The 57,468-nt window shown below is 71.6% G+C and carries 50 protein-coding genes (2 of these 50 cut by a window edge); 31 read left to right on the plus strand and 19 right to left on the minus strand.

The window, feature by feature from the left end:
* From AB5J54_RS25540 to AB5J54_RS25560, 5 genes are all read left to right on the plus strand, one after another.
* A protein-coding gene (locus AB5J54_RS25540; protein ID WP_189800121.1) for an isoprenyl transferase crosses the window boundary here: on the plus strand, positions 1-719 show its 3' portion. Its footprint begins 43 nt before the window's first position; the window shows 719 of its 762 coding nt (coding positions 44-762); the start codon falls outside the window, past its left edge; its stop codon occupies positions 717-719.
* A 307-nt stretch (positions 720-1,026) separates the two neighbouring features.
* A complete protein-coding gene (locus tag AB5J54_RS25545; RefSeq protein ID WP_369146236.1) occupies positions 1,027-2,352 on the plus strand; it encodes a PhoH family protein in 1,326 nt (441 codons plus the stop codon).
* 377 nt (positions 2,353-2,729) lie between these two features.
* Positions 2,730-3,440 (plus strand): transglycosylase SLT domain-containing protein, encoded by a 711-nt coding sequence (locus AB5J54_RS25550; RefSeq protein ID WP_369146237.1) that lies wholly within the window; start codon positions 2,730-2,732, stop codon positions 3,438-3,440.
* 108 nt (positions 3,441-3,548) lie between these two features.
* Positions 3,549-4,985 (plus strand): AI-2E family transporter, encoded by a 1,437-nt coding sequence (locus tag AB5J54_RS25555; protein ID WP_369146238.1) that lies wholly within the window; start codon positions 3,549-3,551, stop codon positions 4,983-4,985.
* Positions 4,982-5,656, plus strand: coding sequence for a hypothetical protein (locus AB5J54_RS25560; RefSeq protein WP_369146239.1), 675 nt, complete (start codon positions 4,982-4,984; stop codon positions 5,654-5,656). The genes AB5J54_RS25555 and AB5J54_RS25560 overlap by 4 nt, the downstream gene beginning before the upstream one ends.
* 60 nt (positions 5,657-5,716) lie before the next feature.
* On the opposite strand, the gene AB5J54_RS25565 is transcribed toward AB5J54_RS25560, so the two are convergent.
* Positions 5,717-6,250 carry an alkyl hydroperoxide reductase gene (locus AB5J54_RS25565; protein ID WP_030222466.1) on the minus strand — a complete coding sequence of 178 codons (534 nt, stop codon included), beginning with the start codon at positions 6,248-6,250 and terminating at the stop codon, positions 5,717-5,719.
* 12 nt (positions 6,251-6,262) lie between these two features.
* Positions 6,263-6,817, minus strand: a complete 555-nt coding sequence (locus AB5J54_RS25570) for a peroxiredoxin (RefSeq protein WP_369146240.1) — start codon at positions 6,815-6,817, stop codon at positions 6,263-6,265.
* Between the two features lie 133 nt (positions 6,818-6,950).
* Between AB5J54_RS25570 and AB5J54_RS25575 the strand changes: the two genes are divergently transcribed.
* Positions 6,951-7,919, plus strand: coding sequence for a hydrogen peroxide-inducible genes activator (locus tag AB5J54_RS25575; protein WP_369146241.1), 969 nt, complete (start codon positions 6,951-6,953; stop codon positions 7,917-7,919).
* 82 nt (positions 7,920-8,001) lie between these two features.
* Here AB5J54_RS25575 and AB5J54_RS25580 read toward each other — a convergent pair whose 3' ends face one another.
* The 3 genes from AB5J54_RS25580 to AB5J54_RS25590 are packed head-to-tail and all read right to left on the minus strand — an operon-like array spanning position 8,002 to position 11,575.
* The gene (locus AB5J54_RS25580; protein ID WP_369146242.1) at positions 8,002-10,374 is read right to left on the minus strand and encodes an FtsX-like permease family protein; all 2,373 of its coding nucleotides are present in this window, start codon (positions 10,372-10,374) and stop codon (positions 8,002-8,004) included.
* Positions 10,371-11,054 (minus strand): ABC transporter ATP-binding protein, encoded by a 684-nt coding sequence (locus tag AB5J54_RS25585; protein WP_369146244.1) that lies wholly within the window; start codon positions 11,052-11,054, stop codon positions 10,371-10,373. Before AB5J54_RS25585 ends, AB5J54_RS25580 begins: the two co-directional genes overlap by 4 nt.
* A complete protein-coding gene (locus AB5J54_RS25590) occupies positions 11,051-11,575 on the minus strand; it encodes a PadR family transcriptional regulator (protein WP_225799388.1) in 525 nt (174 codons plus the stop codon). The genes AB5J54_RS25585 and AB5J54_RS25590 overlap by 4 nt, the downstream gene beginning before the upstream one ends.
* A 266-nt stretch (positions 11,576-11,841) precedes the next feature.
* Here AB5J54_RS25590 and AB5J54_RS25595 point away from each other — a divergent pair, with 266 nt between their 5' ends.
* Positions 11,842-14,058 carry a transglycosylase domain-containing protein gene (locus AB5J54_RS25595; RefSeq protein ID WP_369146245.1) on the plus strand — a complete coding sequence of 739 codons (2,217 nt, stop codon included), beginning with the start codon at positions 11,842-11,844 and terminating at the stop codon, positions 14,056-14,058.
* A 93-nt stretch (positions 14,059-14,151) separates the two neighbouring features.
* On the opposite strand, the gene AB5J54_RS25600 is transcribed toward AB5J54_RS25595, so the two are convergent.
* The 3 genes from AB5J54_RS25600 to AB5J54_RS25610 form a co-directional block, all read right to left on the minus strand.
* The gene (locus AB5J54_RS25600) at positions 14,152-16,152 is read right to left on the minus strand and encodes a SpoIIE family protein phosphatase (RefSeq protein ID WP_369146246.1); all 2,001 of its coding nucleotides are present in this window, start codon (positions 16,150-16,152) and stop codon (positions 14,152-14,154) included.
* A gap of 311 nt (positions 16,153-16,463) precedes the next feature.
* Complete coding sequence (locus AB5J54_RS25605) at positions 16,464-17,129, minus strand: DUF402 domain-containing protein (protein WP_369146247.1); 666 nt, start codon at positions 17,127-17,129, stop codon at positions 16,464-16,466.
* Between the two features lie 160 nt (positions 17,130-17,289).
* Positions 17,290-18,690 carry a class II fumarate hydratase gene (locus AB5J54_RS25610; protein ID WP_369146248.1) on the minus strand — a complete coding sequence of 467 codons (1,401 nt, stop codon included), beginning with the start codon at positions 18,688-18,690 and terminating at the stop codon, positions 17,290-17,292.
* 143 nt (positions 18,691-18,833) lie between these two features.
* On the opposite strand from AB5J54_RS25610, the gene AB5J54_RS25615 reads away from it, so the two are divergent.
* Positions 18,834-20,363, plus strand: a complete 1,530-nt coding sequence (locus AB5J54_RS25615) for a ricin-type beta-trefoil lectin domain protein (RefSeq protein WP_369146249.1) — start codon at positions 18,834-18,836, stop codon at positions 20,361-20,363.
* Between the two features lie 57 nt (positions 20,364-20,420).
* On the opposite strand, the gene AB5J54_RS25620 is transcribed toward AB5J54_RS25615, so the two are convergent.
* Complete coding sequence (locus tag AB5J54_RS25620) at positions 20,421-21,056, minus strand: lipoprotein (RefSeq protein ID WP_369146250.1); 636 nt, start codon at positions 21,054-21,056, stop codon at positions 20,421-20,423.
* A gap of 116 nt (positions 21,057-21,172) precedes the next feature.
* On the opposite strand from AB5J54_RS25620, the gene AB5J54_RS25625 reads away from it, so the two are divergent.
* Positions 21,173-21,673 carry a dirigent protein gene (locus tag AB5J54_RS25625; RefSeq protein ID WP_369146251.1) on the plus strand — a complete coding sequence of 167 codons (501 nt, stop codon included), beginning with the start codon at positions 21,173-21,175 and terminating at the stop codon, positions 21,671-21,673.
* Between the two features lie 5 nt (positions 21,674-21,678).
* Here the strand turns inward: AB5J54_RS25625 and AB5J54_RS25630 are convergent, their stop codons facing one another.
* Positions 21,679-22,299, minus strand: a complete 621-nt coding sequence (locus tag AB5J54_RS25630) for an HAD family acid phosphatase (RefSeq protein ID WP_369146252.1) — start codon at positions 22,297-22,299, stop codon at positions 21,679-21,681.
* A gap of 210 nt (positions 22,300-22,509) precedes the next feature.
* Complete coding sequence (locus AB5J54_RS25635; protein WP_369146253.1) at positions 22,510-24,180, minus strand: fumarate hydratase; 1,671 nt, start codon at positions 24,178-24,180, stop codon at positions 22,510-22,512.
* Positions 24,181-24,418: 238 nt separating this feature from the next.
* On the opposite strand from AB5J54_RS25635, the gene AB5J54_RS25640 reads away from it, so the two are divergent.
* A complete protein-coding gene (locus AB5J54_RS25640) occupies positions 24,419-25,138 on the plus strand; it encodes a DUF1707 domain-containing protein (RefSeq protein WP_369146255.1) in 720 nt (239 codons plus the stop codon).
* A gap of 182 nt (positions 25,139-25,320) precedes the next feature.
* Positions 25,321-25,692: a WhiB family transcriptional regulator gene (locus AB5J54_RS25645; protein WP_369146256.1), complete on the plus strand. Its 372-nt coding sequence runs from the start codon at positions 25,321-25,323 to the stop codon at positions 25,690-25,692.
* Positions 25,693-25,831: 139 nt separating this feature from the next.
* On the opposite strand, the gene glpX is transcribed toward AB5J54_RS25645, so the two are convergent.
* Complete coding sequence (gene glpX, locus AB5J54_RS25650) at positions 25,832-26,866, minus strand: class II fructose-bisphosphatase (RefSeq protein ID WP_352023716.1); 1,035 nt, start codon at positions 26,864-26,866, stop codon at positions 25,832-25,834.
* 117 nt (positions 26,867-26,983) lie between these two features.
* Here glpX and AB5J54_RS25655 point away from each other — a divergent pair, with 117 nt between their 5' ends.
* Entirely contained in the window at positions 26,984-27,517 is a 534-nt protein-coding gene (locus tag AB5J54_RS25655) for a DUF4245 domain-containing protein (RefSeq protein WP_369146257.1), read from the plus strand.
* Between the two features lie 56 nt (positions 27,518-27,573).
* Here AB5J54_RS25655 and AB5J54_RS25660 read toward each other — a convergent pair whose 3' ends face one another.
* From AB5J54_RS25660 to AB5J54_RS25675, 4 genes are all read right to left on the minus strand, one after another.
* Entirely contained in the window at positions 27,574-28,164 is a 591-nt protein-coding gene (locus AB5J54_RS25660; protein WP_369146258.1) for a malonic semialdehyde reductase, read from the minus strand.
* Positions 28,165-28,379: 215 nt separating this feature from the next.
* Positions 28,380-28,640 carry an exodeoxyribonuclease VII small subunit gene (locus AB5J54_RS25665; RefSeq protein ID WP_369146259.1) on the minus strand — a complete coding sequence of 87 codons (261 nt, stop codon included), beginning with the start codon at positions 28,638-28,640 and terminating at the stop codon, positions 28,380-28,382.
* Between the two features lie 36 nt (positions 28,641-28,676).
* Positions 28,677-29,894, minus strand: coding sequence for an exodeoxyribonuclease VII large subunit (gene xseA / locus AB5J54_RS25670; RefSeq protein WP_369146260.1), 1,218 nt, complete (start codon positions 29,892-29,894; stop codon positions 28,677-28,679).
* A gap of 208 nt (positions 29,895-30,102) precedes the next feature.
* The gene (locus AB5J54_RS25675) at positions 30,103-31,455 is read right to left on the minus strand and encodes an APC family permease (protein WP_369146261.1); all 1,353 of its coding nucleotides are present in this window, start codon (positions 31,453-31,455) and stop codon (positions 30,103-30,105) included.
* 54 nt (positions 31,456-31,509) lie between these two features.
* Between AB5J54_RS25675 and AB5J54_RS25680 the strand changes: the two genes are divergently transcribed.
* Together AB5J54_RS25680 and ppgK are read left to right on the plus strand one after the other, a co-directional pair.
* Complete coding sequence (locus AB5J54_RS25680; protein WP_369146262.1) at positions 31,510-32,538, plus strand: 4-hydroxy-3-methylbut-2-enyl diphosphate reductase; 1,029 nt, start codon at positions 31,510-31,512, stop codon at positions 32,536-32,538.
* Positions 32,539-32,568: 30 nt separating this feature from the next.
* Positions 32,569-33,312, plus strand: a complete 744-nt coding sequence (gene ppgK / locus AB5J54_RS25685; protein ID WP_369146263.1) for a polyphosphate--glucose phosphotransferase — start codon at positions 32,569-32,571, stop codon at positions 33,310-33,312.
* A gap of 12 nt (positions 33,313-33,324) precedes the next feature.
* Here ppgK and AB5J54_RS25690 read toward each other — a convergent pair whose 3' ends face one another.
* The gene (locus AB5J54_RS25690) at positions 33,325-34,029 is read right to left on the minus strand and encodes a DUF6542 domain-containing protein (RefSeq protein WP_369146264.1); all 705 of its coding nucleotides are present in this window, start codon (positions 34,027-34,029) and stop codon (positions 33,325-33,327) included.
* Positions 34,030-34,191: 162 nt separating this feature from the next.
* Here AB5J54_RS25690 and ychF point away from each other — a divergent pair, with 162 nt between their 5' ends.
* Positions 34,192-35,280, plus strand: a complete 1,089-nt coding sequence (gene ychF / locus AB5J54_RS25695) for a redox-regulated ATPase YchF (protein ID WP_369146265.1) — start codon at positions 34,192-34,194, stop codon at positions 35,278-35,280.
* A 69-nt stretch (positions 35,281-35,349) separates the two neighbouring features.
* Here the strand turns inward: ychF and AB5J54_RS25700 are convergent, their stop codons facing one another.
* Together AB5J54_RS25700 and AB5J54_RS25705 are read right to left on the minus strand one after the other, a co-directional pair.
* Complete coding sequence (locus AB5J54_RS25700) at positions 35,350-35,964, minus strand: antibiotic biosynthesis monooxygenase (protein ID WP_369146267.1); 615 nt, start codon at positions 35,962-35,964, stop codon at positions 35,350-35,352.
* Between the two features lie 75 nt (positions 35,965-36,039).
* Complete coding sequence (locus AB5J54_RS25705) at positions 36,040-39,303, minus strand: NACHT domain-containing NTPase (protein ID WP_369146268.1); 3,264 nt, start codon at positions 39,301-39,303, stop codon at positions 36,040-36,042.
* A gap of 664 nt (positions 39,304-39,967) precedes the next feature.
* On the opposite strand from AB5J54_RS25705, the gene AB5J54_RS25710 reads away from it, so the two are divergent.
* From AB5J54_RS25710 to AB5J54_RS25785, 16 genes are all read left to right on the plus strand, one after another.
* Entirely contained in the window at positions 39,968-40,852 is an 885-nt protein-coding gene (locus AB5J54_RS25710; protein WP_369146269.1) for a hypothetical protein, read from the plus strand.
* A 353-nt stretch (positions 40,853-41,205) separates the two neighbouring features.
* Positions 41,206-42,477 (plus strand): nucleotide disphospho-sugar-binding domain-containing protein, encoded by a 1,272-nt coding sequence (locus tag AB5J54_RS25715; RefSeq protein ID WP_369146270.1) that lies wholly within the window; start codon positions 41,206-41,208, stop codon positions 42,475-42,477.
* Between the two features lie 4 nt (positions 42,478-42,481).
* A complete protein-coding gene (locus AB5J54_RS25720) occupies positions 42,482-43,084 on the plus strand; it encodes a dTDP-4-dehydrorhamnose 3,5-epimerase family protein (RefSeq protein ID WP_369146271.1) in 603 nt (200 codons plus the stop codon).
* 51 nt (positions 43,085-43,135) lie between these two features.
* Complete coding sequence (locus AB5J54_RS25725) at positions 43,136-44,776, plus strand: MFS transporter (protein ID WP_369146272.1); 1,641 nt, start codon at positions 43,136-43,138, stop codon at positions 44,774-44,776.
* Positions 44,777-44,823: 47 nt separating this feature from the next.
* Positions 44,824-46,587 (plus strand): FAD-binding oxidoreductase, encoded by a 1,764-nt coding sequence (locus AB5J54_RS25730; protein WP_369146273.1) that lies wholly within the window; start codon positions 44,824-44,826, stop codon positions 46,585-46,587.
* Positions 46,588-46,614: 27 nt separating this feature from the next.
* Complete coding sequence (locus AB5J54_RS25735) at positions 46,615-47,730, plus strand: acyl-CoA dehydrogenase family protein (RefSeq protein ID WP_369146274.1); 1,116 nt, start codon at positions 46,615-46,617, stop codon at positions 47,728-47,730.
* Between the two features lie 11 nt (positions 47,731-47,741).
* The gene (locus AB5J54_RS25740) at positions 47,742-48,572 is read left to right on the plus strand and encodes an SDR family oxidoreductase (protein ID WP_369146275.1); all 831 of its coding nucleotides are present in this window, start codon (positions 47,742-47,744) and stop codon (positions 48,570-48,572) included.
* Positions 48,569-49,393, plus strand: a complete 825-nt coding sequence (locus tag AB5J54_RS25745) for an NAD(P)H-binding protein (RefSeq protein ID WP_369146276.1) — start codon at positions 48,569-48,571, stop codon at positions 49,391-49,393. The genes AB5J54_RS25740 and AB5J54_RS25745 overlap by 4 nt, the downstream gene beginning before the upstream one ends.
* A 32-nt stretch (positions 49,394-49,425) precedes the next feature.
* Positions 49,426-49,911 (plus strand): flavin reductase family protein, encoded by a 486-nt coding sequence (locus AB5J54_RS25750; protein WP_369146277.1) that lies wholly within the window; start codon positions 49,426-49,428, stop codon positions 49,909-49,911.
* Positions 49,901-50,764, plus strand: a complete 864-nt coding sequence (locus AB5J54_RS25755) for an SDR family oxidoreductase (RefSeq protein WP_369146278.1) — start codon at positions 49,901-49,903, stop codon at positions 50,762-50,764. The genes AB5J54_RS25750 and AB5J54_RS25755 overlap by 11 nt, the downstream gene beginning before the upstream one ends.
* 114 nt (positions 50,765-50,878) lie before the next feature.
* Complete coding sequence (locus AB5J54_RS25760; RefSeq protein WP_369146279.1) at positions 50,879-52,408, plus strand: FAD-dependent monooxygenase; 1,530 nt, start codon at positions 50,879-50,881, stop codon at positions 52,406-52,408.
* A gap of 46 nt (positions 52,409-52,454) precedes the next feature.
* Entirely contained in the window at positions 52,455-53,537 is a 1,083-nt protein-coding gene (locus AB5J54_RS25765; protein WP_369146281.1) for a methyltransferase, read from the plus strand.
* A 104-nt stretch (positions 53,538-53,641) separates the two neighbouring features.
* Positions 53,642-55,033, plus strand: coding sequence for an FAD-binding oxidoreductase (locus AB5J54_RS25770; RefSeq protein ID WP_369146283.1), 1,392 nt, complete (start codon positions 53,642-53,644; stop codon positions 55,031-55,033).
* 102 nt (positions 55,034-55,135) lie between these two features.
* Positions 55,136-56,335 carry an acyltransferase family protein gene (locus tag AB5J54_RS25775; protein WP_369146284.1) on the plus strand — a complete coding sequence of 400 codons (1,200 nt, stop codon included), beginning with the start codon at positions 55,136-55,138 and terminating at the stop codon, positions 56,333-56,335.
* Complete coding sequence (gene rfbB / locus AB5J54_RS25780; RefSeq protein ID WP_369146285.1) at positions 56,332-57,315, plus strand: dTDP-glucose 4,6-dehydratase; 984 nt, start codon at positions 56,332-56,334, stop codon at positions 57,313-57,315. The genes AB5J54_RS25775 and rfbB overlap by 4 nt, the downstream gene beginning before the upstream one ends.
* Positions 57,305-57,468, plus strand: the beginning of a protein-coding gene (locus tag AB5J54_RS25785) for an NAD-dependent epimerase/dehydratase family protein (protein ID WP_369146287.1). It continues 880 nt past the right edge of the window; only the first 164 of its 1,044 coding nucleotides appear in the window; its start codon is at positions 57,305-57,307; its stop codon lies beyond the right edge, outside the window. Before rfbB ends, AB5J54_RS25785 begins: the two co-directional genes overlap by 11 nt.

Genomic DNA, 57,468 nt, shown 5'->3' on the forward strand with positions numbered 1-57,468 from the left:
TGGAAGGCCGCCTCGACCACACCCAGGTGCCCAAGCACATCGGGGTCATCCTCGACGGGAACCGTCGCTGGGCCAAGGCGTCCGGCGGGACCCCCGAGCAGGGACACAAGGCCGGTGCGGACAAGATCCAGGAGCTGCTCGGCTGGTGCGCCGAGACGGACGTCGAGGTCGTCACGCTCTGGATGCTCTCCACGGACAACCTGAACCGCCCCGAGGAGCAGCTCGTCCCGCTGCTCGGCATCATCGAGAACGCGGTGCGCGCGCTGGCCGCCGACGGCCGCTGGCGGGTCCACCACGTCGGCACGATGGATCTGCTGCCCGCTCGTACGCAGACGGTGCTGAAGGAGGCCGAGCAGGCCACCCACGGCAACACCGGGATACTCGTGAACGTCGCCGTGGGCTACGGCGGACGGCAGGAGATCGCGGACGCGGTCCGCTCGCTGCTCCTGGAGCACGCGGAGCGGGGGACGAGCTTCGAGGAGCTCGCCGAGATCGTGGACGTCGAGCACATCTCGGAGCACCTGTACACGCGCGGCCAGCCCGACCCGGACCTGGTGATCCGTACCAGCGGGGAGCAGCGGCTCTCCGGGTTCATGCTGTGGCAGAGCGCCCACTCCGAGTACTACTTCTGCGAGGTCCACTGGCCGGCCTTCCGCAAGGTCGACTTCCTGCGGGCGCTGCGGGACTACGCGGCGCGGCACCGGCGCTACGGCACCTGACCGACTTCGGAGCCCCATCCGGACATTCCCGGTCGGAATCGATCACCTGGTGTTCATGAACACGTCGTCATATGCCATGGCATGGCAAGGCGTGTTCGAGGGCATATCCCCAGTGAAGTGAGCGGCACGGAGACCGCCACCCGGGAGGCCCCTTGCACCAGGACGACCGTGCGGAACACGTACGGGAGAAGCGGAGGGCCGAGGTTCGGCCCGCGCAGCGCGGCCTGAGCCCGGTCCCATTCCGCAGCGACACCGGTTCCGTCGCACCCCGACCTCACAGGGGTCTTCAGAGGGGGTCTGTCCTTCCGTGGTGACCAGCACGAAGCGCCGCCTTTCCGACCGGCGCACCTATGTTCTCGACACCAGCGTCCTGCTGGCCGACCCCAACGCCGTCTCGCGCTTCGAGGAGCACGAGGTGGTGCTCCCGATCGTCGTCGTGACGGAGCTGGAGGCCAAGCGGCACCATCCCGAACTCGGCTACTTCGCCCGGCAGGCGCTGCGCCTGCTCGACGACTTCCGGGTCCGGTACGGACGCCTGGACGCCCCGCTCCCCATCGGGGACCTGGGCGGCACCCTGCGTGTCGAACTCAACCATTCCGACCCCGGCGTCCTGCCCGCCGGCTACAGGTTGGGGGACAACGACTCACGGATCCTCGCGGTCGCGCGCAACCTCCAGGCGGAGGGGTACGACGTCACGGTCGTCTCCAAGGACCTGCCGCTGCGCATCAAGGCCTCCTCGGTCGGGCTCCTCGCCGAGGAGTACCGGGCCGAGCTCGCCATCACGGACACCAACGGCTGGACCGGGATGTCCGAGCTGGCGCTCTCCGGGGAGCAGGTCGACCTGCTCTTCGAGCAGAACACGCTGTACGTGCCGGAGGCCGCCGAGCTTCCGGTCCACACGGGCCTGGTGCTCCAGTCCGAGCGCGGCAAGGCGCTCGGCCGGGTCACCGCCGAGGGGAACGTACGACTGGTCCGCGGCGACCGGGAGGCCTTCGGGCTGCACGGCCGCAGCGCCGAGCAGCGGATCGCGCTCGACCTGCTGCTCGACCCGGACGTCGGCATCATCTCCATGGGCGGCCGGGCCGGCACCGGCAAGTCCGCGCTCGCGCTCTGCGCGGGCCTGGAGGCGGTCCTGGAGCGCCGGCAGCACCAGAAGGTGATGGTCTTCCGTCCGCTGTACGCGGTCGGCGGCCAGGAGCTCGGGTACCTGCCGGGCAGCGAGTCCGAGAAGATGAGCCCGTGGGCCCAGGCCGTCTTCGACACGCTGTCCTCGGTCGCGGGCCGGGAGGTCATCGAGGAGGTGCTCGGCCGCGGGATGCTGGAGGTCCTTCCGCTCACCCACATCCGGGGCCGCTCCCTCCACGACGCCTTCGTCATCGTGGACGAGGCCCAGTCCCTGGAGCGGAACGTCCTGTTGACCGTTCTGTCCCGTATCGGGGCGAATTCGCGGGTCGTCCTGACTCATGATGTCGCCCAGCGCGACAACCTCCGGGTCGGCCGGTACGACGGAGTCGTCGCCGTGGTCGAGAAGTTGAAGGGCCATCCGCTCTTCGCCCACGTCACGCTCACCCGCTCCGAGCGCTCGCAGATCGCCGCGCTCGTGACGGAGATGCTGGAGGACAATCAGCTCTGACCGATTAGTACCCGTCTGTACGGGTAAGGCAGTTGGCGCCGCCCGGCGAAGCGCAGGAGCTTAGCCGGGCGGCGCCCTGCTGTCCCGTGGATCCGTCAAAACACCTGCGCCCACCGAGGTGTGAGCTTTCACACGCAACACGGAATTGCCTTGCGGCCTCGCCGTCCGGCAGAGTCTTGCTTCCGTCAGGCCCCGCATACGGCACACGTGCACCCTCAGGGGTGCGCACAGCACCACACAACTCCACAGCCGTCGTCGTATGCCGCCCACAGCACCACGGGCCCGTGTCTTCTGTGACCCCGTACGTCGGAGACCAGTGCCAGGGGCAAGATTTCGCCCGCGTGGTCACCTGTGCGGGCGTGCTGGAAGGAAACCGTGTGAGCCGGATCTCGGTCCGGGGATTCGCGGTGGCTTCGGCCACTGCGGTCACCACTGTCGGCGCCATCGCCGGTGTTGCCACGGGCAACGCCGCGCAGCCCTCGGGCGACAACTTCGAGGCCACCGCTGCGGACACCTCGCTGCTCGCGGACATCCCCGCGGGAGAGCAGGCCCAGGTACAGGTCTCGTCCCTCGCGGAGCAGGCCGACGTCCAGGCCGCCGCCGCCGACGCCGCCGCGAAGAAGTCCGCGGAGGAGTCCGCCCGCATCCGCGCGGCCAAGGACGCCGAGGCGAAGAAGGAGGCCGCCGACAAGGAGGCCGCCGAGGCCAAGGCCGAGAAGGAGCGCAAGGAGGCCGAGGAGCGCGCCAACCGTTCCTCCATCCGCAGCGCCAGCACCTTCGCCACGCAGGGCTCCTACAGCGTCGCCGAGGTCAAGGCGATGGCCCGGCAGATGATGTCGTCCGACCAGTTCTCGTGCTTCAGCAACATCGTGGACCACGAGTCCGGCTGGAACTACCGCGCGACCAACCCGTCCTCGGGTGCCTACGGTCTCGTGCAGGCCCTGCCCGGCTCCAAGATGTCCACGGCCGGCGCCGACTGGCAGACCAACCCGGCCACCCAGATCAAGTGGGGCCTCAACTACATGGACAGCCGCTACGGCAGCCCGTGCGGTGCCTGGTCCTTCTGGCAGGCCAACCGCTGGTACTAGACCCAGCGCGCTCAACCTCCGGGAGCCCCTCGCCGTCCTACGGTGAGGGGCTTCTTGCGTGTAGGTTCGCGAGAAGACGGAGCGGGCGGCGGGGGGAAGAGGAAAGAGATGTCCGGAGTGCCAGGCTGGCTGGGCCGGCTGGGCGAGAGCCTGAGCCGCATGGGAGAACGACTCGACGAGCGCCGGGCCGAGGCGGAGCGGGAAGACCCGCTCGGACCGCCGTACGGCCACGACGTCCCGTACGAGGCCGCGCCCGCGGCTCCCGTACGGCCCGACGTCGACCCCGACACCGCCGCGCCGCTCCCGGAGCCCGAGGCCGCCGCGGCGGCCGACGCCCCCGCCGAGCAGGGCCGTTCCGTCCCCGCACCCCCCTCGTACGCACCGGCCGTCGCCGCCCGGCCCGACCCCGTCGCCGCCATCCCCTGGGGCATGCGCGTGGCCGCCGAGGCGGGCTGGCGACTGCTCGTCCTGGCCGGCACGGTCTGGGTGCTGATGAAGGTGATCAGCTCCGTGCAGCTGGTCGTCCTCGCCTTCGTCGCCGCGCTCCTCGTCACCGCGCTGCTCCAGCCCACCGTCGCCATGCTGCGCCGCAAGGGGCTGCCCCGCGGGCTCGCCACCGCCGTCACGGCCGTCTCCGGCTTCGTCGTGATGGGCCTGGTCGGCTGGTTCGTGGTCTGGCAGGTCATGGACAACATCGACAACCTGTCCGACCGCGTCAAGGACGGCATCGAGGAACTCAAGCACTGGCTGCTCGACAGCCCGTTCCACGTCACCGAGCAGCAGATCAACGACATCGCCAAGAACCTCAGCGAGGCCATCGGCGCCAACGCCGAGCAGATCACCTCCGCCGGACTCCAGGGCGTCACCGTCATCGTGGAGGCCATGACCGGCATCCTGCTCGCCATGTTCTGCACCCTCTTCCTGCTCTACGACGGGAAGAAGGTCTGGGAGTGGACGCTCAAGCTGGTGCCCGCCCAGGCCCGGCCCGGCGTCGCCGGCGCGGGCCCCCGCGCCTGGCGCACCCTCACCGCCTACGTCCGCGGCACCGTCCTCGTCGCCCTCATCGACGCCGTCTTCATCGGCCTCGGACTGTGGTTCCTCGACGTGCCGATGGCGGTGCCGCTGGCCGTCTTCATCTTCCTGTTCGCCTTCATCCCGCTGGTCGGCGCGGTCATCTCCGGCGCCCTCGCCTGTGTCGTCGCCCTCGTCACCAACGGCGTGTTCACCGCCCTCATGGTGCTCGTCGTCGTGCTCGCCGTGCAGCAGATCGAAGGCCACGTCCTCCAGCCGTTCATCCTCGGCCGGGCCGTCCGCGTCCACCCGCTCGCCGTCGTCCTCGCCGTCGCCGCCGGCGGCCTCACCGCCGGGATCGGCGGCGCCGTCGTCGCCGTACCGCTGGTCGCCGTCCTCAACACGGTGGTCGGCTACCTGCGCGCGTACACCACCGAACAGGCCCTCCGCAGCACCCCCGAGCCGCGCGGGGCGACGGCCTTCGCCGTGGCGCCGGTCCCGGCGCCGGGCGCCGTCGAGGGGGAGGCCACGTGATATCCGAGCCCGAGCTGGTCGGCGGCGCGGAGTTCGACGACCCCGAGATACTCACCGAGGCGCCGCCGCCGCGCCCGCCCCGGGCCCGGCGCCCCTGGCTGTGGGCGCTCGGCGGCGCGGTCCTCGCCTCGGCCGTGTGGGGCGGCGGGCTCTACGCGTACGGGCAGAAGAAGGAGCCGGGCCCGGACCTCGGCGGCTACACCGCGGAGGTGAAGCTCTGCGAGGTGGCGAAGCTGAAGGCGCTCGGCGGGATCCTCGGCAAGCGGAGCCAGGACGGCGTCGGGCCCGAGATGGACGATCCGTCGGTGTACGAGACGTCCTGCCAGATGACCTTCGGCGATCCGGACGCCGGGTACAGCGCCTCCCTCACGTACACCCTGCACAAGGTGACCGACCCGGGGCCCGAGTTCATGGCCCGGTCGAAGTACTACGACCTCACCACGCCGGTCGGCGGTCTCGGGGAGCAGGCCTTCTTCGACGGCCGCGGCGGCGAGGGCGGGGACCTCAGGATCCTCGACGGGCAGGCCGAGATCGCGCTCAACATCTACCGGCAGTACTCGACCGACGCGCAGGGGCGCCCGCTCGGGGAGGGCAAGGAGATCGACCTCTCCGGCATCGACGTCCCCATGACCCAGGACATGCTGGCCGTCCTGGCGCAGCTGAAGAAATGACGGAAGGGCCCCGGGGCGCGAAGCCCCGGGGCCCTTCTCGTACCGCTCGTACGGCCGTGCCTACTCGGCGAGGACCGCTTCCGCGTCGAGGGTGACGCCGACCGCCTGGATCACCGCGGCGATCTTCACGGCCTCCTGGATCGTGGCGCGGTCGACACCGGCCTGGCGCAGGACCTGCTCGTGCGAGTCCAGGCACTGGCCGCAGCCGTTGATCGCGGAGACGGCCAGCGACCAGAGCTCGAAGTCGACCTTCTCGACGCCCGGGTTGCCGATGACGTTCATCCGCAGGCCGGCGCGCATCGTCCCGTACTCGGGGTCCGACAGCAGGTGCCGGGTCCGGTAGAAGACGTTGTTCATCGCCATGATCGCGGCGGCGGACTTGGCGGCCTGGTACGCCTCGGGCTTCAGGTTGGCCTGGGCCTCGGGCTCCAGCTCCTTGAGCACCTTCGGCGAGCGCGAGGCGATCGCGCAGGCGAGGACGGTGCCCCACAGCTGCTGCTGCGGCAGGTCGCTGTTACCGATGACCGAACCGAGGTTCAGCTTCAGGTCCTTGGCGAAGTCCGGTATGGCGGACTTCAGTTCGTCGAGAGCCATGTCGGATCGCCCTTACTCGCCGGCGAGGAGGGCGGCGGCGTCGAGGGTGCCCTCGCCCTTGTTCCAGTTGCACGGGCAGAGCTCGTCGGTCTGCAGGGCGTCGAGGACCCGCAGGACCTCCTTGGGGTTACGGCCGACGGAGCCGGCGGTCACCATCGTGAACTGGATCTCGTTGTTCGGGTCGACGATGAAGACGGCGCGCTGGGCGAAGCCGTCCTCGCCGCGGACGCCGCAGTCGCTCATGAGCTCGTGCTTCGAGTCGGCCAGCATCGGGAAGGGCAGGTCACGCAGGTCGGCGTGGTCCTTGCGCCAGGCGTGGTGGACGAACTCGGAGTCGCCGGAGACGCCGAGGATCTGGGCGTCGCGGTCGGCGAACTCGTCGTTCAGCTTGCCGAACGCGGCGATCTCGGTCGGGCAGACGAAGGTGAAGTCCTTCGGCCAGAAGAACACCACGCGCCACTTGCCCTCGTAGGACTTGTGGTCGATCTGCGCGAACTCCTTGCCGCTCTCCAGCGACACGCAGGCGGTCAGGTCGTAGGTGGGGAACTTGTCACCGACAGTGAGCACGCGCTCTCCTTGCAGGGTGGAAGGTGCCCTTTTGGGGTCTTCCGTGAGGGGTTGGACGGCTCACAGCATGGCACGGAGTGCATTGATCAGTGAAATAGCTAGAGTGGGTCGTGTTGATCGAAGGTGGTTATCAGTGGCATCCCCGTACAGCACCCCGCACGGCCCGCACCGAGGCAAGCAGCCGAGCCTCTCGCAGCTCAGAGCGTTCGCGGCGGTCGCCGAGCATCTGCACTTCCGCGATGCGGCGGCCGCCATCGGCATGAGCCAGCCCGCGCTCTCGGGCGCGGTTTCGGCTCTCGAAGAGGCACTCGGTGTCCAGCTTCTTGAGCGTACGACGCGGAAGGTGCTGCTCTCGCCCGCGGGGGAGCGGCTCGCGGTCCGCGCCCGGACGGTCCTCGACGCGGTGGCGGAGCTCATGGAGGAGGCGGAGGCCGCCCAGGCCCCCTTCACCGGGGTCCTCCGGCTCGGCGTGATCCCGACCGTCGCGCCGTATCTGCTGCCCACCGTCCTGCGGCTCGTCCACCGCCGCTACCCCGAGCTCGACCTCCAGGTCCACGAGGAGCAGACCTCCTCGCTCCTGGAGGGGCTCGGCGCCGGGCGGCTCGACCTGCTGCTGCTCGCCGTGCCGCTCGGCGTGCCCGGTGTCGCCGAACTCCCCCTCTTCGACGAGGACTTCGTCCTGGTCACCCCCGAGGGGCATCCGCTGGCCGGGCGCGACGACATCCCGCGCGAGGCCCTCAAGGAGCTCCGGCTGCTGCTCCTCGACGAGGGGCACTGCCTGCGCGACCAGGCCCTCGACATCTGCCGGGAGGCCGGGCGCACCGACGGTGCCGAGGTCACCACCACCGCCGCCGGGCTCGCCACCCTGGTCCAGCTCGTCGCCGGCGGCCTCGGGGTGACCCTGCTGCCGCGCACCGCCGTGACCGTCGAGACCGCCCGTAACACCGCCCTGTGGACCGGGAGGTTCGCCGAACCGGCGCCCTCGCGGCGGATCGCCCTCGCGATGCGGACGGGCGCGGCCCGGCACGCCGAGTTCGAGGAGCTGGCGGCAGCCCTGCGCGGGGCGATGAAGGGACTTCCCGTACGGGTGCTGGGCGCCTGACCCCGTACGGGTGAGGGGCGCCGGTTCCTGGCACCCCCCGGTGTCAGGAGCCGACGCCCCTCTCGTACATGCGAACGGCGGGTTACTCCGTGCGCAGCCCGTCCGCCCGCATCAGCCGCCACAGCACGGGCATGCTCAGCAGCGTCACGACCGCGATGAGACCGAGGCCGATCCCGACCACGGGCAGGAAGACCCACCAGTCGTGCACCCGCTGACCGCCCATCCTCAGCAGGACCACCCCGAGGCCGAGGCCGCCCGCCACGGCGAGGGCGAGTCCGAGGAGGATCGGCACCGCCGTCTGCCAGAGCACCGACCAGCTCAGGGTCGAGCGCCGGGTGCCGAAGGCGACGAGCGAGGACAGCAGCCGCTTCCGGTCCCGCAGTTGCTCCAGGGTCGCGACCAGGAGCGAGGCCGCCACCAGGAGCATCGTCAGGGTGGAGCCGACGAGGATGCCGGTGCGGACGCTGGAGAACGCCGCGTCGCGCTCGGTGTCCTTCAGGGTGCGGACCCAGGACGTCGGATCGATGGCGTCCGCCGTGTTCCGCACGAGGTCGGCGGCGTCGGGCACGGCCGGGTCGAGCCGGACCATGGCCTGCGCGTCGGGCTCGTCGAGTTCGGCGGTGCCGATCGCCGACGGGGTGGCGAGGACGCCGTACTGGTACATGCCCGTCGGGTCGGGGCGGGCGTCCACGACCCTGGCGGCGGTGGGGATGCGCCACTCCGGCAGCGGGGTGCCCTTCGGGCGCTGCGGCGCGCTCGGGTGCGGATGCGGGTCGCGCAGGGCGACCGTGGCGCCGGGCCGGGCGGTCCTGGTGACGAGGGAGTCGTCCGGGTTGCCCTGCTTGCCGTGCGCGAGGAAGACGAACACGTCGCCGTCCGTGCAGGAGGGAAGCGTCGCGAACTCCCGGAGGGAGGCGCAGTCGCCGACCCGGAGCGAGGCCTGCGGGGAGAACTCCTCGCCGCCCTTCAGGGGGCCGGGCCGCCACACGCGCGACTCGACGATGCCGATCACGCCGGCGACGCCCTCGGTCCCGCGGAGGCGGTCGATCATCCCGCGGGCCTCCTCGGCGTTCTCGGCGTCGACGCCGATCGCGATCTGGGCGCGGGAGGTGTCCTCGCCGGTGGGGCTCGTGAAGTCGCTCTCCATCGCCTGGAAGAGCATCTGGAGGGCGATCGCCCCGGTCGCCGCGACGACGATCCCGCTGACCGCGCGGGCCGCCGTGCCGCTGCTCAGCTGGAGCCTGCGGACCGCCAGCTGCCAGGCCACGGGACCGGCGTGCAGCCGCTTCACGCCGGCCTCGACGAGCCACGGCAGCAGCGTGGTGAGGCCGATCAGGGCGAGTGTCGTGCCGAGCACGACGCTCACGCTGTCGATGCTCGTCTGGTTCGCGCGGATGTCGCCGATGAGCGGGACGAGGAAGGCGACGCCGGCCGCGATCAGCAGCAGTCGCCACCACAGCCGGCGGCGGCGCGGGGTGGAGGTGCGGACGACGCCGAGCGGTTCGATGGCCACCCCGCGCAGCGCGAAGAGGGTGACCACGACCGAGGCGACCGGGACGACGGCGAGGACGAGCACGGCGAGCGCGGTCATCGGGACGACGTCGCCGGGGTAGGCGTTGACGTCCCAGATGGTGAACGCCCCCGCGAACTGCCGGGCCACCGCGAAGAGTCCGAGGCCCACGAGCAGGCCGAGCAGCGCGCTCGCGAGGGATTCGCCGGCCGCGATCCGACGGGTCATGGCGGTGTCCGCGCCGATCAGCCGGAGTGCCGCGAGCCGCCGGTCGCGCTGCTCGCCGCCGAAGCGGACGGCGGTCGCGACGAAGACCAGTACGGGGAGGAGCAGGACGACGCAGGCGACGACGACGAGGAGGATCAGGAACGCGTTCATCGGTTCCTCGGGCACCGACCAGCCGTAGCGCGTGCCGCGCCCGTCGAGGTTGTCGGCGTCGAGGAAGCCGACGTGGGCGACGTACCGGAGTTCGGCGGGGCCGATGAGTCCGGCCGGGCCGATCGTTCCGGCGACCTCGTAGGGGAGCCGCTTCTTCAGGAGGGCGCCCTCGGGGGAGTCGAGCAGCTCGCCGAGCGCGGGGGAGACCAGCATCTCGCCGGTCCGGGGGAAGGCCGGGGCGCCCGGCGGGAGCGGGGGAGCGTCGCCCTCGGGGCGCAGCAGCAGTCCGCTGATGACGTCGTCCCGGTAGACGGTGGTCCGGCTCAGGTGGAGGAAGGAGTCGGGGCGGGGCGAGGTGACCTCCTCGCTGCCGTCGACGGCCCGGACCGACTCCCGCACCTCCCGCTGGAAGAGCATGTTCGGGAAGGAGGCGGCGAGCAGCAGGAGGGCCACGCCGAAGCCGACGCCGGTGGCGGTCAGTACGGTGCGGAGCAGGCCGGAGCGGCCGCCGGTGACCGCGAACCGGGCGCCGAGCGTCAGGTCGCGGGCCCAGGTGCCGAGGCTCATGCGGCCCACTCCGAGTCCCGTACCGAACCGTCCCGCACGACGACCTCGCGGTCGGAGTAGGCGGCGACCCGGGCCTCGTGGGTGACGAGGACGACGGCGGCGCCGGTGTCCCGGGAGGCGTCGGTGAGGAGCCGCATGACCCGCTCGCCGTTGAGGGAGTCGAGCGCGCCGGTCGGCTCGTCGGCGAAGATCACGCGCGGGGCGGTGACGAGGGCGCGGGCGACGGCGACGCGCTGGCCCTGGCCGCCGGATATCTCGCCGGGGCGCTTGCCGCCGATGCTGTCGACCTCCAGGCGGGCGAGCCACTCGGCGGCCCTGGCCTCGGCGGTCCTCCGCTTCTCGCCGTTGAGGCGGAGCGGGAGGGCGACGTTCTCGACGCAGGTCAGCTCGGGGACGAGCTGGCCGAACTGGAAGACGAAGCCGAAGTCGGTGCGGCGCAGGGAGCTGCGGGCCCCGTCGGAGAGCGCGGTGAGCTCGCGTCCGTCGTAGGTGATGGTGCCGGCGTCGGGGCGCACGATGCCGGCCAGGCAGTGCAGGAGGGTCGACTTGCCGGAGCCGGAGGGGCCCATGACGGCGACGACCTCGCCGGCCCGGAGGGCGAAGTCGGCGCCCGCGAGCGCCGGGGTCGGGCCGTAGGCCTTGTCCAGTCCTGTGGCGCGCAGGAGGGGGGTGGAGCTCATCGGCGGATCTCCTCGGCGAGCGCGTCGAGGCGGGCGGCGGTCAGTTCGAGCCAGCGCAGGTCCGCTTCCAGGTGGAAGAGGGCGTGGTCGCAGATGAGCTGGTCGGCGAGGTCGCCGTCCCGCTTGCGCCGGGTGAGCTCGCGCATCAGACGGAGGTGCTCGGCGCGCTGGGTGTCGAGGAGCTCGGCGGCGCCGCGGCCGGTGAGCAGGGCCAGGACGACCTTGGTGTAGAGCGTGGACTGAAGGTACGGCTCCGGCTTCTCGGGGGTGGCGAGCCACTGGGCGACATCGGTGATGCCGGCCTCGGTGATCGCGTACCGCTTCCGCTCCGGGCCGCCGCCGGCCTCGATGCCGTCGACGACGACCAGGCCGTTCTTCAGGAGCCGGGACATCGTCGAGTAGACCTGGCCGTAGTGGAGCGGCCGGTCCTGGCCGAACTTCTCGTCGAAGGCGCGCTTGAGGTCGTAGCCGTGGCGCGGGCCGGACTCCAGGAGTCCGAGGAGGGTGTGACCGATGGACATGGCACCACTCTACACGGGGTGTATACGCACGATGTATAGCCCGACCCCACTGTGTCGGTCACTAAGCGGAACTGGGCCTTCACGCAACCATCCGCCCGGCCCGAGCGTCGGTTCCTCTGGGCGTGGGTGCTGATTCTCACGTCCGGAAAAGGCGTGATCGGTTGTCCTTTGTCCGGCTCGTCGGTGTTAGCTTGCTGAGCTGATCCGGCGCGGACGGGCTCAGCACCGAGGGCGCCGGACACACGACGAGCGGAGCGACTGGACACATGGGCCGACCGGACAAGGGCAAGGCGAAGAAGCGCGGCATACGCCGCCTCTTCACCTGGAAGAAGCTCCTGGGCACCTTCTTCGTGTTCTGCCTGCTCGGCATGGGTGCCCTCTACGTCGTCTACCTGCTGGTCCCGGTGCCGTCGGCCAACGCCGAGGCGACGATGCAGAGCAACATCTACAAGTACTCCAACGGCAAGATCCTCGCCCGCACCGGCAAGATCAACCGCGAGATCGTCGGCCTCGACAAGATCCCCCTGCAGGTCCAGAAGGCGTTCGTCGCCGCCGAGAACAAGACCTTCTACAAGGACAACGGCGTCGACATCAAGGGCACCACCCGCGCCGCCTGGAACACCGTCACCGGCAAGGGCAAGCAGGGCGGCTCGACCATCACCCAGCAGTACGTCAAGAACTTCTACCTGAGCCAGGACCAGACGGCCACGCGCAAGCTCAAGGAAATGGTCATCGCCATCAAGGTGGACCAGAACATGAGCAAGAGCGAGATCCTCGCCGGCTACATGAACACCAGCTACTACGGGCGCAGCGCCTACGGCATCCAGGCCGCCGCCCGCTCGTACTACGGCGTCGACGCCACCCAGCTCACCACCGCGCAGGGCGCCTACCTCGCCTCGCTGCTCCAGGCGCCCAACCAGTACGACTGGACGTCCGCGAGCGCCACCGGCCGCAAGCTCGTCGAGGAGCGCTGGAACTACGTCCTCGACAACATGGTCGGCGAGGGCTGGCTCAGCCCCTCCGAGCGCGCCGGCATGAAGTTCCCCGTCCCGCAGAAGCCCAAGCCCGCCCCCGGCATGGAGGGCCAGACCGGCTACATCGTCGAGGCCGCCAACCAGGAGCTGATCCGCCAGGGCGTCAGCGAGGAGAACATCAAGGCCGGCGGCTGGACGATCACCCTCAACATCGACGAGAAGAAGCAGAAGGACCTCGTCAAGGCGGTCGACAAGCAGCTGGAGTCCAAGCTCGACCGCAAGGGCGACAAGAAGCAGGCCACCGTCCAGGCCGGCGCCACCTCGGTCGACCCGAAGACCGGCGCGGTCGTCGCGCTGTACGGCGGCGTCGGCGCCACCGAGCACTGGCTGTCCAACGCGACCCGCCGCGACTACCAGCCCGCCTCCACCTTCAAGCCGCTCGTCCTCGCCTCCGCCGTCGACAACCAGGCGGTCACCCAGGACGGCCGGAAGATCGGCCTCGGCACCGTCTACGACGGAGACAGCAAGCGCCCGGTCGTCGGCAGCCCCATCGACTTCGCGCCGGAGAACGAGGACGACTACAGCTACGGCCCCGTCACCGTCCAGAAGGCCACCAACAAGTCGATCAACTCGGTCTACGCCCAGATGATCGTCGACGTCACCCCGGCCAAGGCCAAGAAGACCGCCCTCGCCCTCGGCATGAAGGACGGCGCGGACTTCCCCGAGAGCCCCGCCATCTCCCTCGGCACCATGGGCGCCTCGACCATGGACATGGCCGGCGCCTACGCCACGCTCGACAACCACGGCAAGAAGGTCACCCCGACCCTGGTGAAGACCGCCACCCACAAGGACCGCACGGTCCAGGGCGACCAGGCGATCGGCGACCAGGTCATCAGCCGCGAGGCCGCCGACACCGCCACCCAGGCCATGACGGGCGTCGTGAAGAACGGCTCCGGCTTCCGCGCCGCCGGCGACTACGAGGCCGCCGGCAAGACCGGCACCTCCGAGAACAACCGCTCCGCCTGGTTCGTGGGCTACACCCCCGAACTCGTCACCGCCGTCGGCCTCTTCGGCGAGGACGCCCAGGGCAACCAGGTCACCCTCACCGACACCATCAACGAGGGCCGCGCCAACGGTGGCCGTACGCCCGCCCAGATCTGGGGCGACTACACCGAGCGCGCGCTGAACGGCGGCTCGGACGCCTCCTTCGACCTGGAGACCGACGGCGCCGCCCCCGACGGCACCCTGCCGGAGCCCACCGAGAGCAGCGAGGCCCCGTCGACCGAGGAGCCGACCGAGGAGCCGACCAAGGACCCCACGGGCCCGACGGCCCCGCCGACCTCGACGGCCACCACCCCTCCGCAGCCGACCGGCGACCCCGTCACCACACCGCCGGAGCCCACCCGGGAGCCGACGGCCACCCAGGAGCCGACGACGGCGCCGACCACCATCCAGCCGCCGGACGCGGGCGACCCCGTCGCGAACAGCACCGCCCGCCCGCCCCGCTGACGACGAACACCGAAGGGCGGACCCCGCACGGGGTCCGGCCTTCGGTGCTTTCCCGCAGGTACGGGGCTCAGGTGCGAGGCTCAGGTACGGGGCTCAGGTACGGGTCGCCAGCTCGAACCAGACCACCTTGCCGCCCGAGAGCCGGGTCGCCCCCCACCGCCGGGCCAGCCGGTTCACCAGGAAGAGCCCGCGCCCGCCCTCGTCCGTGTCGCGCGCCCGCCGCTGCCGGGGCAGCTGCGGCGAATCGTCGCCGACCTCGCAGCGCAGCACGTCCGTACGGAGCAGCCGCAGGGTCACCGGGCGCTCCGCGTACCGCACGGCGTTCGTCACGACCTCGCTGATCAGCAGCTCCACCGAGTCCGTCAGCTCCTCCAGGTCCCAGCGGGCGAGCGCCCGCCGGGCGAGCCGCCTGGCCCGCCCCGGGGCGGCGTCCTCCGGCTCCAGGAACCAGTACGCCACGTCGCTCGGCGCGATCCCGTCGAACCGGGCCGCGAGCAGCGCGATGTCGTCGTCCCGGTCGCCCGGGCCCAGCATGTCCAGGACGTCGTCGCAGAGCGCTTCGAGCGGCGGCGAGTGGTCCGGGCCCGTCAGCTGCGCGGTCGCCGCGAGGCGCTCCCGCAGCTGCTCGATGCCCGTCCACACGTCCCGCAGCCGGGACTCGACGAGCCCGTCCGTGTACAGCAGCAGCGTGGCGCCGGCCGGGGCGTCCAGCTCGACCGCCTCGAAGTCCACCCCGCCGACCCCGATCGGGGCGCCGGGCGGCACCCGCAGCACCTCGGCGCGGCCGCCCAGGTGGAGCAGTATCGGCGGCGGATGGCCCGCGTTGGCGACCGTGATCCGGTGCGAGACCGGGTCGTACACCGCGTACATGCAGGTCGCCATGCGGTTCTCGCCGAGCCGCTGCGCCTGCTCGTCCAGGTGGTGCAGGACCTCCTGCGGCGGCAGGTCGAGACCGGCCAGGGTCTGCGCCGTGGTGCGCAGCTGGCCCATGATCGCCGCCGACGTCATGGAGTGGCCCATGACGTCGCCGACGACCAGGGCGACCCTGCTGCCGGGCAGCGGGATCGCGTCGTACCAGTCGCCGCCGACCCGGGCCGTCTCGGCCGCCGGCAGATAGCGCGAGGCCAGCTTGACGCCGGTCGGCTGCGGCAGCGAGTCCGGCAGCATCGTCCGCTGGAGCTCGTCCGCGATGTACGCCTCGCGGCCGTACAGCACGGCCTTGTCGATGCCGAGGGCCGTGTGCGTGGCCAACTGGGCCGCGACGAGCAGGTCGTTCGGCTCGAAGCCGGCCCGCTCGGGACGGCGCAGGAACACGGCCGCGCCGATCACCCGGCGCCGGCCGCGCAGCGGCGCGAGCACCGCCCGCAGCCCGCCGGGCAGCGGGTGCTCGGGGCCGAGCAGTTCGGTGAGGGCCGACTTCGCGGCCGCGGAGTCGCCGAAGACCGGCCGCACCCCGCGCAGCACCTCGGCGAGCGCCCCGCCGTTCCGTACCTCGCAGAGTTCGGCCGCGGGGGTCGGATCCGGATCGGGTACGAGGACGAGCTCCTCGCCCTCCAGATCGCTTAACCGGAGCCGGTCCGTGCGCCGCAGCCGCAGCACGAACGGCGCCACCGGCCGCTCGTCGCCCACCGGGAGCGGGTCGCGGAGGTAGACCAGGATCTCGTCGGAGAAGGTCGGCACGGTGGCCCGGCACAGGCCGAGGACGATCTCGTCCAGGTCGATGCCGCGCGCGATGCGCCGGGTCGCGGCCCCGACGAACCGCAGCCGGTCGCCCTCCCGCCGCGCGGAGGTGTCCCCGCCGCGCGCCCCGCCGGGAGGCTGCGGGGAGACGGCGACGGCGACGGCACCGGGGGAGCCGGGGTGGCCCGAGCCGCCTGTGACGTCCGGGTGGACCGGCCCGCCGGTCGCGTTCGGTGCGGTGGGCTGCGCGGGGGCCTCCGCGCCCGGGGTCGCCGGGGTCGCCGGGCCGCCCGCCGGGGCGGGCAGGTCGGAGGGCAGGCCGGCCGCCGCCGCCTCCTGGCGAGGGCGCGCGCGTTCCTGCGGCCGGGCAGCCAGGGGCTGCCGGCCTTCGTGGGAGGTGGGATGCTCCGTCACGCGTGGGATTCCGTCCGTCCGGGCCGGTGGTGCGATGCACTCGCTCTTCTCGCCGATGCCGCGCCTTCGGCGGGGGTAAACCCCTCGTATGCAGCGGATGTGGACGTTCCGCGAGCTGCGGCAACGGCAGGGGTCGCAACACCCGGGCGCACGTCCGGCACTGCTCTCCCCCTCGTGGATGACTTCTGGTCAGGTCCTGCGCTGTGCTGAGTCGTTGACGTGCTGTTCGGTCGGTCTGACGTGGTGTCGGGTCCGTCTCTGCCGTGCGGAGGACGATCCTACGTTTGAACCCCGGGGGCGCATCAAGGGTCTCACGGCGCCGTGTGCGCCGGAGTGCGATCCCAGTCCGCCGGCAGCTGGGGAACCCGCCATCCCGGATCGGGCCGCCAGTCCTCCCAGCCGTCCGCGAACGGCGTCCCCCACCTCTTGATCCGCTCCACCGCCCGCTCCCCGGCCGCCCGCACCCCGGCGGCCTGCTCCGGGCTCATCAGGCCGGACCGCTGGGCCTGCGCGAACTCGTCCTCGTCCCGCCACAGCCAGCTGCGGTCGGGGTAGACGGAGATGTCGAGGAAGTGGTCCTCGGAGTCGAAGCCGCCGGACCACCGGACCCGCGGCTCCTCGAGGTTCACGTACCAGCTGCGGAAGCGCCAGCCGCGCTCCCAGAACAGCCACACCGACCACGGCTCGCCGGGCCGCGCCAGCTTGAGCACCCCGCTGCCGGCCCAGCGGGTGCGCTCGGTGGTGCGGGGGGCGGTGTAGCGGGTGGCGAGCGGCTCCTCGTGGACGGCCGTGCCGTCGGCGAGGACGGGCCGGACGCACTCGGTGCCGGGCGCCATCCAGACCGCGAGCAGCTCGGGCGTGTCCTGGACGACCGTCACCGGTCGGCAGATGTGCACCGCTCCGGTGCCGTTGCCGCGGTAGCGCCAGAGGATGTGATCCCCCGGCGCCCAGTGCTGAGAGCCGCCCGATCCTGTCATGCGCAGATCTTAGGGGCGCGCTCCCACGACCGCTGCGGCACAGATCACCAAGGAGTCGGCTACCGGTCACGGACGAAACCGCTACCGGCCGGTCGCCACCGGCCGGTCATCCGAGGACCGGAGTGCGTGCCCCGGTCGCCGTCTGCGGGTCTCTCCCGGCCTACGGGTGCGTCATGCGCAGCACGTCCAGCGCCTCGTCGAGCTGCTCGACGGTGAGGTCGCCGCGCTCCACGTAGCCGGACTCCAGGACCACCTCGCGGATGGTCTTCCGCTCGGCGAGGGACTTCTTCGCGACCTTCGCGGCCTCCTCGTAGCCGATGTACTTGTTCAGCGGCGTGACCACGGACGGCGAGGACTCGGCGTACTCGCGGGCGCGCTCCACGTTCGCCGTGATCCCGTCGACCGTGCGGTCGGCGAGCAGTCGGGAGGCGTTGGCCAGAAGCCGTACGGATTCCAGGAGGTTCTTGGCCATCACCGGCAGCATCACGTTGAGCTCGAAGTTCCCGGCCGCGCCCGCCACCGCCACGGTGGTGTCGTTCCCGGTCACCTGGGCGGCGACCATCAGGACCGCCTCGGGGATCACCGGGTTCACCTTGCCGGGCATGATCGAGGAGCCGGGCTGGAGGTCGGGGAGGTTGATCTCGGCGAGGCCGGTGCGCGGGCCGCTGGCCATCCAGCGAAGGTCGTTGGCGATCTTCGTGAGGGAGACGGCGATGGTCCTGAGCTGCCCGGACGTCTCCACCAGGGCGTCGCGGGCGCCCTGGGCCTCGAAGTGGTCGCGGGCCTCGGTCAGCGGCAGGCCGGTGGCGCGGGCGACCTCGGCGATGACGGCCGGGGAGAAGCCGGCCGGGGTGTTGATGCCGGTGCCCACCGCCGTACCGCCGAGGGGGAGTTCGGCGAGCCGGGGGAGTGCCGCGCGCAGCCGCTCGGCGCCGTACCGGACCTGGGCCGCGTAACCGCCGAACTCCTGGCCCAGGGTGACCGGAGTGGCGTCCATCAGATGCGTACGGCCGGACTTCACCACCGACGAGAATTCGGCCGATTTTCGCTCCAGGGCGGCGGCCAGGTGGTCGAGGGCGGGGATCAGGTCGCGGGTGACGGCGGCCGTGGCCGCGATGTGGATGGAGGAGGGGAAGACGTCGTTCGAGGACTGCGAGGCGTTGACGTGGTCGTTGGGGTGGACCTCACGGCCCTCGGGCAGTCGCTCGGTGGCGAGGGTGGCGATCACCTCGTTGGTGTTCATGTTGGACGAGGTGCCCGAGCCGGTCTGGAAGACGTCCACGGGGAAGTGCTCGTCCCAGCGCCCCTCCGCGACCTCGTCGGCGGCCGAGGCGATCGCCTGCGCGCGGTCCTCGTCGATCACGCCGAGCTCGGCGTTGACCTTGGCGGCGGCCGCCTTGATCCGGGCCAGGGCCTCGATGTGGGCGCGCTCAAGGCGCTGCCCGGAGACCGGGAAGTTCTCCACGGCCCGCTGGGTCTGGGCCCGCCACTTGGCGTGCGCGGGGACCCGCACCTCGCCCATGGAGTCGTGCTCGACGCGGTACCCGTCTGCCTCGTTCATGTTGTTCAACCTCCTGCTGTGCTGGTCGGGGGGGACGACCCCCCAACCCCCCGAAAAAGATGAGCACTTGTCTTGTTCGATGTATTCCCAAGGTGCGTACCGGCCAGTAAAAACCGTGGGTAACCCCACTTCCAGGAGGCGCAGTGAAGCGCACCAGGTACAGACTCCGCTGGCCCGTCGCGGCCGTCGCCGCCGCCGCGGCGGCCCTCGGCAGCATGACCGCCGCCGCCCCCGCCGGCGCGGCCGACACGAGCAGCGCGGCCGGAATCACCTCCGTACCGCTCTCTCCCGAGCTGGAGGCGATCCGGGCGGCCGAGGCCACCAGGATCTACGGCAGCCCCGAGGAGCGCCCGCTCGCCGAGCGCAGGACCGGCCTCATCTCGCTGGGCGACAGCGAGATCTCCGGCGAGGGCGTCGGCACGTACGAGTCGCCCACCAACGGGCCCACCAACTGGTGCCACCGCTCCCCGGACGCCGCCATCCACCGCACCGGGATCCCCGCGGACCTCACCTTCAACGTGTCCTGCTCCGGCGCCTACACCGGGAACATCCGGATCGGCGGCTCCAAGCAGTACGCCGACGAGCTCGTCCAGAGCGACAACCTCGCCGTCAAGGCCCGCAACACCCGCATCAAGATGGTCCTGCTCGTCGCCGGCGCCAACGACGACCTCCAGTTCGGGCCCGTCATGACCGACTGCGTCCAGCGGTACGTCCTCAGCCAGGGCACCTGCGAGCCCAAGTACGCCCCCGGCTGGCAGGCCCGCGTCGACGGACTCGTCCCCAAGGTCGAGCAGACCGTCCGCGACCTCAAGACCGTCATGCGCGACGCCGGATACGCCGACGGCGACTACAAGCTGGTCGTCATGGGCTACCCCAGCCCGATCGGCCCCGACTTCTACGACAACCCGAACTTCCCCGGCAAGCTCTCCTGCGGCGGCATGGGCTACGACTCCGACACCAAGTGGGGCCGCAACACCGCCGTTCCCGCCTTCGAGCGCGGCATGCGCAGGATCGCGGCCGACACCGGCGCCACCTACCTCGACAACTCGCGCCTCTTCCACGGCCACGAGGTCTGTATGGAGGACACCTGGGCCCGGGGCCTCTACATCGACCTCTCCAAGCCCGGCGGCCTCGACGAGAACTCCGTACGCCAGTCCTTCCACCCCAACAGGAGCGGCCACGGCGCCTTCGCGTCCTGCCTGACCCAGATCTACAACTCGGGCCTGCGCGAGGCGAGCTGCGCCGACGTCAACTCCTCCGGCACCCCGACGCTCTTCCCGCTCGCCTGGGACGACGCGTACCAGCCGCTGAGGAACCAGGCGACCGGCAACTGCCTGGACGTCAACGCCTCCGAGTCGGCCAACGGCACCGCCGTCCTCGGCTGGGACTGCCACGGCGGCCGCAACCAGGGCTGGTGGTACGACTCCGCCCGGAAGACCGTCCACACCCAGCTCACCCAGGACCGCTGCCTGGACGTGCCGGGCGCCGCCTATCAGGCCGGCAAGGCCCTCATCGTCTGGAACTGCAGCGGCGCCGCCAACCAGAAGTTCGTCCGTGACGGCGCCACGATCCGGCCCGCCGCCGCGACCGGACTCTGCCTCGCCCAGGGCGCGGCGAAGGAGCCGGTCAGGCTCCAGAACTGCGACGGCTCCGCGAACCAGAAGTTCGCGTAGGAGCCTGCGGATACCCCGTGGCCTCCGTCCGGTGCGGGACGGGGGCCACGGTCATGCTCAGAGCGCCTTCGTCGTGCTCCTCGCCAGCTCGTAGGCCGGGAGCATCGCCCGGTGCTCGTCGGTGTCGAACCCGCCGAGGTGGACGATGACGACCGCGCCCTTCGGGGTGGAGACGGCGAAGGCCCGCTCCTCCTTGGACTCGTCCGTGAGCTCGCTGTACGTCGTGTACGTGACCTCGACAGCGGCCAGCGCGCCCGCCCTCGTGTCCCGATAGGTGACGGCGGAGGGCCTGCTCGCCGCCGTCACGAAGCCTTCGAGCGCGGTCCGGGCCGGTCCTTTCGCGGCCGTCCACACCCGCAGGAAGCCGATGTTCCCGGAGGGCTTGGCGTCGACCTCGCAGCGCATGACGGCCGGCCCCTGCCGGACGAGCTCCGCGAAGTCCGGGTCCGCGGGCTCCTTGACCGCGGCCGGCTTCCAGTCCGCCGCCAGCCCGAAGGAGACGGGCAGCGCGCAGGCCGAACCAGGACCGCCGAGGGTCGCGGCGGCCTTGACGGCCGGGGCGGTGGCGCTGGTCTTCCCCGGGGTCGCCGGAGCCGCCGGGGCGTCGGGCGCCGGGGTCGTCCCGCAGCCGGTGAGCAGGGCCGCGGTCACCAGGGCGGCGGCGGTCGTACGTATCGGGAGTCTGTCTGGCATGGCGCCATGATCCCCGACGCGGCCGCCGCGGATTGCGCCGGACGGGCGAATCCGGCGTGATCGCCGCACAATGTGAAGCGTGCCGAGGGGGACCCCCATCCCACGGGAGGCAGGACATGACCCGCACCTTCAGGAGGATCGGCGCGCTCTGCGCCGGTACGGTCGCGGCGGTCACCTTCGCCGCCGCCGCCCCCGCCCAGGCCGACAACGGAGACGGCTTCGAGTTCACGCTCTACGCCAAGGAGGTCCCCGGCCCGGGGACCGACTCGAGCGGGCCGCCGCCCAAGGTCGGGGACGTCTTCACGGCCGCCGACGACCTGTACAAGACCAAGGGCGGCAGCAAGGTCGGCCGCGACGGCGTGACCTGCGCCGTCGTGCGCGTCTCCGGTGACCAGGCCGACGTGAACTGCGTGGGCACCTTCGTCCTGAACGGCGGACCGGGCGGACAGCTCACCGCCCAGGCCCTCGTCACCTTCGACATCTCGAACGTGGCCCCGGCCGCCTATGACGTCGCCATCACCGGAGGCACCGGCGACTTCACGCAGGCGCGTGGATACGTGAGTACGAGCCCCGACGGGGACTACTCGCGGATGGAGTTCCACGTCACCACGAGGTGAGCCCGTTACGACAGCTTGCCGCCGTAGTCCGGGAGCTTGAAGGCGCGCTCGGCGTGGCCGCCGACGAGGTCGGTCGTGTTGTTGCCGATGTTCGCGATGATCGTGTAGCCCTTGGCCTCGATCTCGGCGCGCTTCTCGGTCTTGTACGCGCTGACCTCGGCGAACAGGTCGGGGAGCGAGCGCACGTACAGCCCGTCGACGGGGTAGCCGGCCTTCTTCAGGTTCCAGTCCGTCAGGGAGTAGATGATCCCGGGGCGGGCGGTGACGAAGAAGACGGCCACCCCGCGCGCGTGGGCGTCGTCGACGAGCGCGCGCACGTCCGCGATGGCCGGGGTCGGCAGCTCCCAGAACGGGTGGAAGTCCGTCTCCAGGGAGCTGTTGTCGATGTCGAGGACGATGGCCTGCTTCTCGCGGCCGGCGTCCTTCGAGCGCGCCTCGATGTACGGGCGGGCCTCGGCGACGACGGCGGCGACGTCATGACGCCAGGTCGCGTAGTCGACGTCCGCGAGGGCCGCGGCCGAGGTGATGTGGGTGTCGGGGTCGGCGGCGGAGGCGGCGGGCGCGGCACCGACGACGAGGACGGCCGTCAGGCCGAGGGCCGCGGCGGTGGTCTTGGCGGAGGGCATGGGGGGCTCCCGAGTGGGTCGAACCGGCTCAGTGGTTGACATGCTCGCGACCCATACTGGCCAGTAGGTGACGGGAGGGCTACCGGTCGGTAGCGACTTTCTGAGCGAAAGATCTTTCTGGGCGGAGACCCTTCCGAGCGGAGACCGACGACGCCCCCCGGCCCGGAAGGGCCGAGGGGCGTCGCGAGAGCCCTGCGAGATCGGGCGAGATCAGGCGAGACCGGGACCGCGCACCGGGATGTGCGTGAAGGTCGGCTCCGGGGCCGGGTTCTGGAAGAAGTCGTTGCCCTTGTCGTCCACCACGATGAACGCCGGGAAGTCCTCGACCTCGATCTTCCAGACCGCTTCCATGCCGAGCTCCTCGTACTCGACGACCTCGACCTTCTTGATGCAGTCCTGCGCCAGACGCGCCGCCGGGCCGCCGATCGAGCCCAGGTAGAAGCCGCCGTGCGCACCGCACGCGTCGGTGACCTGCTTCGACCGGTTGCCCTTGGCCAGCATGACCTTCGAGCCGCCCGCCGCCTGGAACTGCTCCACGTACGAGTCCATGCGGCCGGCCGTCGTCGGACCGAAGGAGCCGGAGGCGTAACCCTCGGGGGTCTTCGCGGGGCCCGCGTAGTAGACCGGGTGGTCCTTCAGGTACTGCGGCATCTCCTCGCCCGCGTCCAGGCGCTCCTTGATCTTGGCGTGCGCGATGTCGCGCGCCACGACCAGCGGGCCGTTGAGGGAGAGGCGGGTCTTGACCGGGTACTTCGTCAGCTCGGCGAGGATCTCGTCCATCGGCTGGTTGAGGTCGATCTTCACGACGTCCGAGGACTCGTCCAGGTGGGAGTCCTCGGTCTCCGGCAGGAAGCGCGCCGGGTCGGTCTCCAGCTGCTCCAGGAAGACGCCCTCGGCGGTGATCTTCGCGACGGCCTGGCGGTCGGCCGAGCAGGACACGGCGATCGCGACGGGCAGCGAGGCGCCGTGACGGGGGAGGCGGACGACACGGACGTCGTGGCAGAAGTACTTGCCGCCGAACTGCGCGCCGATGCCGATCTTCTGCGTCAGCTCGAAGACCTTCTCCTCCAGCTCCTTGTCGCGGAAGCCGTGGCCGGTCTCGGCCGAGCCCTCGGTGGGCAGCTCGTCCAGGTAGTGCGCGGAGGCGTACTTCGCGGTCTTGAGCGCGAACTCGGCGCTGGTGCCGCCGACGACGATCGCCAGGTGGTACGGCGGGCAGGCGGCCGTGCCGAGCGAACGGATCTTCTCCTCCAGGAACTTCATCATGGAGGCCTCGTTCAGGACCGCCTTGGTCTCCTGGTAGAGGAAGGACTTGTTGGCCGAGCCGCCGCCCTTGGCCATGAAGAGGAACTTGTACGCGCCGCCGTCGGTCGCGTACAGCTCGATCTGCGCGGGCAGGTTCGAGCCGGTGTTCTTCTCCTCCCACATGGTCACCGGGGCCATCTGCGAGTAGCGCAGGTTGAGCTTGGTGTACGCGTCGTAGACGCCCTTGGACAGGGCCTCCTCGTCACGGCCCGAGGTCAGCACGTTCTGGCCGCGCTTGCCCATGACGATCGCGGTGCCGGTGTCCTGGCACATGGGCAGCACGCCCGCGGCGGCGATGTTCGCGTTCTTGAGGAGGTCGAGCGCGACGAACTTGTCGTTGCTCGACGCCTCCGGGTCGTCGATGATCCGGCGCAGCTGGGCAAGGTGGGCCGGGCGCAGGAAGTGCTGGATGTCGTGGATGGCCTCGGCGGCCAGCCGGCGCAGCGCCTCCGGCTCGACCTTGAGGAACGTACGCCCGTCGGCCTCGAAGGTGGAGACACCTTCGGAGGTCACCAGGCGGTAGGGCGTGGTGTCCTCTCCCAGGGGGAGCAGATCGGAGTACGCAAACTCAGGCATGACGGCGGCCATTCCTCACTCGGCAGACAGCTGCGCCGCCTCCATTGGCGGCGCGCCCTCCAGCGTATGACGCGGCGGCCGCGCCGATCCTGTGAGGTAAGGCTCAGTAGGGGGTGGGAGCGCACCGGAATGGCGTGTTTCCGTGCCCCCGCCGTCGCGTCCCGGGGTGTCCCCTAGGGGACGGGACCAGGGTCTGTCCCTCTGGTTGCGATCTATCGCGTTTCGCTAGGCTGACTTCGTGGACCTCGAAAAGCAGCCCGAACCCGAGAAGCAGCCGCAGCCGCAGCGGCCGGTCGCCCCCGCCGAGCCCGCTCTCGCCGGGCCCGCCCACGTCGATCCGCAGGGTTCGCTGCGGGCCTCGGACGCGGACCGCGACCGCGTCGCGGACATCCTCAGGGACGCCCTCGCCGAGGGACGGCTCGACGCCGAGGAGCACTCGGACCGGATCGACGCGGTCTACCGGGCCAAGACCGTAGGGGAGCTGGAGCCGATCGTCCGCGACCTGCCGGCCGCCCGGACCGCCCACGAGCCCGAAGCGGCCGTGGCCTGGGGCTCGGACGACCCCGAGGGCCCCGCGGAGAGCCTCGTCGCGATCTTCTCCAGCACGACCCGCAGGGGCCGCTGGCGGGTGAGCCGCCGGACGAACGCCTTCGCTCTCTTCGGGAACGTCGAGATCGACCTGACCGAGGCGATCTTCGCCCAGCGGCTGACCACCATCAACGCCACCTCCATCTTCGGCAACGTGGAGGTGCGGGTCCCGGAGAACATCAGCCTGCGCGGCAGCGGCAGCGGCGTCTTCGGGAACTTCGAGGTCGTGACCCTGGAAGGGGCCGACCCGCAGGCCCCGGTCGTCGTCATCAACGGCTACTCGGTCTTCGGGAACGTGGAGGCCAGACCCAAGCGCGGCAAGTGGATCACCGACCTCCAGGGCAGGCTCCGCAAGCACCTCGGGCACTGACGACGGGCGTCGCTCGGGGAGCCCGCGCGGGAGCCGTTGCCGGGTGTCCGCGGAGGTGACCGGAATTCGCCCTCGGGTATCCGCAGTGCGGAACGGCGGGGCACGCAGTGCATAGGCGCGCGCACAGCGGGTAGGGCTGGTGCATCGCCGCTCGCTCGCGAAGCCGTCGTCAGGAGTAGACCGTGCTGCAACTGCCGCATCAGCCCCTCCAGGTCGCCGCCGTACCCCCTCAGCGCGTTCCTGCCCGGGAGGACGAGGCCGGTCCTTGGCACGCGGAGGCGGTGTGCCGCCGGGACGAGGCCGGGCTCTTCTTCGCGCCCTCCAAGGAGCCGACCGCCGCGCGGCTCGCCCGGGAGGAGGCGGCCAAGCGGGTCTGCGCGCGCTGTCCGGTCATGGTCGAGTGCCGGGAGCACGCCCTGCTCCAGCCCGAGCCGTACGGGGTGTGGGGCGGGCTCACCGCGGCGGAGCGCCGTGTCGTCCTCGCCCGGCGCCGGCGGCGTGAGGTGGAGCTGCGGAAGGCCGCCGCGACCGAGCGGATCGCCCAGGCGGGTTGACGGGACCGGAGAGCTTCCCCCGCGCCCGTACGAGAAGGGGCGCCCCCACCGCACATGGGGGCGCCCCTCTTCGTACCGTCGCGTCCTCGTACCCGCGCGCCTTCGTACCGCGGCGCCTTCGTACTGTCGCGCTGAAGCGTTACTTCGCGCGGTCGAAGTCGATCGCGCTGTAGGCGCGCAGCTTCGAGAGGCGGTGCGTCGAGTCGATCTGGCGGATCGTGCCGGACTTCGAGCGCATGACCAGCGACTGCGTGGTCGCCGTCTCGGCGCGGTAGCGCACGCCGCGCAGCAGCTCGCCGTCGGTGATGCCGGTCGCGACGAAGAACACGTTGTCGCCGGAGACCAGGTCGTTCGTGGAGAGCACACGGTCCAGGTCGTGGCCCGCGTCCAGCGCCTTCTGGCGCTCGGCGTCGTCCTTCGGCCACAGCTTGCCCTGGATCACGCCGCCGAGGCACTTGATGGCGCAGGCGGAGATGATGCCCTCGGGGGTGCCGCCGATGCCCATGAGCATGTCGACGCCGGTGCCCTCGCGGACGGCCATGATCGAACCGGCGACGTCGCCGTCCGAGATGAACTTGATCCGGGCGCCGGTCTCGCGGATCTCCTTGACGATGCCCTCGTGGCGGGGGCGGTCCAGGATGACGACCGTGATGTCCTCGGGCGAGGAGTTCTTGGCCTTGGCGACCCGGCGGATGTTGACCGAGACGGGGGCGTTGATGTCGACGAAGTCGGCGGCCTCGGGGCCCGTGACCAGCTTGTCCATGTAGAAGACCGCGGACGGGTCGAACATGGTGCCGCGGTCGGCGGCGGCCAGGACGGCGATCGCGTTCGGCATGCCCTTGGCGTTGAGGGTGGTGCCGTCGATCGGGTCGACGGCGATGTCGACCTCGGCGCCGGTGCCGTCGCCGACCCGCTCGCCGTTGAAGAGCATCGGGGCTTCGTCCTTCTCGCCCTCGCCGATGACGACGACGCCGTTCATCGAGACGGTGGAGATCAGGGTCCGCATGGCGTTGACCGCCGCCCCGTCCGCGCCGATCTTGTCGCCGCGGCCGACCCAGCGGCCGGCGGCCATGGCGGCGGCCTCGGTGACGCGGACCAGCTCAAGGGCGAGGTTGCGGTCGGGGGCCTCGGGAGAAACGACAAGCTCGGGCGGAAGGTGGTGGTGCTCGGTCATCGGAGCGCACCTTTCTGTACGGCGACGGCCGGGAAAAAGAGGGTGCTGCGACTCTATCGGTACGTCGACAAAATGAGCAGAGGGGCCCACGTATGAGCACAACACCATGATGCGACCATGGTGGGCGTGGCAGGTATGCGAGGCAGGCAGACGGTACGCGGGATGTTCCAGTCCCTCGGGGTGATCATGGTCGCCGCGGGCGTGATGTATCTCTTCATCCCGCACGACGAGAACGCGGACCCGGTCAAGGCGAAGGACTACCGGGTCGAGCTCCTCACGGCCCAGCGGGCGGCGCCGTATCCGGTGCTGGCGCCCGAGGGCCTGGGTGAGGGCTGGAAGGCGACGGTGGTGTCGTACAAGCGCGAGAAGGCCGACGCCTGGCAGCTCGGATTCCTCTCCCCGGACACCCAGTACGTGGCCGTGAACCAGTCCACGGCCGAGCCGGGGAAGTTCGTGCCCGAGGTGACCCAGAAGGCGAAGAACACCGGGAAGACCCAGACGGTCGCCGGTCAGGTCTGGCAGCGCTGGGAGGGCCCGAAGTACGACGCGCTGGTCCGCACGGAGAACGGCGCGACGACCGTGGTGACCGGCACGGCCTCCTTCGAGCGGCTGGCCGAGATGGCCGGCTCGCTCCGGTCGCAGAAGGTCTGAGACGCACGGGGAAGGGCCCCGCACTCATGGAGTGCGGGGCCCTTCTCGCGTACCACTCAGACGGTGGTGACGACCTCGTCGAAGGAGAGGCGCGGGGAGCGCGGGAACCAGGCGTCCTCGCCCGGCTTGCCGATGTTGACGATCATCAGCGGGGTGTGGTCGTCGTCCAGGAACTCCTTCTGGATGCCGGCGAGGTCCGCACCGGTCATCGGGCCGGCGGCCAGGCCGGCGGCGCGGACGCCCACGATGAAGTACGCGGCCTGGAGGGCGGCGTTCAGCAGGGCGGAGCCCTCGCGGACCGGGCGCTCCGAGAAGAACATGTCCTTGGCCTGCGGGAAGTGCGGGAGCAGCGCCGGGAGGTCCTCGTGGAACTCGTTGTCGGCGGAGAGGATCGCGACCAGCGGGGCGGTGGAGGTCTTGGCCGCGTTGCCCTCGGCCATGTGCTTCACCAGGCGCTCGCGGGCCTCGGGGGAGCGGACCAGGGTGATGCGCAGCGGGGTCTGGTTGAAGGCGGTCGGGCCGTACTTCACCAGGTCGTAGATCGCCTGGACCTGCTCGTCGGTCACCGGCTCGTCGGTGAACGTGTTGGCGGTGCGGGCCTCGCGGAAGAGGAGGTCCTGGGCGACGGCGTCAAGGGCGAGAGACATGCTGCGTACCTTCCGGACTGCAAAGGGGGGTCGCTCGTACGAAGTTCGAACGATGCCTCGACAGTACGCCCAGGATTGGTGAAAATTCAACTAATCCATCCGGATAGTGATCCGCTTCACTTGGAGTCTACATGTCCGGGTGCCCCTCGCCCCGGGGCCTCGGGCGGCTACTCGCCCCGGGGGCTACTCGTGCCGGGGACTCGTGCCCCGGGGGCCTACTCGTCCTCGTCCTCCGCCTCCGCGGCCCGCTCGGCGGCCAGCGAGGCGTCCAGGCGGGCCCGGGCGCCCTCCAGGCGGCGCCGGCACACCTTCGCCAGCTCCTCGCCGCGCTCCCAGAGCGCCAGGGACTCCTCCAGGGACGTCCCGCCCGCTTCGAGCCGCCGGACGACCTCGATCAGCTCGTCCCGCGCCTGCTCGTAGCCGAGGGCCGCCTCTTCGGCGCTCGTGTCCGCACCCGCGTCCGTACCCGCTGCCATCTGCCGCTCCATCCTTGGTATCCGTTATCTCTTCGCTCAGGCCGGGTCGGCCACGCGCCGCACCGTGAACTCGCCCTCGGCGACCCTGGCCCGCAGCTCCTCGCCCTCCGCGACCTCCTCGGGCGAGCGGACCACCGCCCCGTCCGCCCGCTGGAGCACCGCGTACCCCCGCTCCATCGTCGCGGCGGGGGACAGCGCCCGGACCCGCGCCCGCGTGTGCGAGAGCTCCGAGTCCGCCCGGTCCAGGAGGTGTCCGAGGACCCGCCGGCTCCGGGCGAGGAGGGCCGCGAGCTCGTCCTCGCGGACCTCGACCATGCGCTGCGGGTGCTCCATGACGGGCCGCGCGAGCGCGTGCGCCAGGCCGCGCTCCTCCCGCTCCAGGAGGCCGCGCACGGTCCGCAGGGCCCGGTCCCGCAGCCCGCGCACCCGGTCCAGCTCCTCGCCCACGTCCGGGACGACCTTCTTGGCCGCGTCCGTCGGCGTCGAGGCGCGCAGGTCGGCCACCAGATCGAGCAGCGGCGAGTCCGGCTCGTGCCCGATCGCGGACACCACCGGCGTACGGCACTCGGCGATCGCCCGGACCAGCTGCTCGTCCGAGAAGGGCAGCAGGTCCTCGACGCTGCCGCCGCCGCGGGCCACGATGATCACGTCCACGTCCTCGTGCGCGTCCAGCTCCTTGACCGCCTGGACGACCTGCGGGACCGCCTTCACGCCCTGCACCGCGACGTTCCGCACCTCGAAGCGGACCGCGGGCCAGCGCCGGCGCGCGTTCTCCAGGACGTCCCGCTCGGCCGCCGAGGCGCGGCCGCAGACCAGGCCGACGAGGTGCGGCAGGAACGGCAGCGGCTTCTTCCGGTCGAGAGCGAAGAGACCCTCCGAGGCCAGGCTCCGCTTCAGCTGCTCCAGGCGCGCGAGCAGCTCGCCGATCCCGACCGGCTTGATCTCCACGGCCCGCAGCGACAGCTGCCCGCGCGGCGCGTACCACTCGGGCTTGGCGTGCACGACGACCCGGGCGCCCTCCGAGACGACGTCCGCGACCGCGTCGAAGACCTGGCGGTAGCAGGTGACGCCGATGGAGATGTCGTACGAGGGATCCCGCAGCGTCAGGAAGACGACCCCGGCGCCGGGGCGCCGCGACAGCTGCGTGATCTGCCCCTCGACCCAGATCGCCCCGAGCCGGTCGATCCACCCCCCGATCATCCGGGAGACCTCACCGACGGGAAGCGGTGCTTCTGCGGACGTAGTCAGACCCATGGACCGAGCGTAACCGCGCGGTACGACAACGTCAGGGCCGCGCGGGCGGTCCGGGGCGGCCGGGACGCACCGGACGCCTCCACGCGCGCGTGGACGCCGTGCCGGGCCCGCTTCACGCGTGGACGTCGTTCCGGGCGGCCTCACGCGCGCGTGGACGCCGTGCCGTTTCCGCCTCCACGCGCGCGTGGACCCCGTGCCGGTTCCGCCGTCACGCGCGCGTGGACGTGCGGTTCGCGCCCTGGACCGCGAGGACGACGAGGCCGATGCCCAGCCACACCACGCCCACCACCTGCGCGGCGGCCGAGGCCTCGACGATCACGGCGATCAGGATCGCCGCGCCGACCACCGGCAGGACGACGTGCTTCAGCCAGTGCGGCGGCCCCTCCGCCCGCCGCACGGCGAACCAGCCGACCACGCTCGCGTGCAGCAGGACGAAGGCGGTCAGCGCGCCGACGTCGACCACCGAGACCAGATGGTCGAGGCCGTCGTCGCGGCGGGCCGCCCACAGCGCCGCGATCATCGTCACCGTCGCCGCCACGAGCAGCGCCACGCGCGGGACACCGCCGTCGGTGCGGGCCAGCAGGTGCGGCAGGCGCCGCTCGCGGCCCATCGCGAACAGCAGCCTGCCGCCGGCCGCCTGCCCCGCGAGCGCCGCGAAGGCCGCGCCGATCGCCTTGGAGACGGCCACCAGGTCGTGCAGCCAGCCGCCGACCGAGGTGTCCACCGCGTCGTAGAAGGCCGAGCCCTGCTTGGCGGGGTCGGCGGCGAGCTCGGCGGAGGAGACCGGTTCGAGGAGCGCCACCAGCCAGGTCTGGGCCACGAACAGGGCGCCCGCGAGCGCCAGGCAGAACAGCACCGCCCGCGCCACCTTCGCCGAGCCCCCCGTCACCTCCTCGGCGAACGAGGCGATCGCGTCGAAGCCCAGGTACGACAGGACGGCCACCGACACCGCGCCCACCACCGCGGCGAGTGAGAACGAGCCGTCGCCGGTGAGCGGCGACCACCAGTCGCGCCGTGCCCCGTCCCGTACGAGCATCACCACCGCCGAGACGACGAAGACGAGGAGGACCACGATCTCCATGGCGAGCACCGCGAAGCCGACCCGGGCCGCGGCCCGCACGCCCCACAGGTTCAGCAGGGTGGTGACCACCACGGCGATCCCGGTCCACACCCACCGGTCCACCTCCGGGACCAGCGCCTCCATCGCGATGCCCGCGAAGAGGTAGGCGACGGCCGGGATCAGCAGGTAGTCGAGCATGGCCATCCAGCCGGCGATGAAACCCGGCCCTTCTCCGAGGCCCTTGCGCGCGTACGTGAAGACGGAACCGGCCTGTGGCGCGACCCGCACCATCTGGGCGTAGCTGAACGCCGTGAACGCCATGGCGACGGTGGCCACGACGTACACCAGTGCGACGGCCCCGCGCGACTTCGCGTCGAGCGTGCCGAAGACGCCGACCGGCGCCATCGGGGCGATGAACAGCAGCCCGTACACCACCAGGTCGCGGAATCCGAGATTCCGCCGGAGCCCCTCGTGGTCCGCCACCTGCGTCTCCTGAGCCATGGCGCCAGTTTCGGCCACGGAGCCGCTCCATCCGCTCTCCGACGCGGCCTTACGATGGGACGCATGACTGCAACGCCCGCGACGAACCGCCCGAAGCGTGTCCTGCTCGCCGCCCCCCGCGGCTACTGCGCGGGCGTGGACCGTGCCGTGATCGCCGTGGAGAAGGCCCTGGAGCAGTACGGGGCGCCGATCTACGTCCGGCACGAGATCGTCCACAACAAGTACGTCGTCCAGACCCTGGAGCGGAAGGGCGCGATCTTCGTCGACCAGGCGACCGAGGTGCCGCCGGGCAACATCGTGATGTTCTCCGCGCACGGCGTCGCCCCGACCGTCCACGAGGAGGCCCGCCAGGGCCGCCTCAAGACCATCGACGCGACCTGCCCGCTGGTCACCAAGGTGCACAAGGAAGCCGTCCGCTTCGCCAACGAGGACTTCGACATCCTCCTCATCGGCCACGAGGGCCACGAGGAGGTCATCGGCACCTCCGGCGAGGCCCCCGACCACATCCAGCTGGTCGACGGCCCCGAGGACGTCGCCAAGGTCGAGGTCCGCGACCCCTCCCGGGTCGTCTGGCTCTCCCAGACCACGCTCTCGGTCGACGAGACGATGGAGACGGTCGACGCGCTGAAGGAGAAGTTCCCGCAGCTGATCTCCCCGCCGTCCGACGACATCTGCTACGCCACGCAGAACCGCCAGACCGCCATCAAGGAGCTCGCCGGACAGGCCGAGCTGGTGATCGTCGTCGGCTCCAAGAACTCCTCCAACTCGATCCGCATGGTCGAGGTCGCCAAGCAGGCCGGCGTCCCCGCCGCGTACCTCGTCGACTTCGCCAGCGAGATCGACGAGGCCTGGCTGGAGGGCGTCACCAGCGTCGGCCTCTCCTCCGGAGCCTCCGTCCCGGACGTCCTGGTGCAGGAGGTCCTGGAGTGGCTCGCCGAGCGCGGCTACGCGGACGTGGAGATCGTCAAGACGGCCGACGAGTCCCTGACCTTCTCGCTCCCCAAGGAGCTCCGCAACAAGGACCTGCGGGCCGAGGCGGAGAAGCTCGCCGCGGCCGCGTCCGTCGCTTCCGTCAAGGAGTAGCGCGGCGCGCCAACCCTTACCGTGGGGTCCATGAACGTCTTCGGAGTGGACATCGGCGGCTCGGGCATCAAGGGCGCCCCCGTGGACCTGGAGCGCGGCACGCTCGCCGAGGAGCGCCACAAGGTACTGACCCCGCAGCCCGCCACACCCGACGGTGTGGCGGGCTGCGTCGCGGAGGTCGTGGAGCACTTCGGCTGGACGGGACCGGTGGGGGTGACCTTCCCGGGCGTCGTGACGGGCTCCACCATCCGTACGGCAGCCAACGTCGACAGGTCCTGGATCGGCGTCGACGCCGGCACCCTCCTGAGCGAGCGGCTCGGCGGGCTCCCGGTGACCGTTCTGAACGACGCGGACGCGGCCGGGGTCGCGGAGATGACCTTCGGCGCGGGCCGGGGCCGCAAGGGCACGGTGATCCTGCTGACCCTCGGCACGGGCATCGGCTCCGCCCTCTTCGTCGACGGCCGGCTCGTCCCCAACACCGAGCTCGGCCACCTGGAGCTCAAGGGCCACGACGCGGAGACCCGGGCCTCGACGAAGGCCAAGGAGGACGAGGACCTCAGCTGGGAGCACTGGGCGACCCGGCGGCTGCGCAAGTACCTCGCGCACGTGGAGATGCTCTTCTCGCCGGAGCTGTTCATCATCGGCGGCGGAGTGAGCCGCAAGGCCGACAAGTTCCTGCCGCTGATCGAGGGCATCCGCGCGGAGATCGTCCCGGCGGAGCTCCAGAACAACGCCGGGATCGTGGGGGCGGGGATGGCGGCGGGGGCGGCCTGAGCGCCCGAAGCGTTACGCGACGGGCCGGCGCCCCGCGGTGGGCGTCCGCCCGCCCGGGCCCTCGCCCGACCCCGTGCGGGGCGCCTTGCGCTGGTGCCGGCGCCCCATGTCCCGGACCTTGCGGACGCTCGCGATGACGCCGGCGACGAGCGTGCCGCCGTAGAGCCAGCCCGCGTGCACGGCGAGGGCGGTCACGACGGCCATCGCCTGGCCGCCGAAGCCGCCCGTGCCGCCCGCGATGGGGACGACGCCGACGGCGAAGGCGATGGGGACGCCGATCGGGGCCGTGACCAGGTCGGCGGTCCGGACCCACAGCGCGGTCAGAGCGCTGACCGGCAGGAACAGCAGCCCGTAGACGACGGGGGAGCCGTCGAGGAGCAGCTGGTCGAGGAGACCGAGGGCCAGCATGACGGCCGAGGCGAACAGCCCGGCGCCGAGCCCGGTCAGGCGCGGCGAGGGGAGCCGGCGCAGGGCGAGGACGACGGGCGGCACGGGCCGGCGCCCGGCGGGCCGCCCGGAGGTGCGCCCGGCGGGGGCGCCGGGCGCGGCCGCCGCTCCGGCCCGCTCCACGCGGGCGCGACCGGGCGCGCGTTCGGCCCTGCCGGTCACGCGGTAGACCGCCGCGCCCTCCACGAGCGCGCCGGGCGGTGCGACCGGCGTGGCGGGGGTCTGCGGCCTTCGGCGGCCTTGCGGCTGACTTGTCCTGTGCTGCTCCACACGACCAACGTAGGTCGGAAAGGTGCGGGAACCGGGTCCGGGACACGCCCTTTGGGTGACCTTGCCCGTGAGAACGGCCGAAGGTGTGCGTCACCGGCCGGTTCGGCCCGCCCGTAAACTGGGGGATCGGCCCACCATCCACACCTTCAGGAAGTCGCCACCGTGTCGCTCACGATCGGAATCGTCGGTCTGCCGAATGTCGGCAAGTCGACCCTGTTCAACGCCCTGACCAAGAACGACGTGCTGGCGGCCAACTACCCGTTCGCCACGATCGAGCCCAACGTCGGCGTCGTCGGTGTCCCCGACGCCCGCCTGACCAAGCTCGCGGAGATCTTCGGCTCCCAGCGCATCCTCCCGGCGACGGTCGACTTCGTCGACATCGCGGGCATCGTGCGCGGCGCGAGCGAGGGCGAGGGCCTGGGCAACAAGTTCCTCGCGAACATCCGCGAGTCGGACGCGATCTGCCAGGTCATCCGCGCCTTCAAGGACGAGAACGTCGTCCACGTCGACGGCAAGGTCTCGCCCAAGGACGACATCGAGACGATCAACACGGAGCTGATCCTCGCGGACCTCCAGACGATCGAGAAGGTCCTGCCGCGCCTCCAGAAGGAGATGCGGATCAAGAAGGACACGGCGCCCAAGGTCGCCGCCGTCGAGGCCGCCCAGGCGATCCTGGAGAAGGGCGACACCCTCTTCTCGCAGGGCATCGTCCAGGGCTCGGAGAAGGCGGAGCTCCTGCACGACCTCCACCTCCTCACCACCAAGCCGTTCCTGTACGTCTTCAACGTCGACGAGGACGAGCTGACGGACGACGCCTTCAAGGCCGAGCAGAGCGCCCTGGTCGCCCCGGCCGAGGCGATCTTCCTCAACGCCAAGCTGGAGCAGGACCTCGCCGAGCTCGACGAGGAGGACGCCATGGAGCTCCTCCAGTCCGTCGGCGCCGAGGAGCCCGGCCTGGCCACCCTCGCCCGCGTCGGCTTCGCCACCCTCGGCCTCCAGACCTACCTGACGGCCGGCCCGAAGGAATCCCGCGCCTGGACGATCAAGCAGGGCGCGACGGCCCCCGAGGCGGCCGGTGTCATCCACACCGACTTCCAGAAGGGCTTCATCAAGGCCGAGGTCATCTCCTTCGCCGACCTCGTCGACACGGGCTCGGTAGCCGACGCCCGCGCGGCCGGCAAGGCCCGCATGGAGGGCAAGGAGTACGTCATGCAGGACGGCGACGTCGTGGAGTTCCGCTTCAACGTCTGATCCGCGCAGCACGTCGGAAGGGGCCGGGCTCTCGTGGGGCCGGCCCCTTCCGTGTGGGTGGGTGCGGGGTCAGGCGTGGGGGACCGCCGTGGCGAGGACCACCTCGAACTCCTCCAGGCTGCGGGTGGTCACGCGGGCCTTCGTCGTGGCCTCTCCGCGGACCGCCGCGATGGCGCCGCGGGATGCGACGAGTGCGTCGCGGTCGGTGTAGAGCGCGCCGATGGCGGCTCTGCCCAGGTCGCGGTCGACGAGCAGGGAGATGCCGGCCAGTCCGGGGATCTTCTGGACCTTGGGCAGTGCGGTGTCGCGGAACGTGTCCACCAGCAGGTCGATGCCGGACGGCTCGACGTCCATGCGGAGCAGCCGGAACCCCGCGCCCGGCCCGAGTTCCTCGGCGCGCCGGGCGACCGCCGCTTCCCAGTTGTCGACCGTCGTGGTCCGCGCGAAGGGGGCGAGGAGCTCGTCCCGGCGCGTGCTCAGCTTCTCGAAGCTGGCCTGCCGGGAGGCCTCGTCGTCCCACCACGAGCCCACCAGGAGCTTGCCGAGCTCGCGGTCGGCGAACAGGCCCATCCCGCGATAGCCCGGCTGCGCCGACAACAGCGCCCGCCCTTCGGTCCGGAGGGCCTCGGCGACCCCGTCGAGTTCGGCGGGGTCGCCCGTTGCGTAGATGCTGCGAACGTACATGGCGCTCTTTCCTGTCTTTCCGTGGCCCCGCGCGCGCGACGGCCGGAGCGGATGGGGGTCGATGGGGCAGGGGGATCACTCCCGGCGGTGGTGTTGAGCGGGCGCCACCTCCGGCGGGGGCATGTCCCGGGCCCGGTCCCCCATCTCGTCCCAGAACTGCCGGAGCCCCGTGAAGGACGTCCTCCGCTGCCACCGGGCCCTGCGTCGAAACCGGAGCTGGAACCACGACCGGGGCTGCAGCAGAGCGTGCTGGTTCATGCAGAAGACCTCGCTGAGTTCCACCCGCAGGTCCGGTATCTTCGGCGGGCTCGGGCACAGCTTGAACGGGCAGCCGTCGGCGCACTTCGACCCCGGTGGCGTCGACGTCGCGTGGGTGGTCGTCCAGGTGGGATCCATCGTGGTGCGGTCGTGGGTCAGGCAGGGCGGGAGCTGCGGCGGGATGCAGCTGTTCCGCTCCATACGGCGGAAGAGCTCCCTCGGGCGGTCGGCCCGTTCGGTGAGCGATATCAAGAGGACGACGTCCGCGAGGAGTTGCTGGGCGTCGGGGTCCAGGGTGCTCCAGCCCGTGGAGGGCGGGATCCAGAGGTTCTGCCGATGGGGTTCGTTGGGAGACCCGGTCTCCGAACCCACCTGGGAGGCGACGCACGCCTCGTCGATCCACAGGAACCGCTCGGGGCGCCGCGTCTGCAGGGCCCGGACCGCGAGCCTTCCGGCCGCCGCCACGAAGGGATGCTCGTGCTGGCCGGGAGGCAGCTGCAGCCACCGCCGGACCTGCTCCTTCGGGTCGGCCCCGTGCCCGTGCTCGGGCCGTTCCTCCGTGACGTCGTCCGGGAGAGCCCACAGGGTGAGTGCGTGCAGCAGGGTCAGCCGGGTGAACCAGAAGCGGCTGGCGTCCAGCATCTCCCAGGCCTGTTCGGCCAGGAACTCACGTGCCTCCCCTCGGGCGGCCGGATGGACCCGACGGTTGGCCGCGTGCTTGAAACCGTGGGCCAGGGCCACTTCCAGGCCCCGCTTCCCGAAGGGATCCTGACGGTCCTCGCCACGAGGACGGGCGGTGAGGGTGCGCAGCCAGGCTTCGAGGTCGTCATACGGGGTGTCGACGTGGTGTGCCATCGCGACGGAGTCGACCAGCATCGGGATCAGCCGTGCGCTCATCGTGTTCTGGTTCCAATTGCACCGCTCCTGCCTGGACTCGTCCTCCTCCTGCTCCTGTTCCACCAGGGTCTGTTCCGCCCTCGTCCTCCGCTCCCGCTTGCGGCGCTCACGCTCCCCTCCCGGTCCCGTGACTCGTCCCGCCACCGGAGGGGCCACCGGACCGGCGAGGGACGTCGCCCAGTCGGTGACGGTGGGGGTGGGTGCGAGCAGCCGGTCGCGCAGCGCCGTGAACGCCTTGTCGCCACCGGCCCCGATCTCGTCCGCGATCGCGATCCGCACCCGGTAGGCGGGCTCCTGGCGGGCGATGGAGAACAGCTGGTCGTAGGCCGGCTTGCCGCCGTTCAGGGCCGCACGACGCGAGGCGGCGCCCAGCCGCCTCACCAGCGACAGTTTGGCCGCTCTGATCCGTTGCGGGTCCCGTCCCTGCAGCCTGCTCCATTGCTGGGAGAGCGGCGCGGCGATGGTGCTCGGATCGGGATGGTTCTCGACGCTGTCGATGTCCAGGGCCGCCCCGTACATGTCGAGCAGTTTGGCGGACGACGTACTGTCCTCGGCGCATTTCAGGAGGAGGTGTCGGATGACTCCGATCGGGCATGCGGGATTCGTTCCGCCCGTGATCGCACAGATGCACCGAGAATTTTCGTTCAGTGAGCGCGAGTGGAACACCAAGGAGATGAGGATCTCTCGCCCGGGGTTCTTGAGTGCCGCCGGGAAGTAGTTCTCGCGTGCCGGTGTCGCGGTCGGGTCGAATTCATCGAGAACCGCGCCCAGATAGCGGGAGCCGAGATACGCCTGCAGGATGCTGTGCTGGAAGCGCACGTACTTGCCGGACTCCTCGACGATTCCCATGCGGGTGCCCCAGGTGGCGGCGAGCCGGAGGTCGAGCTGGCTGTCCCCCCTCCTTCTCTCCATTTCTCTGTGTATGGTCGGGTGGGCCGTGAGTTGATTGAATTTCACCTGGGCCGTGTCGGATCTCAACCCGATGCACGCCAGTGCCGAGAGGCACTCCACGGTGACCCGCCGTTCGTCGCGGGTGAGGGGCAGTTCGGGATGGAGGGCGCCGTCGAGGAGGGCGTCGATCCAGGTCTCGAGAAGGTCGAGCTTCAGTTCCCACGCGTCGTGGTTCGCGTGGTCTCCGTTCCCGTCCTCATCGCTGACCCACACCTGGTCCAGCAGGTTCCTCCGGTGCAGGTCCTTCGCGATCTGCAGGTAGAGCGGGGACTCCGTGACGTTGGCGACCTCGATGATCCGGGCGAGCCGCCGCCTGTCGGCACGCCAGTCGCCGCTCTCGGCGATGTATTCGAGTGCGGATTCCTCGCTCAGGGGCTCCAGTTCGGTGACCGCCGCTTCCATGGCGCGCAGGGGGTCGTGCGGCCGGGACGTGATGACCAGCGGCAGTCGCGCCTCGCCCGCCGCGCGGATGGCCTTCCGGATCACGTTGTCCCGGTCGGCCGCCATGCTGTCGTCGGACAGGGCTTCCTCGAGACCGTCGGCGAGCACGACGATCTTGTCGTGGCGTCTGAGCAATCGCCACACCTTCTCCGCCTCGGCGTCGGAATGGGTCTTCGACTCCACGACGCTGCGGAAGCGGCTGTACGCGAGTTCGCCGAAGTCCAGTTTTCCCTGGGCGTCCCGCAGCCGGACGGGGACCGGGAACGCGCCTTTTCTGGCCAGCATCTCCGTAAGGCGCACCATCAGTGCGGTCTTTCCCGTTCCGATCGAACCGACGACCACGTGGGGGCGCCGGGCCTTGCCGTCCCGCATATTGTCCATGAGGGCGTTGCACAGCTGATCGCGCCCGACCACGTGCCCCATCAGGCTGCCCGACGTCTCCACGAGCGACCGCGATTCCCGCTTGGCCTTGCGCATGTAGAACGAGCGGACCGACCGGAACCGCCAGACGAGGAAGAAAATGGTGGTCAGGGACAGCGTGAGGACGGGCAGCACGAGGCTGTTCACCACGCCGCACGAATAGCCGGAAGGCTGACAGCTCGCGTCCGGGTTGATTTTCCAGGGCCAGCTGGGCCAGATCACCTCACCCTTGGTGAACACCGAGATGGCGGCCTTGGTGACCCAGAAGACGAGGCACAGCGCCAGGATCCCGGCGAGCGAGATTCCGACCGTTCTCAGGAGGGGGGATCGCCAGCGTTTCGCCGAGGACACCCCTCGGGTCAGCAGCCACACGCAGTGAAACTGCCTGCCGAACGAGACGAACGGCCAGCGTACGCGAGACCAGCCCCGCCGGAGCACCCCCGAAACAGGCGGATCAGGATTCTTGAGGGTGAACCTGATGCGGAGAAACTCGCTTGCGCGACGCATGTCCCTTCCCTCCGTCGCGCGGAACTCGGCACACTGATCCACGCGATGAACGCTGAAGGTCCGACAGTCATGAGACTCTCTGGCAAACAGTGCCGGCCGGGTGCGATTTCGACGTCGCCGACGCGAAGAGATGATGTCTGCTGTCGATCTCAGGCTAGCTTCGATCCCCCACCCGCGCGCGCCGGCGCGGGGAGTCGGCCGGGGTGCCGGCTCCCCGGGCGGGCGAGCGCCCGCCCACCCGGAGGCCGCCTCCTCGATCAGGTGGCGGCGAACCGTTCGTGGTGCGGCGTCCGTCGGGCCGCGGGGCACGGTCGTCGGCCTGCAGCTGCTCGAAGGAGTCGGGCGTCGGGCGGGGGCGAGCGGCTCGTCGGCCGGCGGAACCGGGCCCCCGTCGCCGTTCGACACGTCCGCGAAAGTTCCATCAGAGAAGGGGAAGGTTGATTACAGAGGTTTGACAGGGCGCCGGAGATTCCTTGCCCGGCGGCGAATCCGCGAAATACATTCCTGCCCAGTCGAGACCGGGGGCACCATGACACGCGGATTCAGTGGCACGACACGAGCGGCCCGTGCGGTGGCGCGGCCCGCGCGCTGCGAGGGGATCGCGTGTCGCGGTGGAGAGGAGACGGCCGGACGGTCCCCGGGGGTCGCCGGGGACGGGAAGCGGCTCTGTGCGGGCTGTGTCGTCCGGCTGACCGGGGGGCTCGCGCGGCTGCCCCGGCTCTACGAGGAGTGCGGGCTGCTCCTCGGGGGATCCGACCGGCCTCGGGAGCGGACGTCCGGTGGCGGTGCGGCGCCCGGACTTCCGTTCAACACCGCGGCCGCCGAGGCCCGCTCCGTCATCGTCGGCGTCCTGCGCTCCTGGGCCGGTCTCGTCGTGGGGGAGCGGGTCGTCGCGGCGCCCCGGGACACGGTGGCCGGGGTCGTCGGGTTCCTCATCCGGCACGCCGGCTGGCTGGCCGCCCACGAGGCCGCGGGCGAGCTGTCCGAGGAGGTGGCGCGGGCGGTGCGCCGGGCGCGGTACGTCGTCGAGCCGTCCCCGGGACGGGGCATGCGGGTCGGGACGTGCGTCGTGGCGGGGTGCGGGGGCGCGTTGACGGCGGTGGCCCGTGCCGACCGGGCGGACGCGCCGGTCGAGATCGGCTGCGGGGCGGACTCCTCGCACCGATGGACGGCGCAGGAGTGGATGGCGCTGAGCCGCGACGTACAGGAGCCCGAGCGGGCCGCCGCTCCGGCGGCGGCGGTGCGCTGGCTGGGGGCCCGGGACATCTCCCTGCTCTGGGGGATCCCCTCCGGCAGCGTGTACCGGCGCGCCAGCGAGCAGCAGTGGCGGCGGCGTAGCGGCAAGGGCCGGACCTTCTATCACGAGGAGGACGTGCTGCGGTCCCTCGGAGCGAGGGGTGCCGGTCGCCGCTGACGCGGCGGGCACGGGAGCGGCCAAGAGAGCGGCCAAGAGAGCGGCCAAGAGAGCGGGCACGAGAGCGGCCAAGAGAGCGGGTACGAGAGCGGGTACGGCCTTCGGGTCGTGCCCGCTCTTCTGTTTCCCGTGGATTTGTGATTTGACCTTTCTCTGACGCGGTCCTGTCGCTGCTTTAAGGAAGTGGCATTGACATCCTCCGGTTCGTCGAAGAAGCTGTTCAGTAACTTCCTCAGTGCTGTGCCCGGATATTGTTTTCCGGGTTCCGGGGAATGTTTCTCTTTAGTTCGAGGCGCATCGGTGGATTGTTTCGGTGCGCCTTTTCGGCGTGCCACGACAGTTAAGGCATTCACATGCGGATTCTCATCGCAGTCGCGCCGTTGCCCGCCCATCTGTATCCCGGCGTCCCCCTGGCGTGGGCGCTGCAGAGCGCCGGACACGAGGTGCGGGTGGCGAGCAACGACAGTCTCGTCGAGCACATCACCGCGGCCGGTCTCACGGCGGTCGGGATCGGCGAGCGCACCTCCCCGCCCGTGCCCGCCACGGACGAGGAGCTGGAGCGCTTCAGCGACGCGCTGGCGTTCGAGGCCGGCTCCGACTTCGACCGGCTGTTCCGGGCGACCCGCTTCTATCTGATGGCCGCCTACACGCGGTACCACCCGGACGCGGAGGGCCGGCAGGAGCTCGCCGACGGTCTGGTCGAGGCCGCCCGGAACTGGCGGCCGGACCTGGTGATCTGGGACCCGGCCTGTCCGGTGGGGGCGGTCGCCGCCCGCGAGGCCGGCGCCGCGTCGGCCCGGCTGCTCTGGGGCCCCGACTACTTCGGCTGGATCCGCAAGCGTCTGGTCGAGCGGGCGGCCGACCCGGCGTCCGGAGTGACCGCGGCGACGGATCCGCTGGCCGCGGCCCTGGCGCCGGTGTTCGGCCGCTTCGGCCACGAGTTCTCCGAGGAGCTGCTGCTCGGCGACTTCACCGTCGACCCGCTCCCCTCACAACTGCCCAGGCCCGAAGGACTCCGCAGGGTCCCGATGCGCTGGGTGCCGTACACCGGGGCCGTGCCGGTTCCCCCGTGGCTGTCCCAGCCACCGGCACGGCCCCGGGTCTGTCTCTCGCTCGGCGTCACCGGGCGTACGGTCCACGACGGCCGGGACGAGCGGGTCGCCGCCGTCCTGGAGGCGGTGGCCGGGATGGACGTCGAGGTGGTCGCCACCGTCAACGCCGACCAACTGGGCCCGGATCCGGTCGTCCCCGACAACGTGCGGATCGTGGACTTCCTGCCGCTGACCCAGGTGATGCCGACCTGCGCGGCGATCGTCCACCACGGCGGCTTCGGCACGTTCTTCGCCGCCGCCGCCCACCGGGTGCCCCAGCTGATCATCGGCGAGGACCTGGGGAGCGCGCTGAACAGCACCCGCTACCTGGAGGCCAGGGGAGCGGGCGTGACCCTCCACGCCGAGGGCCTGACCGCCGCCGAGGTGGGCAAGCAGCTCGAACGGCTGCTGACGGAGCCGTCGTTCCGCGACGGGGCGGCCGCCGTGCACGCGGACCTCACGGCCGCGCCCTCGCCCGGCGAGCTGGTGCCCGTACTGGAACGGCTGACCGCCCAGTACCGCGGACGGGGCTGACGGGATGCGCGTGGAGGAGACACGGGTTCCCGGCGCGTACGTGTTCACCCCGGACCCGATCCCCGATCCGCGGGGCGTGTTCTTCGAGGCCTTCCGGAGCGACCTCGTCGAGGAGACGGTCGGCCGCCCGTTCCGGCCGGCGCAGATCAACTACTCGACGTCCGTACGCAACACCCTCCGCGGCATCCACGGCGTGGCGGTGCCGCCCGGGCAGGCCAAGTACGTGACGTGCGTGCGGGGAGCGGCCCGCGACATCGTCGTCGACCTGCGGGTCGGCTCGCCCACCTTCGGAGAGCACCAGGAGACCGTGCTCGACGCGGAGTCGGGGCGGTCCGTGTACGTGCCCGAGGGCGTCGGTCACGGCTTCCTGACGCTCACCGACGACACCTGCATCTGCTACGTGGTCTCCACGCTCTACGTACCGGGCACACAGATCGACATCGACCCCCTCGACCCCGACCTGGCGCTCCCCTGGGGCTTCGACGAGCCGCCGCTGATGTCGGAGAAGGACGCGAAGGCGCCCGGCGTGCGGGAGGCGCGCGCCGCGGGGCTGCTCGCGGACTGGCACGACCTGCGCCGAGCCGATCTTGACCTCAAGTCGACTTGAGGTTTTAGGGTCTCGGCGACCAGCGCCGAACGACAACGCAAGGAGAATCCTTTGAGTACCGACGCCGGTACGTCGGCAGTGCCGCAGGCGACCCGCAGAGAATGGCTGGGCCTCGCGGTCCTCGGGCTTCCCACCCTGCTCATCGCCATGGACCTGACGGTTCTGCACCTGGCACTCCCCACGCTCACCGCGGACCTCAGGCCGGGCAACACCGAGCTGTTATGGATCGTCGACGTCTACGGCTTCCTCATCGCCGGCTTCCTCCTCCCCATGGGCGCGATCGGGGACCGGATCGGCCGTAGGAAGCTGCTGCTGATCGGCGGCGCCGCGTTCGGAGTGGCCTCGGTGCTCTCCGCGTTCGCGACGAGCCCGACGATGCTCATCGCCGCCCGGGCCCTGCTCGGCATCGCGGGCGCCACCCTGATGCCCTCGACGCTCTCCCTGATCCGGGTCATGTTCCAGGACCCCAAGCAGCAGGGCGCCGCCATCGGCGCGTGGACCGGCTTCTTCGGACTCGGCACGGTCATCGGCCCGCTGGTCGGCGGAACGTTCCTGGAGCTCTTCTGGTGGGGCGCGGTCTTCCTGATCGGCGTTCCCGTGATGGCGCTGCTGCTCGTCCTCGGCCCGATCCTGCTCCCCGAGTACCGGGACCGCTCGGTCGCCCGCCCCGACCTGCTCTCCGCGGTCATGTCCGTCCTCGCCATGCTCGCCCTGATCTACGGTCTCAAGCGGATCGCCCAGGACGGGCTGCAGCTGGAGTCGGGGCTCTCCCTCGTCCTCGGCGTGCTGCTCGCGGCGCTGTTCCTGTACCGGCAGACCCGCCTCGACCAGCCCCTCGTGGACCTCAAGCTGTTCCGCAACAGCCTGTTCGGCACGGCCCTCGGCATGCTGGTGCTCGCCACCCTGCTCTCCGCCGGCCTGCAGTTCCTCGTCATGCAGTACCTCCAGCTCGTCAAGGGCCTCAGCCCGATCCAGGCCGGGCTGTGGTCCCTGCCGATCACCCTCGGCGTCATGATCGGCGCCATGGGCGGGCCGGGGCTCGCCGGAAAGATGAAGCTCAGCACCCTGCTCTCCGGCGGCCTGGTGGTCTCCGCGCTCGGCATGGTCCTGCTGACCTTCGTCAGCGGCCCCTCCGACCTGTACCTCGCGGTGGGCGGCACGGCCGTCATCGGCATGGGCCTCGGCCCGATGATCTCCCTCGGCACCGGACTCATCGTCGGGGCGGCCCCGCCCGAGCGGGCCGGCGCCGCGTCCGCGATGGCCTCGACCGGCACCGAACTCGGCAGCGCCCTCGGCGTCGCCCTGATCGGCAGCATCGGCTTCGCGGTGTACCGCTCCCGGCTGTCCGACCGGCTCCCCGAGGGCCTGTCGGCGGGCGACGCCCACGCGGCGAAGGACACCCTCGGCGCCGCCGTGGACACCGCGCGCGGGCTCCCCGCCGAACTCGCCGACCGCCTCCTCGCGGTGGCCCGCGACGCCTTCGTGCACGGCCTGCGGACGACGGCGATCGTCGGCGCGGTGCTCGCCGTGCTCCTCGCCGTGGTCGCCGCGACCCTGCTGCGCGGCGCCACGATGCCCGGCCCGCCGCCGGCTGCGGAAGCGGACGGCGACACGGACGGCGACACGGACGGCGGGACCGGCAGCGAGGCGGCCGGCGACGGCGCCAAGTCCCTGGAGCGGGTGGACAACTAGCCGGCCGACCACGCGGAAGCCGACGACTCGAAAGTGGACGACTGACCATGCCGGACGCGCACGTACCGGCCGGACCGGCCCGGACCCCCGTCGGGGTCTGGGCCGGTTCGGTCCGTCACGACGACCAGACCGACCCCTACGTCATCTCCTTCGCACCGGACGGAACGATCGCGCTCCGCACGTCCGGCACCGTCGGCACCGGGACCTGGGCCGAGGGGCAGGCGGGACGCTTCTCGTACGAACTCACCGAGACCTTCACCCCGGCGAGCGGCCGGGCGGGCCGGATCGAGGCGCACGTCGAGGCCCACCTCGACGGCGACGCCCACCACGGCACCGGCACCGCCCGGATCAGCACCCCCGACGGCGTACCGCTGCACACCACCACCGCCGAGTTCGCCGGGGAGCGCCTCGCCCGCGAACCGGCCGGCTGGCACGGGCTCGTGACCCTGGGCGCGCCGGTCCGCGGACGGGTCCTCTTCCCCGGGGACGAGGGCTTCGAGGAGGCGGTGGGCTCCGGCTGGCTGCTCACCGTCGAGCACCGGCCCGCCGCGGTCGTCCTCGCCGCCGACGCCGAGGACGTGGCCGCCGCCGTCCGGTTCGCCGCCGCGGCCGGCCGGCCGGTGGCCGTGGAGTCGACCGGCCACGGCAGGTCGGTGCCCTCCGACGGCGCGGTCTTCGTCTCGACCCGGGAGCTGCGCGGGCTCTCGGTCGATCCGGAGGCCGCGACCGCCCGGATCGGGGCGGGGCTGACCTGGGGCGAGGTGCTCGACGCCACCGCCGGGCACGGCCTCGCGCCGCTGAGCGGCTCCTCGGCGGACGTCGGGGCGATCGGCTTCCTGACCGGCGGCGGGCTCCCGCTGGCCTGCCGCACGTACGGCTTCGCCGCGGACCGGGTCCGCTCCCTGGAGCTGGTCACCGCCGACGGCCGGATCCGCACCGTCTCGCCGGTCCAGGACCCCGACCTGTTCTGGGCGGTACGGGGCGGCCGGAGCAACTTCGGCGTGGTGACCTCGGCCGAGATCGACCTGGTCCCGCTGCGGGACGTCTTCGCCGGCGAGCTGTACTACCCGGGCGAGGACCCCGCGCACGCGGCGCACGTCGTGCGGTCGTACCTGGCCTGGGCCAAGGACCAGCCGGACGAGATGTCGTCCTCGCTGACCCTCGTACGGTTCCTGGACCTGCCGAAGGTGCCCGAGGAGTACCGCGGCCGGTCCTTCGTCCTCGTGCACGTCCTGTGCACCGCCGGGGAGCGGCTCGGCGAGCGGCTCGTGGCGCCGCTGCGCGCGCTCGCCCCCGAGCGAGACAACTGCGCCACCATGCCCTACGCGCGGGTCACCGAGCTCCACCACGACCCGAAGCAGCCGGTACGCGTCCACTTCCGCAGCGCGCTCCTCGACGAGCTCGACGACTCGGCGGCCGAGACGCTGGTCTCGTTCATCGACCCGGCGCTGCCCGGCGGGCCGTACCCCAACATCGAGCTGCGGCACCTGGGCGGGGCGGTCGGCCGACCGCCCCGGCGGCCGCACGCGGTGGGCGGCAGGACCGCGGCCTTCCATCTGTGGACGCGGATACCGGCCCCCGCCGAGACGGCCGACGAGGCCCGCCGGCTCTCGGACGAGGTGCTGGCACGGCTGAGGCCGTGGGACACCGGCGAGCTGCTGCCGGGGTTCCTCTTCGACCACGACTCCGACCCCGAGCGGGTCCGGCGGGCCTACGCGGAGCCCGACCACCGGCGGCTGACCGAGCTGAAGGCCCGGTACGACCCGCAGAACCTGTTCCGCATCAACCACAACATCCCGCCCGTCCCGTGACGGCGCGTGAGAGGGGGATCAACCGGAATGACAGTCTCCACTGAGATACGGACGACGGTGGCCGAGGCCGCCGCACTGGCCGGCACCCAGGCCGCGAAGGCCGACGCCGAGCGCAGGGTGAGCGAGGAGGTCGTACGGGCGGTGGTCGACGCCGGCTTCGCCCGGTGGCTCGTGCCGGCCCGCTGGGGCGGCTCCGACCGCGGCTACACCGAACTGACCGAGGCCGTGGCGGAGATCGGCGCGGAGTGCTCCTCCGCCGCCTGGCTCGCCTGCCTCGCCGCCCACGCCGCCCGGTACGTCGCCTGTCTGCCCGAGCAGGGCCAGGCCGACATCTGGGGCGACGGCCCCGACACCCTGGTCGCGGCCGTCATCAAGCCGCAGGGCACGGCGTCCGCCGTCGACGGCGGCTTCCGGCTCTCCGGCTCCTGGACCTACGTCAGCGGTGTCGAGCACTCCGACTGGGCGCTGCTCACCGGCCCCACGCCCGGCCCGAAGTCCGGCGGCCAGCCCATGCGGCTCTTCGCCGTCCCGCGCCGGGACTACACCTTCGAGGACACCTGGTCCTCCCTCGGCATGCGGGGCACCGGCAGCCACACCCTCGTCCTGGACGACGTGTTCGTGCCCGAGCACCGGGTCTGCCTGCGCGAGGACGCCTTCCGGGGCGCCACCGTCGGCCTGCCCGGACGGGCCCCGCTGCCCAACCCGGCCGTCAGCGGCCTGACGTTCGTCGCTCCCGTGCTCGGCGCCGCGCGCGGCGCGCTCGCCGTCGCCGCGCAGCTCGTGGCGGTCGCCCCGACCGGCCCCCGGGCCGCCGCGGGCCAGGCCTACCAGGTGGAGTTCGCGCGGGCCGCCGGCGAGATCGACGCGGCCCAGCTGCTCCTGGAGCGGGCCACCGCCGTCGTGGACGGCGGCACCCTGACGCCGGAGCTCGCCCGCCGCAACCGCCGCGACTTCGCGCTGGCGCTCCAGCTCCTCGCGGACGCCACCGACCGGCTGCTGCGGATCGGCGGCACCCGTGCCCAGGAGGACGGGCACCCGCTCCAGCGGTACTGGCGGGACGTCCGCTCGGTCACGAGCCACGCGGTCATGCAGTTCGAGCCCGCGGCCCTCGACTACACCCAGGGCCTCGCCGGTCCGGCCTGAAGGAGACGACGATGATCCTGGTATCCGGAGCCACCGGCCACGTCGGCCGGCCGCTCGTGGACGAACTGCTCGCCGCCGGCCGCAAGGTGCGGGCGCTCAGCCGCGACCCGCACGGGGCCGGCCTGCCCGCCGGCGTCGAGGTGGCCGCCACCGCCGACCTGCCCCTGGAGGGCATCACCTCGGCGTTCTTCGTCATGGCCGCCTTCCCCGGGGGTACGGCGGAGCCGATCGCCCGGCTGAAGGAGGCGGGCGTGCGCCGTATCGTCGCCCTCTCCTCGTACTCGGTCCTCGACGACGACCCGAAGAACATGATCGCCGTGAAGCACCGGGACCTGGAGCGCCAGATCCGGGAGACCGGCGCCGAGTGGACGTTCCTGCGGCCCGCCGGAGGACTCGCGGCCACCGCCCTGGAGTGGGCCGGACAGATCCGTACCGAGGGCGTCGCCCGCTTCCCCTTCGGGGAGGCGTGGACCGCCCCCGTCCACGAGCGGGACATCGCCGCCGTGGCCGCCCGTGCCCTGCTCACCGACGAACTCGTCGGCGAGGCCCCGCTGTTCAGCGGGCCCGAGTCGATCACGTACGCCGACCGCGCGCGGATCATCGGCGAAGCCACCGGCCAGCCGGTCCGGTTCGCCGAGCTCTCGCACGACGAGGCGCGGCAGGCATGGCGCGCGGCCGGCATCCCGCCGCACGCCGTCGAGGCGCGGCTGCGGATGTTCGCCACGATGGTCGGCCGCCCGCACGAGATCTCACCGGTCGACCCCTACCTGGGAAGGCCCGGGCTGAGCTTCGCCCAGTGGGCCGCCGACCACGCCGACGCGTTCCGGAAGGGGACGAAATGATTCTGGTAGCCGGTGCCACGGGCAACGTGGGCGGCGAGCTGCTGCGGCAGCTGCGGGCCGAGGGAGCCCCCGTCCGGGCCCTCACCCGCGACCCCGCCCGGGCCGGACTGCCGGCCGATGTGGAGGTCGCCGAGGGGGACTTCGCCACACCGGAGTCCCTGGCCAAGGCCTTCTCCGGGGTCGAGTCCCTGTTCCTGATGATGTCCGGGAACGAGACTGCGGTGGTCGAGGAGGCGGCCCGCGCCGGTGTGCGGCGGATCGTGCTGCTCTCCAGCGTCGCCGTGGAGACCCGCCCGGACTCCCTGATCGGCCGCGTCCACGGCGAGGCCGAGCGGGCCGTCGAGAAGTCCGGACTCGCCTGGACCTTCCTGCGGCCCGGCCAGTTCGCCTCCAACACCCGCGGCTGGGCCGCCCAGATCGCGCAGGGGGACGTCGTCCGCACGCCCTTCGGACAGGTGGGCCTGCCCGCCGTCCACCCCGGCGACATCGCGGCGGTCGCCCGGACCGCGCTCACCCGCGACGGCCACGACGGCGCGGTGTACGCGCTCAGCGGCCCCGCGCCCGTCACGCCCGTCGAGCAGGTCGCGGCGATCGGCGCCGCGATCGGCCGGGAGCTGCGCCACGAGGAGTCCACCCCGGAGGAGGCCGCCGCCGACATGGCCGCCTTCATGCCGGCCGAGATCGTCGCCGCCACCCTGGAGTTCCTCGGCAGCCCCACCGCGACGGAGACCCGGGTGCTGCCCACCGTCGAGCAGGTGACGGGCCGTCCGGCGAGGACCTTCGCCGAGTGGGCGCGCGACAACGCCGACGGGTTCCGCTGACACCCGGGAGAGAGCATGGGGGCGCGACAGTGTTGACCCAGCGCGGATTCCGCGACGTACTGGGACGTTTCGGCACCGGAGTGGTGCTGGTGACCGCGGAGTCGGAGCGCGGGCCGGTCGGCATGGCGGTGAACTCCTTCACCTCCGTGTCCCTCGACCCGCCCCTGATCGCGTTCTGCGCCGCGCTGACCTCGACCACCTGGCCGGCCGTCCGCGCGACGGGCGGCTTCGCCGTCACGATCCTCAGCGACGGCCAGGAAGAGATCTGCCGGACCTTCTCGGCCCGCGACGCGGACCGGTTCGCCGGCGGGAACTGGCTGCGGACCGCCGCCGGACACCCGGTGGCGGCGGACGGACTCGGCTGGCTGGACTGCCGCATCAGGTCGGTCCAGCGCGCGGGCGATCACGAACTGGTGATCGCCGAAGCGGCGGACTGGTCCCTCGGGGCCGAGACGAGACCGCTGATCTTTCACTCCGGTCGCTACGCCGGCCTGACGGAGCGATCACATGCACGATGATGGGGAGAAATCTGTGTTCCTGGTGACCGGAGCGACCGGCAACGTCGGCCGTCACGTCGTCGAAGGGCTGCTCGCCGAGGGGCAGGCCGTACGGGCCCTCACCCGCGACCCCGCGGCGGCCCGCCTGCCCGCCGGGGCCGAGGTGGCGGTCGGCGACCTCACCCGGCCGGAGACGGTCGAGCCCGCCCTGAAGGACGTCTCCGCGCTCTTCCTCTTCCCCTCGCCGGGCACGGCGGGGCCGGTCGTCCGGGCCGCGAAGCGGCAGGGCGTCCGCCGGATCGTCCTGCTGTCCTCCTCGGCCGTCGCGTACGAGACCGAGGGCGCCGACAACGCGATCGTGGCGTTCCACAAGGAGATCGAGCGCGAGGTCGAGGCCTCCGGCCTGGAGTGGACCTTCGTCCGGCCCGGCGCCTTCGCCGTCAACACCCTCCAGTGGGCTCCGCAGATCCGCGCCGGGGACGTCGTGCGCGGGCCGCACGCCGGGGCCGAGATGTCCATGATCCACGAGCGGGACATCGCGGACGTCGCCGTCCGGGCGCTGCTCACGGACGGCCACGCGGGCGCGAAGTACGTGCTGACCGGCCCGGAATCCCTCAACCAGGCCGAGCAGGCCCGGCGCATCGGCCAGGCCATCGGACGGCCCGTCCGGTACGAGGAGCTGGCGCCCGCCGCCGCGCGCGAGGAGATGCTCCGCAACGGCGTCCCGGCCGCCTTCGCGGACATGCTCCTCGCCTTCCAGGCCGGGCTCGTCGGCGTCCCCGCGGAGGTCACGACGGCGGTCGAGGAGATCACCGGCCGCCCCGCCCGCACCTTCGACGCATGGGCCGCCGAGCGCGCGGCCGACTTCCGCTAGGGCCCGTCCGGCGGCCCGGGGCCCGGCCCCGGGCCCCGTCCGGCAAGAGGCCCGGCCCCTCCCGTCGGGCCCGGCCCGTACGAGACACGAACGAACCACGAGAGAGGTGTCCTCATGGCAGATGTGATCATCGCCGGCGGCGGCCCGACCGGGCTGATGCTCGCCTGCGAGCTGCGGCTCGCCGGAGTGGACGTGCTGGTCCTGGAGAAGCTCGCGCGCCGGACCGGTGAGTCACGGGCCGGCGGCCTCCACGCCCGCAGCGTCGAACTCCTCGACCAGCGCGGGATCGTGGACCGGTTCCTCGCGGAGGGCAGCGCGCAGCCGCTCGCCCACTTCGCCTTCATGCACCTGGACATCGACGACTTCCCGACGAGGCACCCGTACGCCGTCGCCATCCACCAGTCCCGGATCGAGCAGCTCCTGGAGGACCGCGCCCTGGAGCTCGGCGTGCAACTGCGCCGGCCCGCCGAGGTGATCGGCCTGGAGCAGGACGAGACCGGCATCGAGGTGGAGGTCGCCGTCGACGGCGGCACCGAACGGCTGCGCGCCGACTACCTGGTGGGCTGCGACGGCGGCCGCAGCAAGGTCCGCAAGCTGGCCGGCGTCGGCTTCCCCGGCACCCCGGCCACGCTGACCGCGCTCCTCGGCGACGTCGAGCTCACCGACCCGCCCTCCGAGATCGTCTTCGGCCAGGAGGGGCGCCGGGACAACGGCTTCTACATGAACTTCCAGTCCGAGTACCCCGGCCTGCGCCGGATCATCACGGTGGAGTTCGGCAAGGTCACGGACCGGGACGCCCCGGTGACCGTCGAGACGCTCAGCGAGGCGTGTGTCGAGATCGTCGGTACGGACTGGGGCATGCACAGCCCGCGCCGGCTGGACCGCTTCAGCGACGCCTGCCGGCTCGTGGACTCGTTCCGTCAGGGCCGGGTCCTGCTCGCCGGGGACGCGGCGCACGTCCACTTCCCCTCCAGCGGCCAGGGGCTGAACCTGGGACTCCAGGACGCCGTCAACCTGGGCTGGAAGCTCGCCGCGGTCGTGAAGGGCGAGGCCCCCGACGAGCTGCTCGACACGTACCACTCCGAGCGGCACCTGCACACCACGCACATGCTCAACAACATCCGCGCCCAGACGGCCCTCTGGCCCGCGGGCTCCGAGGCCGACGCGCTTCGCCGGGTCTTCGAGGACCTCATCGAGTTCGAGCACGGCAACCGGTACCTGGGCGGCGTCATCAGCCAGCTCGACACCCACTACCCGGTGGGCGACGGGCACCCGGCCCTCGGCCGCCGGATGACCGACCTCGACATCAAGTCGCCGAACGGCCGGGTGAGCGTCTACGAGCTATTGCACGGCGCTCGGCCCCTGCTGCTCGACTTCAGCGGCCGTCCCGACGTGCGCGCCGCCGCCGACGGCTGGACGGACCGGGTGGACCTGGTCGAGGCGGAGCCCCAGGACGACCGCTGGGCCTTCCCGGTCATCGGCGACGTCCCGGCCCCCGCGGCCGTCCTCATCCGCCCCGACGGCCACGTCGCCTGGGCCACGCCCACCGCGGCCGCCGCGGGGAGCGAGGCCGAGGGCCTCACGGACGCCCTCACCCGGTGGTTCGGACCCGCCCGGGCCCGCCGGGAACAGGACGCGGCCTGACCGGCCACAGCCCGACCATCACCACCCTCCGAACGGGAGAAACAGCGTGTCGCTGGACGAACCGACGACCGACACCGCCGACACCTCCACCGGCTTCGCCGCACTCCGGCGGCTCGCCGACCTGGTGACCCCCATGGCGGTGAGAGTGGCCGCCCACCTGCGGCTCGTCGACCACCTGCGCGACGGTGCGCACGACCTGGCATCGCTGGCGAAGGCGACCGGTTCCCACCAGGACACGCTGAGACGACTGATCCGGCACCTGGTCGCCGTCGGCGTCCTGACGGAGCCCGCCCCGGACCACTACGAGGCCACCGCCGTGGGCGAGTTGCTCGCTCACGGCCACCCGGCCACCCAGGTCGGGTGGCTGGATCCGAGCCACATGGTCGGCCGGGCGGACCTCGCCCTCGTCCACCTCTTCGAGGCCGTGCGCGACGGCGAAGCCGTCTACCGGCAGCGGTACGGCAAGGAGTTCTGGGAGGAGGTCTCCGACGACCCCACCCTCGGCGCCACCTTCTACGACATGATGGCCAACGGCCAGCGGACCGTCTTCCGGCAGGTGGCGGAGCGGCACGACTGGACCGGCGTACGGCACGTCCTCGACGTGGGCGGCGCCGACGGCGACCTCCTCGCCGCCGTCCTCGCGCGGGAGCCCGGAATCAGCGCCGGCCTGCTGGAACTGCCCGGCCCGGCGGCCCGGGCGCGGACGAAGTTCGAGGGCACCGAACTGGCCGACCGGGTCACCGTGTTCGACGGCAGCTTCTTCGACCCGCTCCCGGTGACCGCCGACACCATCACGCTGTCCTTCGTCCTCCACAACTGGTCGGACGACGACGCCGTACGTATCCTGCGCCGCTGCGCGGAAGCGCTGGAGCCGGGCGGATCCGTGCTGCTCGTCGAGTGCGCCGACCAGTCGCCCAGCGCGCCGGATCCGGCCTTCACGAGCGCCGATCTCCGGATGCTGGTCTACTTCGGCGGCCGCGAACGCACCCAGGAGGAATGGCGGGAAATCGCCGTCGCCGCGGGCCTGGACATCGCCTCGCTGTCCCCCGCCCTCGCCTATGGCGCACGCGTCATCACCTTGGTGAGGACGCCCTCCTGTTTTCCGGGAACACCCGGACAGCGGGAATGAAGGACCGTGTCCGAATTCGATCGGGACTTTCCTTCCCCGGTTGACACGAAAAAGTCACGACTGACACGGTCCGAAGATCTGGAAGCACATTAAGGAGTCACTCTGTGACAGCACCTCACGGCCGAGCCGCCCTCGCGATCGAGGAGCTCACCGATGAGCAGTACGGACAGGTCGTCCGGCCCGGCGACGCCGAGTACGACGCGGCCCGCACCGTGTACGTGGGCGATGTCGACCGCAGGCCCGCCGTGATCCTGCGCCCGCGGAACGCCGAACAGGTGGCGCGCGTCGTGACGCTCGCCCGGGAGACCGGGACCGAGCTGGCCGTCCGCGGCGGCGGACACAGCGGCGCCGGGCACGGCGTCTGCGAGGGCGGCATCGTCCTCGACCTGCACCACCTGAAGGGCCTGGAGATCGACGTCGAGGCCCGCACGGCCTGGGCCGAGGCCGGGATCTCCGCCGGCGAGTACACCGCGGCGGCCGCGGAGCACGGGCTCGCCACGGGCTTCGGCGACAGCACCATGGTCGGCGTCGCCGGCATCACCCTGGGCGGCGGCATCGGCTTCCTGTCCCGCAAGTACGGCATGACCATCGACGACCTGCTGGCCGCGGAGATCGTCACGGCCGACGGCGAACTGCTCTCGGTGGACGAGCGGCACCACCCGGACCTGTTCTGGGCGATCCGCGGCGGCGGCGGCAACTTCGGCGTCGTGACCCGCCTCAAGCTCCGCCTCCACGAGGTCGACGGCGTCTACGGCGGCATCATGGTGCTCCCCGTGACCCCCGAGATCCTGGAAGACTTCATCGCCGAGGCGGAGGCCGCCCCCGAGGAGCTCACCACGATCGTGAACGTGTGGACGGCGCCGCCGTTCCCGTTCATCCCCGCCGAGCAGCACGGCAAGCCGATCATCCTGGCGGTGATGTGCTACGCCGGACCCGCCGAGGACGGCGAGAAGGTCATCGGCCGGTTCCGGGCGATCGCCCCGCCGCTCGCCGACATGGTGCGGGCCATTCCCTACCCGGCGATGTTCGGCCCCGCGGACCCCTCGGCACACCCGATCTCCGCGGTGCGCAACATCTTCATCGACCGCGTCGACCGGGCGACCGCCGAGACCATCCTGGACCGCACGGCCGCCTCCGACGCGATCACCGCCGGTGTGCAGCTGCGGGTCCTCGGCGGTGCCATCGCGCGCGTGGCCGACGACGCCACGGCCTACCCGCACCGACAGAGCCGGATCATGGCCCATCTGACCGCCGTCTACGCGGACCTGGCGGACGCCGACCGGTACGAGGCCTGGGTCGAGGAGTTCATGACCGCGATCCGGCAGTCCGACACCGGCTCCTACGTCAATTTCGTGGTGCGCGCGGATGAGGAAGACGTCCGGGAGGCGCTCTACCCGGGCGCCACCGGAGAACGCCTCGCCCGGATCAAGGCGGAATACGACCCGGCCAATCTTTTCCGCTCCAATCACAACATCGTGCCCGCGACATCGGGGTGACGTAACGGGGCGATGCTCCGGATTCCCAGGAAGGGGACGCCGTTTTCGGCGTCCCCTTCCTGTCGTTCTCTCGTCGTTTTCCAGTCGTTTGGAGGAAAGTCAATGACAGCCGACAGAGCGGAGACCCGGACGCGGGCGGCGGCGCCCCGGGAGGGGGCGCCACCCGCCACCGGCCGTGCCCGGCTCGACTCGCTGACCGGACTGCGCTTCTTCGCGGCGCTCGCGGTCTTCGTCACCCACTCCTCCTTCCTCCTCATCGGCTCGGCGAGCCTGATCTTCCCCACCTTCGCCGACCCGGAGACCGGCGCCGCCTTCCAGGCCTGGGCCGGGCAGGCCGGCAGCCTCGGAGTGGCGTTCTTCTTCGTCCTCAGCGGCTTCGTCCTCACCTGGTCCGCCCGCCCCGGCGACCGCACGGGCAGCTTCTACCGCCGCCGCTTCGTCAAGATCCTGCCGCTGTACTACGTGGCCGGCGCCGCGGCGACCGTCCTCCTGTGGGACCTCGGCGTCCGCTGGCAGGACCTCCTCGCCTACGCGACCTTCCTCCAGGTGTGGGTGCCGAACCCCGAGGTGAACTTCAGCGTCCTCACGCCCGGCTGGTCCCTCGCCGTCGAGGCCGTGTTCTACCTCGTCTTCCCGCTCGTCATCGGCAGGTTCCGCCGCCTGGGCCGGGGCGCCGCCTGGACGGGCCTCGCCCTCAGCGTGGCCGTCGCCTTCCTCGTACCGGTCCTCGCCTACGTCCTGCCCGCCGGGGCCGGCGAGCTCGTGGGCGCCCCGAACCAGGCCGGATTCCAGACGTGGTTCGCGTACGTGCTGCCGCTCGGCCGCCTCTGCGACTTCTTCGCCGGCATGTTCGCCGCGCTCCTGGTGACCTCCGGCCACTTCCCCCGGATGAGCCTGCCGTGGGTCCTCGTCTCCTTCGTGCCCTGCTACGTCTGGGCGGCCGAGAGCCCGTGGCTGTTCGGCCAGCGGGCACCCCTGCTGGTCTCCTGCGTGCTGCTCATCGTGGCCGCCGCGCAGCGGGACATCGCGGGGCGCCCCTCGTTCCTGTCGTCGAGCACGATGGTCCTACTCGGCAACGTGTCGTTCGCGTTCTACCTCGTCCACCACCTGGTGCTCTACGCCCTCAACACCAAGGTGCTGCACGGCCCCTTCGGCTCGGTGCCGATGGTCGCCGCCTACATGGCGTCGGCCCTCCTCGTCTCCGTCGGCGTGGCATGGCTGCTCCACCGGTACGTGGAGATGCCCCTCGTCCGACGCTTCAGCACGCCCCACAGGCACACCCGCACGGAGGTCGCGGCATGAGGATCCTGGTCACCGGAGCGGCCGGATTCATCGGCTCCCACTTCGTCCGCCGGCTGCTCGCCGACGCGTACACCGGCTGGGAGGGCGCCCACGTCACCGCCCTGGACAAGCTGACGTACGCCGGCAACAGGGACAACCTGCCCGCCTCGCACGAGCGCCTGGAGTTCGTCCGCGGCGACGTCTGCGACCGCGAGCTGATGCAGGCGCTCGTGCCCGGCCACGACGCCGTGGTGCACTTCGCGGCCGAGTCCCACGTCGACCGCTCCCTGGACGGCGCCGGCGAGTTCTTCCGTACGAACGTCCTCGGCACCCAGACCCTCCTCGACGCGGTACGGGACAGCGGCGTGGAACGGGTCGTGCACGTCTCCACGGACGAGGTGTACGGCTCGATCGACGAGGGCTCCTGGACCGAGGAGTGGCCGCTCGCGCCCAACTCCCCGTACGCCGCGTCGAAGGCCTCCTCGGACCTGGTCGCCCGGGCGTACTGGCGCACCCACGGCGTCGACGTGTCCGTCACGCGCTGCTCCAACAACTACGGGCCCCACCAGCACCCCGAGAAGCTCATCCCGCTGTTCGTCACGAACCTCCTGGAGGGCCGGCAGGTCCCGCTGTACGGCGACGGGCGCAACGTCCGCGAGTGGCTGCACGTGGACGACCACTGCCGCGGCATCCACCTGGTGCTCGACAAGGGCAAGGCGGGCGAGATCTACAACATCGGCGGCGGCAACGAGTACACGAACCGCGCCCTCACCGAGAAGCTGCTCGAACTCACCGGAGCGGGCGAGGAGATGATCCGCCGGGTCCCGGACCGCAAGGGGCACGACCTGCGCTACTCGCTCGACGAGTCCAAGATCCGCGAACAGCTCGGCTACGTCCCGCTGACCGGTTTCGAGGAGGGCCTGGCCGCGACGGTCGCCTGGTACCGGGACAACCCGGACTGGTGGAAGGCCGTCAAGGACGGGCCGGACCGTGCGCACTGACGCCGGCGGGGCGGTGCGCTCCGAAGCCCGCCCCGTCGCCGGGCTCTCCGTCGTCGTCCTCGGCGGCACCGGGTTCCTGGGCCGGCACCTCGCCGAGGGCTTCGCCGCGCGCGGCGCCCGGGTCCATGCCGTCTCCCGTACGGGCGGGCCCGC

It is taken from the genome of Streptomyces sp. R44, assembly GCF_041053105.1.
In the GTDB taxonomy this organism is placed as follows: Bacteria; Actinomycetota; Actinomycetes; order Streptomycetales; family Streptomycetaceae; genus Streptomyces.

What these genes read in the sequence shown, in the direction of transcription:
- AB5J54_RS25625 (WP_369146251.1), top strand. Translation starts at nt 21,173, where the DNA reads ATGACCCGCACCTTCAGGAGGATCGGCGCGCTCTGCGCCGGTACGGTC.
- AB5J54_RS25745 (WP_369146276.1), top strand. Translation starts at nt 48,569, where the DNA reads ATGATTCTGGTAGCCGGTGCCACGGGCAACGTGGGCGGCGAGCTGCTG.
- AB5J54_RS25665 (WP_369146259.1), bottom strand. Translation starts at nt 28,640, where the DNA reads ATGGCAGCGGGTACGGACGCGGGTGCGGACACGAGCGCCGAAGAGGCG.
- AB5J54_RS25735 (WP_369146274.1), top strand. Translation starts at nt 46,615, where the DNA reads ATGACAGTCTCCACTGAGATACGGACGACGGTGGCCGAGGCCGCCGCA.
- AB5J54_RS25655 (WP_369146257.1), top strand. Translation starts at nt 26,984, where the DNA reads ATGGTGGGCGTGGCAGGTATGCGAGGCAGGCAGACGGTACGCGGGATG.
- AB5J54_RS25590 (WP_225799388.1), bottom strand. Translation starts at nt 11,575, where the DNA reads ATGTCCATCGGTCACACCCTCCTCGGACTCCTGGAGTCCGGCCCGCGC.
- rfbB (WP_369146285.1), top strand. Translation starts at nt 56,332, where the DNA reads ATGAGGATCCTGGTCACCGGAGCGGCCGGATTCATCGGCTCCCACTTC.
- AB5J54_RS25740 (WP_369146275.1), top strand. Translation starts at nt 47,742, where the DNA reads ATGATCCTGGTATCCGGAGCCACCGGCCACGTCGGCCGGCCGCTCGTG.
- AB5J54_RS25585 (WP_369146244.1), bottom strand. Translation starts at nt 11,054, where the DNA reads ATGAGCTCCACCCCCCTCCTGCGCGCCACAGGACTGGACAAGGCCTAC.
- AB5J54_RS25630 (WP_369146252.1), bottom strand. Translation starts at nt 22,299, where the DNA reads ATGCCCTCCGCCAAGACCACCGCCGCGGCCCTCGGCCTGACGGCCGTC.
- glpX (WP_352023716.1), bottom strand. Translation starts at nt 26,866, where the DNA reads ATGACCGAGCACCACCACCTTCCGCCCGAGCTTGTCGTTTCTCCCGAG.
- AB5J54_RS25675 (WP_369146261.1), bottom strand. Translation starts at nt 31,455, where the DNA reads ATGGCTCAGGAGACGCAGGTGGCGGACCACGAGGGGCTCCGGCGGAAT.
- AB5J54_RS25730 (WP_369146273.1), top strand. Translation starts at nt 44,824, where the DNA reads ATGCCGGACGCGCACGTACCGGCCGGACCGGCCCGGACCCCCGTCGGG.
- AB5J54_RS25635 (WP_369146253.1), bottom strand. Translation starts at nt 24,180, where the DNA reads ATGCCTGAGTTTGCGTACTCCGATCTGCTCCCCCTGGGAGAGGACACC.
- AB5J54_RS25755 (WP_369146278.1), top strand. Translation starts at nt 49,901, where the DNA reads ATGCACGATGATGGGGAGAAATCTGTGTTCCTGGTGACCGGAGCGACC.
- AB5J54_RS25555 (WP_369146238.1), top strand. Translation starts at nt 3,549, where the DNA reads ATGTCCGGAGTGCCAGGCTGGCTGGGCCGGCTGGGCGAGAGCCTGAGC.
- ppgK (WP_369146263.1), top strand. Translation starts at nt 32,569, where the DNA reads ATGAACGTCTTCGGAGTGGACATCGGCGGCTCGGGCATCAAGGGCGCC.
- AB5J54_RS25620 (WP_369146250.1), bottom strand. Translation starts at nt 21,056, where the DNA reads ATGCCAGACAGACTCCCGATACGTACGACCGCCGCCGCCCTGGTGACC.
- AB5J54_RS25595 (WP_369146245.1), top strand. Translation starts at nt 11,842, where the DNA reads ATGGGCCGACCGGACAAGGGCAAGGCGAAGAAGCGCGGCATACGCCGC.
- AB5J54_RS25660 (WP_369146258.1), bottom strand. Translation starts at nt 28,164, where the DNA reads ATGTCTCTCGCCCTTGACGCCGTCGCCCAGGACCTCCTCTTCCGCGAG.
- AB5J54_RS25610 (WP_369146248.1), bottom strand. Translation starts at nt 18,690, where the DNA reads ATGAACGAGGCAGACGGGTACCGCGTCGAGCACGACTCCATGGGCGAG.
- AB5J54_RS25720 (WP_369146271.1), top strand. Translation starts at nt 42,482, where the DNA reads ATGCGCGTGGAGGAGACACGGGTTCCCGGCGCGTACGTGTTCACCCCG.
- AB5J54_RS25775 (WP_369146284.1), top strand. Translation starts at nt 55,136, where the DNA reads ATGACAGCCGACAGAGCGGAGACCCGGACGCGGGCGGCGGCGCCCCGG.
- AB5J54_RS25715 (WP_369146270.1), top strand. Translation starts at nt 41,206, where the DNA reads ATGCGGATTCTCATCGCAGTCGCGCCGTTGCCCGCCCATCTGTATCCC.
- AB5J54_RS25580 (WP_369146242.1), bottom strand. Translation starts at nt 10,374, where the DNA reads ATGAGCCTCGGCACCTGGGCCCGCGACCTGACGCTCGGCGCCCGGTTC.
- AB5J54_RS25605 (WP_369146247.1), bottom strand. Translation starts at nt 17,129, where the DNA reads ATGACAGGATCGGGCGGCTCTCAGCACTGGGCGCCGGGGGATCACATC.
- xseA (WP_369146260.1), bottom strand. Translation starts at nt 29,894, where the DNA reads ATGGGTCTGACTACGTCCGCAGAAGCACCGCTTCCCGTCGGTGAGGTC.
- AB5J54_RS25680 (WP_369146262.1), top strand. Translation starts at nt 31,510, where the DNA reads ATGGGACGCATGACTGCAACGCCCGCGACGAACCGCCCGAAGCGTGTC.
- AB5J54_RS25565 (WP_030222466.1), bottom strand. Translation starts at nt 6,250, where the DNA reads ATGGCTCTCGACGAACTGAAGTCCGCCATACCGGACTTCGCCAAGGAC.
- AB5J54_RS25700 (WP_369146267.1), bottom strand. Translation starts at nt 35,964, where the DNA reads ATGTACGTTCGCAGCATCTACGCAACGGGCGACCCCGCCGAACTCGAC.
- AB5J54_RS25710 (WP_369146269.1), top strand. Translation starts at nt 39,968, where the DNA reads ATGACACGCGGATTCAGTGGCACGACACGAGCGGCCCGTGCGGTGGCG.
- AB5J54_RS25760 (WP_369146279.1), top strand. Translation starts at nt 50,879, where the DNA reads ATGGCAGATGTGATCATCGCCGGCGGCGGCCCGACCGGGCTGATGCTC.